This is a genomic window from Pseudidiomarina sp., assembly GCF_033722695.1.
Lineage (GTDB): Bacteria > Pseudomonadota > Gammaproteobacteria > Enterobacterales > Alteromonadaceae > Pseudidiomarina.
The window spans coordinates 1-57671 of sequence record NZ_JAWVYM010000001.1 but is presented as its reverse complement, the minus strand read 5'-3'; the positions used below and the strand labels follow the sequence as shown (position 1 = coordinate 57671).

Genomic DNA, 57671 nt, shown 5'->3' with positions numbered 1-57671 from the left:
ATATCAGACGACCGTCTGCTCTGAGTACCTGCTGGTCCCAGCCAATATAGTCGCCACCTACAGGGTCAAGAATGACGTCAGCGCCGCCCCATTCCTGCACAGCATCCACAAAACTGCCCTGATGGCGGTTCCAGCCCGCCTCTGCTCCCAGTTGCTTACACAACGCTATTTTACTGTCTGAACCAGCGGTAACAAAGACCGGATTACCGGTTATCGCCGCCAGTTGCAGAGCCGCCTGCCCGACACCGCTCGCCCCGGCATGCAATAGCAATCGCTCTGCAGTCGTCAGCTTTGCCAGCATATAAAGATTGAACCAGGCGGTGGCGAAAACCTCACAGATACCCGCAGCGTCACGCAAGGTCATCCCCTCAGGCACTGGGTTAACCTGGCCTTCCGGAACAATAACATGGCTGGCGTATCCGCCTCCGCTTAATAAAGCACAAACCTCATCGCCAACTTTAAAACGACTGACTGCACCGCCGGTTGCCGTAACCCGGCCACTCACTTCCAGGCCTAGTACTTTGGATGCTCCTGGCGGCGGCGGATAATGTCCAGCCAGCTGCACCAGATCGGCACGATTCATGCCGGCAAACGCCACTTCAATCGTCAACTCCTGCGCACCAGGGGTTCCGGGCTCAATTGGCTGCTGTTTTGGCTTACCATCAACCGCAACAATACCGTACATAATATTTACTCCAAAATTAGCTCATGAGCGGCTGCTAACCGGCTAGCCGGCCTTGCTGATAGTCACGGATAGCCTGTTCTATTTCAGCCTGCGTGTTCATCACAAATGGACCATACTGGACAACCGGCTCACCAATTGGCTCGCCGGCGAGCAAAATCATTCCAGAGTGCCCGTCGACGGAACTCAGGGTCAGGTTACTATCGGAATCAAGACGAACCAACTCGCCGCGCTCAACCGCTTCGCCGTTTATCATTACGGAACCCTGATATACATACGCGAGCCGGGCGGCCTGACCATAGTTTTTAACCGGAATCGCAGTGCTGTCACGGAATCGAAGATCCGCCATCAGCAGTCGCTGTTCAGGTTGCTGGACCGGTCCACGGTGTCCTTCCAGATCACCGGCGATAACCCGGATTTCCGACTCACCATAAGCTATTTTTGGAACGCTGTGTTCAGGATGATCAGCCCATTCCGGCTGACTCATTTTCTCTGCTGCAGGCAAGTTAATCCATAGCTGGAAGCCCCACATCAAGCCATCTTCCTGTTTGGGCATCTCGCCATGAATAATGCCACGGGCAGCTTTCATCCATTGCGCTCCGCCGGCTCCCACCACGCCGCTGTTACCTTCAGAATCTTCATGCGCCATCTGCCCTGCCAGCATATAAGTCAGAGTGACAAAGCCCCGATGTGGATGCGGCGGGAACCCGGCAATATAATCATTGGGATTATCAGAACGAAACTCGTCCAGCATCAGAAACGGATCCTGATAACGCAGCGACGGCTGATTAATAATCCGGGTCAGTTTCACTCCGGCGCCGTCCTGCGCGGGAATGCCGCGATGCCGACTACGAATAATGCCGCTCATAATACCTCTCCGCGCTGATGGGGTTCATCAAAGTTTATCGCCGGCCCAACGGGCACAATACCCGTTGGGTTGATCATTGTATGGCTACCATAGTAGTGCTTTTTAATGTGCTCCATCACGACAGTGTCGGCTACACCATTGACCTGATACAGCGCCTTTAAATAATCCCACAGATGCGGGTAGTCGGTAATGCGCCGCTGGTTGGTTTTGAAGTGGCTGTAATAAACTGCATCAAAACGCATCAGCGTGGTAAATAAACGCCAGTCCGCTTCAGTCACTTCATCACCAACGAGGAAACGCTGCTTCGCCAGTATTGCTTCAATATCATCTAACGAATTAAAAAGCGCTTCATAGGCTTCTTCATAGGCGTCCTGAGTGGTGGCAAACCCACATTTATACACCCCATTATTTATGGTGTGATAAACCTGCTCGTTTATAGAGTCAATTGCCGATTGTCTGGCTTCAGGGTAGAAGTTGAGGGTATTGCCAGTGAGATGGTCAAACTCGTTATTAAACATGCGGATGATATCGGCCGACTCATTGCTGACTATGGTTTGCTGCTGTTTGTCCCAGAGTATGGGAACGGTAACCCTGCCGCTGTAATTATCGTCGGCTCTTAGATAAAGTTCATACAGAAATTTAGCGTCATAGAGCGGATCATTTAAGGGCGCTTCACCAAATTCCCAGCCATTTTCCAGCATTAATGGCTGTACAGCAGACACCGGGATGATGTCCCCGAGCCCTTTCAGCTCTCGAAAAATAAGGGTTCGGTGGGCCCAGGGGCACGCGTAGGAAACATAAAGGTGATAGCGGTCACGGGCGGCCGGAAATTCACTGTCCGGATCTTTCCTTATCCAATTACGAAACTGCGACTCACTGCGTTCAAAGCGGCCATCAGTGCTATCCGTGTCATACCACTTATCATGCCATTTCCCATCTACCAATAAGCCCATAGTCTGACTCCCCGTTGCTGTTTCAGCGGTAATTAGTTTATCGAGAAATTAAGTATAGACGGAGTAAGTTCGAATTATTATCGCGTTTAAACGGTATGAACGTTCTATTTATTCGAATTTTCAGCGAGCCTGGCTAAGTGACCGACTTCCCCCACGACGCGCGCACTGAGCTGATCGGCATCTTGTTGTAATTGCCGATGAAGTGTCGCAAAGGTTTCTATTAGTGAGTCTGATGGTTGATTTAGCTGCTCATCAACAGCCGTTGCCAGACTTTCCGGCGTCACCTGCTGTTGCAGCAGTTCGGGTACCAGTTCACGGCCTGCTAGCAAATTCGGCAGACTGAAGAATGCGGCTTTAAACAAGCGTTGAATAAGTTGGTACGTCAGCCAATTGAATTTATAGGCAACCACCATAGGCCGCTTGATAAGCATGGCTTCGAGAGTCACAGTACCCGAGGTCAGTAATAAGGCGTCAGCCGCCGCCATGGCGCTACGGGAGTGGCCTTCTAACAGCTTAATCGACAGCGCTGGAGCATATTGTTGCTGCAATGCCCGAAACTGCTCAGCGCGCGGTTCAGAGATCATTGGGGCGATAAAGCGCAGCTGCGGATTCTGTTCCGATAACAACGCGGCCGCCTGCAGAAAAATTGGGCCTAGCCGGGCAATTTCACCGGCGCGGCTGCCGGGAAGAATGGCCACCAGAGAACCCGAGTTTTCCAGACCCAGCTCGGTACGGGCCTCAGTTTTCGACCAGCTTTGCGGCACCGTGTCAGCCAGTGGATGCCCGACAAAGGTTGCTGGCAAATCATGCGCATCATAAAAAGCTTTTTCAAAAGGCAGTAAACAAAGCACATGATCAACCGCTTCTTTAATACCCTTTATCCGCCCTTGCCGCCATGCCCACACTGACGGGCTGACATACTGTATAGTGGGGATCCCTGAAGCTTTCAGCAGTCGCGCAATGGGCAGGTTGAAATCCGGCGCATCGATACCAACAAAAACAGCGGGCCGCACGGCTTTAAAGTGTTTAACCAGCTTACGGCGATGGCTCAGTAAAGTAAAAAGACTGCCCAGCACCTCAGCTATACCCATCACTGCGAGATCCTCCATAGGTACAATAGAGGTCAGCCCTTCGGCTTGCATTAATGGTCCACCAACACCAATAAACTCAGCTCCCGGATGTTGCTTGCGGAGTTCCCGCAGCATGCCGGCACCCAGCAGATCGCCGGAATGCTCCCCTGCTATCACGGCGATAACAGGGGCTGCTGAAGATTGTTCGGTCATAACGGGTGGGTCTCGCTGAATTTAACGAATGATACCGCGGGAACTGTTTTGCACGAAGTCAATCATCGACCGGACTTCGTCGGCATCAAGTTCCTGCAGTTGCGCAACGGCCTCGTTAATCGTCAGGCCCTTGCGATAAAGTATCTTAAATGCGCGCTTAATGTTGGTGATTTGCTCATTAGTGAAACCACGGCGTTTCAGGCCTTCACTATTGATGGTTCGTGGTACGGCATTATGCCCCTGCGCCATAATATAAGGCGGTATATCCTGCACCACCACAGAGTTGACGGCGGTAAATGCATGGGCACCTATATGGCAAAACTGGTGAACGCCGGTAAACCCACCCAGAATAGCCCAGTCGCCAACGTGAACATGACCCGCTAAAGTCGTGTTATTCGCCAGAATGACGTTATTACCAACAACGCAGTCATGGGCAACATGGACGTACGCCATCAGCAGGTTATCGCTGCCTATGCTGGTAACGCCCTGATCCTGAATTGTGCCGCGGTGAACGGTAACAAACTCGCGAAAAATATTATTATCCCCAACCACCAGCCGAGTTGGTTCGCCAGCGTATTTCTTATCCTGGCAATCTTCGCCTACCGACGCGAACTGAAAAATGCGGTTACCCCGTCCGAGCGTTGTCGGGCCCCGCAATACCACATGAGGGCCAATATCGCAGTCATCACCAATTTCAACGTTCGCACCAATAATCGAATAGGCACCCACCCGTACATTCCGGCCGAGTTTTGCGCCCTCATCAATAATCGCTGTTGGATGAATCACTTAGGTTTCTCTTCTTGCGCAAATAATATCTGCACTACAGGCCAGTTCACCGTTAACTTCGGCGCGCCCTTTGAACACCCAGATACCGCGGCGTTCTTTTTCGAAGGTTACATGCAAATCCATAGTGTCTCCCGGCAGTACTTGTCGCTTAAAACGGGCATTATCAACTCCCGCAAACAAGTATAGATCACGAGCTCCGGGTCTGCTGCTGGTAATTTTGAAACCAAGTAAACCGGCGGCCTGCGCCATGGCTTCAAGGATCAGAACCCCGGGAAAAATCGGATTACCCGGAAAATGCCCGGTGAAAATTGGCTCGTTAACCGTAACGTTTTTTACCGCGTGGATAGCGCTTTTATTGTCACAAGCGACTACTTTATCCACCAGCAGGAAGGGATAGCGATGAGGTAACAGGCTCATCACTTCTTTAATATCGAAGGCACCATCGTTTACTGACAAAATATAAATCTCCGGCTTTATTGGCTACTGTCGAGTTTCTTCTCAATAACTTTTACCCGCTGAAACAGATCATCCAGCTGGCGGAATCTCGCACCGTTGCGGCGCCATTCCCGATGGGGCGCCGCAGGGATGCCTGAAGCATAGATACCAGGTTCACTGATTTCTTTAATAACCATTGAGAAACCGCTAATCTGCACATCATCACAAATCTCGATGTGACCATTAATTGCTGTAGCGCCGCCAATCAGACAGCGTTTACCAATGCGACAGCTACCCGCCAGCACGGTACAGCCTGCGATAGCGGTATCCTCGTCAATAAATACGTTGTGGGCAATCTGACACTGGTTGTCAATAATACAGCCATTACTGATAACAGTGTCATCCAGCGCGCCGCGATCAATGGTCGTGCTGGCGCCGATATCAACCCGATCGCCGATTACCACCCGACCTAACTGCGGAATCTTAATCCATTTACCGTTTTCATTGGCCCAGCCAAAACCATCAGCACCGATCACGGTGCCACTGTGAATAAGACACTGACTGCCTACTACACAATTGTGGTAAATAACCACGTGCTGCCATAAGCGGGTGCCGGAGCCGATAATAACGCCGGGCCCTATATAACAACCGGCGCCGATAACCACATCATCAGCTAACTGAACATTTTCAGCGATAATGGCATTCGGGCCAATATGGACGTTTTGTCCAAGTTTGGCATTGTCCGCAATCTGCGCGCTGGCATCGATGCCTTGCGCCGGGCTGGGCGTGGTATCGAGTAACTGAGCGACCCGCGCGAAACCAGCATAAGGATTAGCTGTAACCAGCGCGGCCAGATGGTCAGGCACACTCACATTGGGTGCCACAATAACGGCACTGGCACAGGTCTTATCCAGTTGCACCCGATATTTCTCATTGGCCAGAAAGGCAATTTGCCCCGGCTGAGCTGAGGCCAGAGTGCCGACGCCAGCAATGGTCATTGAACCATTGCCGCGCACGTCCGCCCCAATTGCATCAGCGAGCTGTTGCAAAGTCATTGCTTGCATTGGCTTAGTTACCAGTCATTTTAGCCAGTACTTCGTCAGTCAGATCAGCCGATTCGACCGCATGAGCAACAGCTGAACTCTGAATAACCAGATCAAACTTGTTCTCACCGGCTACGGTCTGAGTAGCCCGGGCGATGTCCATCATCAGCTTATCGCGCTCTTCGCTGGTACGGCGATTAGTATCTTCACGTAACGCACGAATCTTGAGCTGACGCGTTGATTCAAGCATTTCATACTCACGCTCAAGTTCCAGACGCTCACTTGGCGACATAATTGAAGCGTCACGTTGCTGCTTCTCGCGAAGTTCGCTCATGCGCTTTTCAATAGTCTGAATTTCTTCAATACGGTCTTTGAACTCAGCCTGCAGCTTGGTTTCAATTTCACGAGCTTGTGGCAGATTCTGAAATACGGCCTGGAAGTTCACGACGCCCACTTTTTGCTGGGCTTCAGCAGACTGCGCAAAAACAGCCGTGGATAATAATGCTGCAATAGCGGTTGTTTTAATTAATTTATTCACAAAAACTCCTTTGAAATAGTTGTATCTGTTTAGAAAGTGGTACCAAAATTAAAGGTAAATACCTGTGTCTTATCGCCTTCAACCGATTTGATCGGCCGGCCAAAAGCAAATGTCAGAGGTCCCATAGGTGATAACCATTGCACGGCAACACCTGCAGAAGCACGGTAGTTGTCTGGGGAACTGTAATCTCGCAGCTCTCCTGAACCTGGCACCAACGTTAAGTTTTTATAGTCATCGTAGTCAAATTCAGTATCCCAAACACTACCAATATCAACGTAAACGCTGGTACGCACCACATTCTTGGTTTCTTCTTTTATTAGCGGTGTCGGGAAAATCAGTTCGAAACCACCCACGAACATGGCATTACCACCAATAGAAAAGCGGCTTACTGCCAGTGAATCGGCTCCGGGACCGGCCGGGAACTCGCTCGGAATACCGCTGAATCCGGGCGGGCCGATAACCGTGTCAGGGTAGCGGAATATTGCCCGGGGACCAACCGTGTTGGCTTCAAAGCCTCGCAGGTTGTCATTGCCGCCAATTTTAAAGTTCTCATAAAATGGGAACAAATATTCATTCCCATTATTATCTTCACCATAACCGTTACCGTAACCGGCGCGAAAACGGGTCAGGAACGTAAATCTATGATCATCTGTAATTGGCAGATAGTGCTGAAAGGTGTAACTGGTTTTAAAGTAATTCACATCACTGTTTGGTAACGCTACATCAAGACTAATCCGATTCATTGTGCCTTCGGTAGGAAACGTTCCGCGGTTTAATGTGACCCGTTGCCAGCCGGTGGACACTTCGAAAATATCAAAAGCTACGCCAGAGTTCGGATTCTGCTCATCCAGGTAAGGCTGATAGAACTTACGAATTTGTTCATAGCCTTCAACATTGGTGACTTCCTCATTCCGGTAAGTCAGGCCTAAATTCAGACTGCTGACCTCGTTAATCGGAAAGCTAACCGTTCCGCCGATACCATACTGCTTTTTATTATACCGGATCAGGTTTGCCTGCCGTCCGGCATCAAACTCACTCAGATAGATCTGGCCAGAAAGATTCACGCCATCTTTGGTAAAATAGCGATCCATATAAGATAAGCTAAGATTTCGGTTAAATCTGTTAGTGTTTATATTAATCGCCGCCTGGTTGCCCGTACCGAGGAAGTTATCCTGTTGTACACCAGCACCGATCTGCAGTCCGGAATAATCGCCATAACCAAACATAAAGTTAAACGACCCGGATGGCTGTTCTTTCACTACAAAATCGACGTCTACCAAATCATCACGACCAGAGACGCGCTCAGTGGACGTTTCTACAGTCTCAAAAAAGCCCAGTCGCTCAAGCCGTATCTTGCCTTGCTCGATGGCTTCGTCGTTAAGCGGTGCCCCTTCGAGCTGACGCATTTCACGACGTAGCACTTCATCCTGAGTTGTAATATTACCTCTGAAGTTGATTCGGTTAACATAAACACGGTTGCCCGGATTAACCGAGAACATCAAATCAACTTCGTTCGTATCTGAATTAATTTCCGGAATGGCTCGCACTTCAGGGTAAGCGTAGCCATAACGACTATATAATTTTGCTACCAGCTCTTCCAGATAAGTCACCTGTGCCGCGCTGTACTGGGTACCTGGCTCAATTTGAACAAGCCGCTTTACGACCTCGTCACGGCCGCGCAGATCGCCCATAACCTTAGTCTCGCGAACAGTAAATACGTCGCCTTCTTTGACATTGATAGTGACATATACGCCGGTACGATCCGGGGTCATGGTTACCTGAACAGAGTCAATCGTGAACGTCAGGTAGCCACGATCTTTATAAAAGCTCTCAAGGGTTTCCAGGTCACCACTTAGCTGTTGCTTCTGATAGCGTCGTTCACCAATCAGATTCCACCAGGGGAGTTTATCTTTGAGCTCAAGGTTGTCGAGGATTTCATCGTCACTAAAAGCTTTATTACCGACAATGTTAATTTGTTGGATTTCGGCCGACTCACCTTCATCAAAATCAATGCTTAACCGCACCCGGTTGCGGGGCTGATTAACGATAGTGACTTTAACTTCGGCGTTATATTTACCAATACTATGATAAAAGTCTTCCAGCCCCGTTTCGATCGACGAAATCGTCGTCAGATCAAGCGGCTCGCCCTCAATAATACCTTGCTCGGTAAGCGACTCAGTAAGCTGCTCGTCTTTGATTTCTTTATTGCCGTCAAATTCGATTGAGCTAATGGTAGGCCGCTCGGTCACTTCGAATACCAGCGTATCACCGTCACGCTTTACAACCACATTATTGAAATGCGTAGACGAGTAAAGCGATCTGATGCTCTGCCGGACGGTAGCTTCGTCTACGGTATCACCCACTCGCACAGGGATATACGTCAGGGCTGCGCCTAGAGCGACCCGTTGTAATCCTTTGATCCGGATATCCTCGACCACGAAATTTTCGACACTATGCGCGGGAAGCGCAGCCCCTGCGATCAGGGCACTTAAGAACAGCTTTTTCAACGTCATTCTGTGCAACTTAATTGTTTATTGTATATGTTGATCTCACTGAGCTAACCGCAATACATCATTGCTGATTGCAATTGCCATTAACGCAAATATCAGTAATCCGCCAATCCGGTAGCTAAGTTCTTGTACACGCTTAGAAACTGCTTTCTTGCGCACACCTTCAATAGCCAGAAACACCAAATGGCCACCATCCAGAACTGGCAATGGTACCAGATTTATGATCCCCAGATTAACACTGATTAGCGCGAGAAACCCTAAAAAGTAAACTAACCCATAACTGGCTGAAGCACCTGCGCCTTCAGCTATGGCGACCGGTCCGCTTAAGTTACTTAGTGAAACAGTTCCAGTAACCAGTTTACCGATCATTTGCACACTTAAAACCATTAAATCCCAAGTGCGCTCGATGCCTTTTATTAAGCCACCTACTATACCGTACTGCTGTACAAATCGATACTCATCAGGATAAGCCGTCACCTGCGGTTCGATACCGAGAAAGCCGGTCGTTTGCTGAGCATCGGAGCGCTCGCCAATGTTGGCGTGCAAAACGATTTGTTGCTGATCTCTTGCGACCGTAAACGATAGCCGTTCGCCAGGCGCACTGACAATCCGCTCCCTGATTTGAGACCATTCATCCAGCGGAGTTCCATTTATTGCAATAATTTTATCACCAGCCCTGAAGCCGGCCTCAGCAGCGGGTGAATCCTCAGCAACGTAATCTATGATGTTAGTCGCTTCAGGACGCCATGGCTGCATACCCAGCTCGACAAAGGTCGGCTGTTGCTGGTCACCGAGACGCCAGTCACTGATATCAAGCCGGTGGGTCTCGGCTCGCCCGTTTTCATCGCGCACGCTGAGCTGCACGGTGTCGTTACCGAGAGCGGCAGCAAAGGCCAGATTAACCTGTTGCCAATCTTCCGTTGCATTATCATTAACTGATAAAATCTCAGCTGGTGTGCGAATGTCAGCCTGAGCCGCGACTGAATCGGGCTGAATCGAGCCGATCACAGGCTTTACCGATGGGACTCCAATCACAAACATCAGCCATAACAGCAGAACCGCGATCACAAAGTTAGCTGCCGGACCGGCCGCAATAATAGCAGCGCGCTTACTTACTGATTTTGCGTTAAAACTTAAATGGCGCTCATTGGCAGACACCTCATCTACCCGTTCATCAAGCATCCTTACATAGCCACCTAAGGGAATAATACTAACCTGATAAACCGTGCCGTCCGCTGCAGTGCGCTGCCAGATAGGCCTACCGAAGCCTACAGAAAAAACCAACACCTTCACACCACAGCGACGCGCTACCCAGAAGTGGCCAAACTCGTGGAAGGTAACCAGAATACCTAAAGTAACTGCGAACGCCGCTATCGCCCAAATAATCTCTAACATAATGAATACTGCTCTACCTGTTCCCGGCTGTATGCCCTGACCTGCTCATCTAAAGACAAAACTGCCGGTACAGAGTTCAGTTGCTGCGGATTAATCTTTGCCAGTAAGTCGGCCACGATCGAACCAATATCAGTGAAGCGAATGCGACCATCAAGAAAAGCAGCCACGGCAATTTCGTTGGCCGCGTTCAGGGTGGTAGTAGCCCATTGCCCTTGCCAGCAGGCGTCGATAGCTAGTTGCAGGCAAGGATACCGGGCTGGCTCTGCTACGGCAAAACTCAGCTCCCCAAGGGTTGTGAAGTCGAGCGCGGCAACGCCACTCTGAATGCGCCGCGGATAACTCATACCATAAGCAATTGGAGTGCGCATATCGGGCAAGCCCAACTGCGCGATAACCGAGCCATCGTTATAGCTGACCATCGAATGAATAACACTTTGGGGATGCAAAACCACCTGCAGCTGTTCCCGCTTACAGTTAAACAGCCAGCGCGCTTCGATGTATTCGAGCCCCTTATTCAGCATGGTCGCTGAATCCACCGAGATCTTGCGCCCCATTGACCAGTTCGGATGCGCACAAGCGGCGTCCGGAGTCTGCTCGGCCAGGCGCTCGAGTGGCAAATTACGAAACGGCCCGCCAGAGCCAGTCAGCATGATTTGCCGAATTCCGGCAGCAGCCAGGTCGCTTTGCCCCAATTGCCGCTGAACAGCCTCCGGCAGGCACTGGAAAATAGCGTTGTGCTCACTGTCCACTGGCATTAACTCGGCACTGTGTTTTACCACGGCGTCCATAAATATCTGCCCGGTCATAACCAGGGCTTCTTTATTAGCCAGCAGCACCCGCTTACCAGCCTGCACCGCTGCCATGGTGGGCAATAATCCGGCCGCTCCAACAATGGCTGCCATCACTAAATCGACTTCTGCCGCGCTGGCAACTTCTTCCATGGCCGTCGAACCCGACCGTACTTCGGTTGCGAGTCCCTGCAGACAGTCACGTAATTCGCGGGCCGCGGCAGCATCGGTCATCACGGCAAACCGGGGCTTGAAGGTGTGACAGATTTCCACCATATCGGCGACGTTTTGCTGAGCAGTTACGGCATAAACGGTAAAAAGTTCGGGATTTTCTTTGACCACGGCCAGGGTATTCTGACCAATTGAGCCGGTCGCTCCCAGTACAGTAATTTGTTTGACCATCAGACGAGTAACCAGAGGTACGACAAAGTAAAGACGGGCAAGGCGGCCGTAAGGCTGTCGATACGGTCCAGAATACCGCCGTGGCCAGGAAGCAGTGAACCGCTATCCTTGACCCCCGCACAGCGCTTGAACATGCTCTCGTTCAGATCACCAAAAACTGACGCGATAACCGTTATCAGACCCGCCAGGAAATAACCACTTAACTGCCCTACCGGTATTTTTGCCCAGTGTGCAATGACCAGCATCACGACGAAAGCTAAAGTGATACCACCGCACAAGCCTTCCAGGGTTTTTCCCGGGCTTACCGCCGGCATTAGCTTGTTGCGGCCATATCTTACGCCGGCAAAATAAGCGCCGACGTCAGCCGCCCAAACCAGTAATAAAACAAACAGGACTGCGAAACCACCAAAAGATGGATCACCACCGTAGTCGATAGAGCGAATCGTCAACAGCGCTACCCAGGCCGGTATAAACATCAGGTAACCGAAGATGCCCACGATTAGACGGGTACGTGACCAGGCACGCCGGCTGGCTGGATATTTTATGACCAACAGTGTCGCGAGTACCCACCAGGCACAGCCGATTATGGTGACGTAATAGAATAAAGGATTGAGGGTAGCCTGCTGCCAGATCTCCCCGACGGGCACCAGCCAGAGTAACAGGCTCAGCAGTGCGGTCACTGACGCGGTATACAAAATCCGGCTCACCTGACGTTTCAAGCCCATTAGTGGTGACCATTCCCAGGCGGCGGCGGTCATCAATATAGTAATAGCTACCGCAAACCCAAATAAGGGCAACCCAAAGACACAGTAGAGCGCAAGGGGTATCAGAATTAATGCTGTTAATAATCGTTGTTTTAGCAAACTTATTCCCCGACGGTTACATCAGTATCCAGAATCGCGCGTTGCAATTGCTCGCTGGTTAATCCAAAGCGGCGTTCCCGGCAACTGAAATCTGCTATGGCCGCAGCGAATTCATTATCGTCAAAATCAGGCCATAGTACTTTACTAAAATATAACTCTGCGTAGGCTAGCTGCCATAATAAAAAATTACTGATGCGATGTTCACCACCGGTGCGGATCAGTAAGTCTGGTTCCGGCTGATCAGCCAGTTGCAGCTGATTAGCAATGTGTGCAGGGGTTATTTCGTTTACTGCTATGCTTCCCTGTACCGCCTGCGCAGCAAGCGCGCGAGCCGCTTGAGTAATATCCCAGCGCCCGCCATAATTCGCGGCAATATTAAGCTGTAAAGCGGTATTACCCGCAGTGAGCGCTTCGGCTTCAGCAATACGCTGCTGAATGCGCGGCGAAAACGCTGAAAGATCGCCAATAATGTTCAGTTTGACATTGTGCTTATGGATCTTTTTCACTTCACGCTTAAGCACCGTAAAAAACAACGACATCAGCACTGAAACTTCCTGTTCCGGACGGTTCCAGTTTTCACTGCTGAAGGCAAACAGGGTCAGCGACTCAATCCCTTTTTTGCGGGCAAAAGCAACTACCCGACGCACTGCTTCGGCCCCGGCTTTATGCCCAAAGGTCCGATGCTGCCCGCGCAACTTCGCCCAGCGTCCGTTGCCATCCATAATGATAGCGACGTGACGCGGCATACGAATTTGATCAACATCCACTGTATTCATTTTCTGAGCCATACAAGAAAAAACGCCGTGCAAGTATAACTGACACGGCGCTGTCTACCAATGCAGGAAATAAGCAATCGCTTAAACTTCCATCAAGTCTTTTTCTTTTTCTTCCAGCAACTGATCAATCTTACCAATATAGGTATCAGTCAGCTTTTGAATTTCATCTGCTGCGCGATGTTCCTCATCCTCTGAGATTTCTTTCTCTTTTTCGAGTTCTTTTAAATCGCTGTTCGCATCACGGCGGATATTACGAATCGCAACCCGTCCCTGCTCTGCTTCGGCACGTACTACTTTAACCAGATCACGACGACGTTCTTCAGTTAATACCGGTAAGGGTACCCGGAGCACGTTACCCGCAGTATTTGGATTCAGACCCAGATCAGATGTCATGATGGCTTTTTCAACTGCCGCCGTTGAGGACTTATCAAACACCGTCAATGCCAGCGTACGGGAGTCTTCAACCGTGATGTTAGCCAGTTGCTTCAGTGGTGTCGGGGTTCCGTAGTAAGGCACCATGATACCGTCCAGCAGGCTCGGATGCGCACGCCCGGTGCGAACTTTGGATATTTGTGCACGCAGCGATTCTAAGCTTTTCTCCATGCGTTCTTTGGCGTCTTGTTTAATCTCGTCTATCACGTTGTTTTCCCTTAATCTGTTATCACTTTTTTACCAGCTGGCTCAGTACCTATCAGTGTACCTATTTTTTCACCCATAATCACCGCCCGCAATGCGCCCGGCTTATTCATATTAAATACCCGGATTGGCAGGTTATGATCCCGCGCTAAAGTAAAGGCGGCCAGGTCCATTACTTTTAACTGGCGTTCCAGCACTTCATTATAACTGATTTGTTTAAATAATTCGGCTTTAGGATCTTTATTTGGATCGGCTGAATACACGCCGTCAACTTTAGTACCTTTGAGAACCAGTTCAGCTTCAATCTCGATGCCGCGCAAACACGCCGCTGAATCGGTAGTGAAAAACGGGTTACCGGTACCGGCACAGAAAATAACTACCCGGCCTGATTTAAGCAGACTAATCGCATCGGCCCAGTTGTAGCTGTCACAGACGCCATTCAGTTCAATTGCCGACATCAGCCGCGCATTTACAAAAGCCCGGTGCAGGGCATCCCGCATCGCCAGACCGTTCATGACTGTCGCCAGCATCCCCATATGGTCGCCAACAACACGGTTCATACCCGCCTTCGCCAGACCCTCACCACGGAATAAGTTACCGCCGCCAATGACCAGGCCAACCTGAACCCCGAGCTCGACAAGTTCTTTGATTTCCTGGGCCATGCGATCAAGCACTTTCGCGTCAATGCCAAAGGGCTCATCGCCCATCAGGGCTTCACCGCTTAATTTCAGCAAAATACGGCGGTAGGCTGGTTTAGGTGTTGTTGTCATCGATTTGCTCCATATGCTGATTAGCTGTTTATTATACGCGAAAAAAAACCGCATCCTGCCAGGCAGGGTGCGGTTTTTGTTATGTGCTTCTCGTCGACGGTTGCGACATTGGCATTACGCCTTTTTCGCAGCAGCCATTTGTGCCTGAACTTCAGCAGCAAAATCTTCCGATTTACGCTCGATACCTTCACCCACTTCGTAACGTACGAAAGTGACTACATCAGCACCTTTCTGCTTCAACAGTTCCCCAACAGTCATTGAAGGGTCTTTCACAAATGCCTGGCCAGTCAGGCTGATTTCGCCGGTAAACTTGCGCATACGGCCTTCAACCATTTTCTCAGCGATATCCTGTGGCTTGCCACTCTGGATAGCGATATCAAGCTGGATGCGACGCTCGTTTTCTACAACTTCAGCGTCAACGTCTTCCGGCTTCACGAATTGTGGTGCGCTTGCCGCAACATGCATCGCGATATCTTTTGCCAGTTCAGCGTCGTTACCGGTAATGGCAACTAAAACACCAATCCGACCGCCATGGACATAGCTCTCAACCAAATCACCAGCAGTGATAGTGGTTACGCGACGAACGTTCATGTTCTCACCGATTTTTGCAACCAGGTTTGAACGAACTTCTTCTACGCTAGAGCCGCCTTCCAGTTCGGTTTCTTTCAGCTTTTCAACGTCAGTTTCTTTATTTTCAAAAGCAACGTTGATAACTTTTTCACCAAAGCTCAGGAAGTTATCGTCCCGGGCAACGAAGTCAGTTTCGCAGTTCAGTTCAACTAACGTACCCACATTGCCTTCGGTTTTGGTCAAAATCACGCCTTCAGCAGCAACCCGGCCAGCTTTCTTAGCCGCTTTTGCCTGACCGCTTTTACGCATCAGTTCAATTGCCGCTTCGATATCACCACCGGTTTCTTCCAGCGCTTTTTTACAATCCATCATGCCAGCGCCAGTGCGCTCGCGTAATTCTTTAACCATAGCTGCGGTAATAGCCATGTATCTTGTCCTCTAATCAGATGACTTTATTCAGTTTCTTCTGCTTCAACGAAATCGTCAGCAGCTTTCCCTTCAACAACTCCACCACGCGCTTCGTTAATCGCGCTGGCTGCTGCATTCAGATACAGTTGAACTGCACGAATTGCATCGTCGTTGCCAGGAATTACATAATCAACGCCATCAGGGTTTGAATTGGTATCAACCACGGCAATTACTGGAATACCCAGATTGTTCGCTTCTTTAATAGCGATATGTTCGTGGTCAGCATCGATAACAAAAAGTACGTCCGGCAGACCGGCCATATCTTTGATACCACCAAGACTTTTTTCCAGCTTTTCCATTTCGCGGGTGTTAACCAGCGCTTCTTTCTTGGTTAGCTTTTCAAAAGTACCATCCTGGCTCATCGTTTCCAGTTCTTTCAGACGTTTGATTGACTGTCGGACGGTTTTCCAGTTAGTCAGCATGCCGCCTAACCAGCGATGATTGACGTAAAACTGTTTGCAATCGTTAGCTGCTTGCTCAACGGCGTCAGCTGCTGCGCGTTTCGTACCAACGAACAGGATCTTGCCGCGATTTGAAGCAACGTGCTGCAGGAAGTTCAACGAGTCGTTGAACATAGGCACAGTTTTTTCAAGGTTGATAATGTGAATTTTATTACGAGCGCCAAAAATGAAAGGCTTCATTTTTGGGTTCCAAAAACGGGTTTGGTGGCCGAAATGCACACCAGCTTTGAGCATGTCACGCATTGACACGTTTGCCATGATAATTTTCCTTTAAAAGGGGTTATGCCTCCATACATCCCATAGTTCGACCCCGGCTATCCCGGAGCACCCCGACCTATGTGTCGATGTATGTGTGTGTTTAAGTTCGTTCTGCAATCGAAATTGCGGGCGCTTTATACCATGAAAAGCAGGCTGGCCGCAAGTTTTAATGGTGGGTTTTATGCTTTGCCGGCGGCTCGTGAACTGCTAAACTAGCGCCTTACTCGCGCCCTTGCCGCGCCTTTACTCAATAGATTACGCGACTGAATATGGCTATTACGATAAAAACTCCGGAAGAAATCGAAAAAATGCGTGCCGCCGGGCGCCTGGCAGCATCAGTACTGGAAATGATCGAACCCCACATCAAAGCGGGGATAACCACGGCTGAGCTGGATAAAATCTGCCATGACTACATAATCGCTCATGACGCCTATCCGGCGCCGCTCAATTATCATGGTTTCCCGAAGTCTGTCTGTACCTCGCTGAATCACGTCGTATGTCATGGTATTCCGAATGATAAGCCATTAAAAGATGGCGACATTATGAACCTGGACGTTACAGTCAAACTCGAGGGTTATCACGGCGACACGTCAAAAATGTTTGTGGTTGGTCAACCCAGTATTCTGGCCGAACGCTTGATCCGGGTTACCCAGGAATCCCTGTACCAGGCCATCCGTATGGTGCGTCCGGGTATTCGTACCGGCGATTTTGCCGCCATTATTCAAAAATATGCGGAACAGCACGGCTATTCCATCGTGCGGGAATATTGCGGCCACGGTATTGGCGCGGTATTCCATGAAGAGCCGCAAATTCTGCATTACGGCACTGCCGGCACCGGCGACCTGCTGGCCCCTGGCATGTGCTTTACCATTGAACCTATGGTGAACGCCGGCAAGCGTCAGACCAAGCTTATGCGCGATGGCTGGACAGTATTAACCAAGGATCGCAGTCTGAGTGCCCAGTGGGAACACACCTTGCTGGTCACCGAAGACGGCGTTGAAGTACTGACCTTGCGTAGCGATGAAGACTTCCCACGTACTATCAGCCATCAGGGCGATTAACTATGTCCGCTGCTAAGGTGGCCACTGCGGCAGGCATAAGCTGGCCCGAGCCCCTTACCCTGACAGCAGGCCGGGAGTGTGCTGAACACTATCAGGACTGGTCTGCTAATGCCTTTGTTACCGCTGATATTGAATCCTTATTAACGGATCGCAGTGCTTTCGTTGATCAGCTAATGCAGCAACTCTGGCAAGCCTTTGAGCTTGACGGCTCTGACCTTGCCTTACTGGCAGTCGGCGGCTATGGTCGCGGCACCTTGCACCCAGGCTCCGACATCGATCTGTTGTTTTTGCACCAGACGCCGCTCAACTCGGGCACCAGCGAAGCGATAACGCAGTTCATCCAGCTATTGTGGGATCTTCGCTTTGATGTCGGCCACAGTGTTCGCACCATCGCCGAATGCATGGACGAAGCCGCAGCTGACGTCAGCGTCGCTACCAGCTTGCTCGAGAATCGGGTGCTTTGCGGCAACACGGAATTAGCGCAACAACTACGTCAACGGGTACACCACGACCTGCCCTGGAGCAGCCGCGCTTTTTATCAGGCAAAGTTAGCTGAGCAACAAGAGCGTCATCAGCATTACCACGGCACCTCTTATAATCTCGAGCCCAACGTCAAGAGCAGCCCGGGCGGTTTGCGCGATATTCAGACCATTGGCTGGATTGCCAAGCGCCACTTCCATACCCAGAACGACCGCAGCCTGGTGCAGTTTGGCTATATTAGCGCTTCCGAATTGCTGGAACTCAGGGAGTATCAGGAATTTTTGTGGCGGATTCGCTTCGCTCTGCATCTGGAAGCCGGCAAAAAAGAAGACCGCCTGCTGTTTGATTATCAGCCGGGGGTAGCGGCCCGTATGGGTTATGGCGAACCGGGCAAGCGCGCCGTTGAAGCCATGATGAAAGATTACTTTAATGCGGTGGTGGGCGTCAGCGAACTCAACGCTATGTTATTGCAGTTTTTTGAGCAGGCCATTCTGGGGCGCGAAGATCGCACCAGCTGTGAGAACCTCAACCAGCACTTTCAGCTTATTGGCCGCACCATAGCGGCGCGCTATGAAGGCGTATTCGAACAACCGCATCAGATCCTTGAGTTCTTTCTGATCATTGCTCAACACCCGGAAATTACGCATATTCAGGCCCATACCATTCGCCTGCTTCGAAATGCCAGACGGCAGCTTGAGCAGCCATTAAGTGATCACCCCGTTTGTCGCGCGCTGTTTATGCAAATATTGCGACACCCGAACGGCTGCGGCAGTGCCTTCACTTTTATGCATAAGCACAAAATTCTGGCCCATTACCTGCCCCAGTGGCAGCAAATTGTCGGCCAGATGCAATTTGATTTATTTCACGCCTACACCGTAGACGAGCACACCTTCCGGCTGGTCCGTAATTTGTATCGCTATCAGGATCCTGAGTTTAATCAGGACTTCCCGCTCTGCGCTGAACTTGTGAGCAACATGGCCAAGCCTGAATTATTGTATCTGGGGGGGATTTTCCATGATATTGCGAAAGGCCGCGGCGGTGACCACTCAGAGCTCGGGGAGCAGGACGCCCGTAACTTTGGCTTTTTGCATGGCCTGGACGAAGACGATACCGATTTAGTCGCCTGGCTGGTGCGCCAACATCTGCTTATGTCGGTTACTGCACAAAAGCGTGACATCCATGATCCTGAAGTGGTGCGTGAATTTGCTGCTGTGGTTAATACCCAACAGCGACTCGACTATCTTTATTGCCTGACCGTTGCCGATATCCGGGCAACCAATAGCAGTCTGTGGAATAACTGGAAAGCCACCCTGCTGGAAAACCTCTATCAGATTACCAGCCAGTTCCTGCAGCAGAGCAAGCCCTCACCTGCCCGCGAAATGCGCCAGCGTATTCACGAACATCAATCGCACGCTATGGGGCTACTCCTGAGCGCCGGCTATCAGGTGCGCGAAGTGCAGGAATTATGGGGCCGCTTTACCGCTGACTACTTTTTACGTCACCAACCTGAGCAAATTGCCTGGCACTCGCAGCACATACTTGGTGTGCGCGACGATGAACAGCTACCCTTGATCCTGCTGGGCGATGAAAATAACCAGGGCACTACAGAGCTGTTTATCTATCACCTGGAACACGAATACTTATTTGCCGCGGTCGCTGCAGTATTAGACAGTCAGGGGCTAAGTATTCATGACGCCCAGATTCTGGCCACCCGCGACGGCTATGTTATGGATACCTTTGTGGTGTTGCTGGATAATGGCGATCCCCTCACTAACGCGCGTCATATCGAATCGCTGAAGCAGCAGCTGCACGATGTATTGCGACAGCGTGAGCGGGTACCCGGCGGACAGCGCCGCTTGCCGCGCCGGCTGCGCAATTTTAATGTGCCTACCCGGGTAGAATTTGTTGCCGAGCGCCATCATCGCCGCAGCGCCTTTGAACTGACCGCATTAGACCGCCCAGGCCTGGTTGCGCGGGTTGCAAAAGTACTGCAGGAGTTGGATCTCAATATTTTAACCGCTAAGATCACTACAGTCGGTGAACAGGCTGAAGATTTGTTCATCGTTGCCACCCGCCGCAATGAAGCTCTCGACGAGCAACAGCGCCAGCAGGTTAAACAACGCATTATCGAAGCACTGGACAGTACACAGGAAACCACATGAGTAATTTACAGCAACGAATCGAAGAAGCATTTGAGCAGCGGGCAGAGATCTCTCCCAAGAATGTACCGGCGCAGCTCCATCAGGATCTCAACCAAGTTATCCAGCAAATTGACCAGGGCAAGCTCCGCGTTGCTGAGAAGATTGATGGCAACTGGGTTGTTCATCAGTGGCTGAAAAAGGCGGTGTTGTTGTCCTTCCGTACCCAGGATAATCATCTGATGAATGGCGGCGAAACCCGTTTCTTTGACAAAGTTGATAGTAAATTCATTGGCTATGACGATGCGCGGTTCCGCGCTGAAGGTATCCGCGTGGTCCCTCCTGCGATGGTCCGCAAAGGCTCCTTTATCGGCCGCAACGTGGTGCTGATGCCCTCCTACGTTAATATCGGCGCCTATGTGGACGAAGGCACTATGGTGGATACCTGGGCCACTGTCGGTTCCTGCGCTCAGATCGGTAAAAATGTTCATTTATCCGGTGGCGTTGGCATTGGCGGTGTACTTGAGCCGTTGCAGGCAAACCCGACCATCATTGAAGACAACTGCTTTATCGGTGCCCGTTCTGAAGTTGTGGAAGGCGTCATCGTCGGTGAAGGTGCTGTCCTTTCAATGGGTGTTTATATTAGTCAGAGTACCCGTATCTATGACCGTGAAACCGGTGAGATCCATTTTGGCCGTGTGCCGGCAGGAGCCGTTGTTGTGCCGGGCACCCTGCCCTCAAAAGATGGTACCCATGGCCTCTACGCCGCTATCATCGTCAAAAAAGTTGATGCGCAAACACGCGCCAAAGTCAGTATTAACGAACTGCTGCGCGCGGCAGAATAAATTTAATCGCTGGCAGGCTGAAAGGCGCGTAGCAGCTCTTCGGGAAGCGGCAGTTCAATCTGAACTGCCGTTTTTTTATGGGGATGGGTAAAAACCAGCCCGGTTGCCGCAAGAAGTAACCGTCGCAGGTCAAAATGCTGCTGGAAAAAGCGATTGTGCCGGCCGTCGCCATGATTAGTGTCACCGATTATCGGATGGCGCAGATGAGACATATGCCGGCGTAACTGATGTTTGCGGCCGGTATGGGGATGCAGCCGCATCAATGAATAGCGTGAGCTAGAATGTTTCTTACCAACAGCAAATGGCAGCTCAATCTGCTTTAAGCAGACATAATCGGTAATTGCGGGTTGTGCTTCTTTGTCCTGATCTGCCTGTTTATCCGCAATACGATCCAATTCTTCTTTTAACGGATAATCCAGAGTCCCGGAATCCAGGTAGCCCCGCACCACGGCGTGGTAGGTTTTTCGAACCTGGCGGGCAGCAAACTGTTCAGTCATTAAGCGCGCTGTGTCAGGATCTTTGGCAAACAGCAGAATTCCCGAGGTCGGACGATCAAGACGGTGCACCGGAAACACATGCTGACCAATCTGGTCACGCACCTGTTGCAAGGCAAACTCAGTCTCATGTTTGGCAATCCAGCTACGATGAACCAGTAGTCCCGCTGGCTTATCCACCGCAACCAGGTGCTCATCCTGCAATAAAATGGGCAGTTCAGACATCGTTAGCTAAAGGATCCGTTCCACTTAACAGGGTATCAAACTCACGCAGAATACGAATCAGACTCTCGTGGTGCTCTAATTCGTCATGGAAAACGTGGGTGGCCATGGGGCTCACGGCAATCTTCTGGGGTAAGGGATGCTCACCATCAATGATTTCCCACATCCTGGGCAACATAATAAATTGCAGCCACTGGTGAAAATCCAGGGTATCCATAGCAAAAGGTTCGCTACTGGCCAGCGCCTGCGCAGAAGGCAGCTGATTCTGCCATAATCCCAGACAGTTCAGTTCGGCCTCAATACGCTCTAACAACCTCGCGGCGCGCTGTCTTTGGTCCATTACTATCTCCACGGCGGGGAACTCGATATAATGGCGACATCTTTCAGCAAAATGATGCGTGATGCAAGTTTAATGGCTATTTTGACCCTTTCACAGTTACTGGATGCAGGCCAGAGCGAATTCTATATCTATGATCTCGGCCGGCGGCTGCAAGCGATAGAAACCAGCGAGTTTAACGCTATCGAGGCCCAGCAGGCGCCCTATCCTTTCCCGCTACAGGGGCATGCCTGGCTGGCGATTGTATTCTGGTCGCAGGCAGCTGAGGGCGCCACTGAACCTTTTCTCTGGTTTCTGAAGTTTCCGCTTGATGAGCGCGGACTTCTGGACTTGCAGGCGCAACAGGGATTTATTACTCAGGTGCTAACCCTATTGGGTAATAAGGTAACGGGCGCTCTGAATGAAGAGCAGCGGCAGCAACTGCAGCAGAGTCCGTACCTGTTTACTCCCGCTGAAGAAAAGCGCGCCGCCCTGCACGCCCGGTTGACTAAGCGGCTTGAACAGCCGCCCTCAGTTCACTACGAGACTGCCGAAAGCGCCCTGGCACAGCCTGAGGCCCCTCAGTGGCAACAGATAGGCCTGCAGGGGTTGCATGATGTCGCCGCCCGCTTGCATGCCGGGCAGCGACTCAGCGCGCAGATCGCCGACAATTTTCATAGTTACCCGCAGCCACTGCAACGGGCACTGGCGATAGCGCTGGAACACCAGTCGTCGCCCCAGCCGCTAACCGATGCCTTAGCCAAGCGGGTACTAAGTGAAGCTCAGCCGGGCGAACAACGTCTCAACCTGCTGCGCAGCTGCGCCAGCGCAAGTCATACCGAAGCAGTGCGTGACGCTGTCGCTCACTGCCTGGGAAATCCTGATCAGGATGAATTGGTGCTTATTCCGGCGCGCATGTGGTCTGCTCTACAGCCGGGCAACGAGAAGGTGAATCTACTGGAACTCTATATGCTGCGGCTGGCGGAATACCCGGCCATGCAAGCAGAGCGCCAGAACAACCAGCTGTTTGCCGCACTTACTGCGGATTTATTGCGGTTACCGGCCATTCGCCCGCACTTGCTGTCGTTGCTGCGCCGACATGATTTGCCATTGCCGCTGCAGCGGGCCTGGCGGCAGTTTACCGGAGTCAGTTCATGATGTTACTTGATGCCATACTGTTGCTGGCTATAGCCATGGTGTTCTGGTTATTCTGGCAGGGTCGGCGCCAGGCAGAGCATGCCCGCCGCTACGCGCAACGTTATTGTCAGCAACACCAGTTGCAGTTTCTCGATATTGCCTGGCGCGACGGCAAGCTGGCGAAAAAAGGCCGGCATTTTGGCTGGCTGAGTAATTATGACTTCGCTTTTAGCAGCGATCAGCAGAGCCGCTATGAAGGCGAACTGCAACTACTCAACTTACGGCTGGTGAATATTACTACTCCGCCTTATCGGCTCCCTGACGCCTGAAGCCAAGCAACCGCAGCCAGAAATCACGGTACATCACCCAATCGCCTAACAGTGAGTATGCCGGGTACTTAAAGGTCGCCGGCTTATTGTGTTCAAACAGAAAATGACCTAACCAGGCGAAGCCGTAGCCCAGCAATGGCACCAGCCATAAATAGACCCATTGCTGGGTCAGCAAAGCGAAAGCCAGCACAATAAGTACCAAGGTGCTGCCAATATAGTGGGTTGCCCGGCAGCGCGGGTCCGCGTGTTCTGCCAGATAATAGGGGTAAAATTCTTTAAACGAATTGAACTGCATGATCTGCTCCTGCCGCACCGGTATGAGGGTAAAAAAGTAGTTGTCCTGCAATCCCGCCGACTTGTAAATCCGTCACCTTACGATAATTGTGCTGCTCGAATAGCGGCAGATACTTTGTCTGGGTGATAAACACCGCGATACCAGCTGAATCACTGTTATCCTCCAGCACCTGCTCAGCAGCGCCGATCAGTAAGTGGCCCCAGCCATTTTGCTGATAGCGTGGGTGTACCGCGATAAAAGCCAGCATATGATAATGCCGATCGCTATTGCCGTTGGTCAGTTGCTCCTGCATCGCGCCCTGAATCAGAGCCTCTTTATCAATCAACTGGCGGGTACTGACATAACCCGCAGTCAATAGCATCTTCAGGCGCCAATGCCAGTATTTGCCTGGCCCGAAACTTTTGCCGGGCCGCGTCAGGCAAGCGACCCCCACCAGACTGTCGTCCTCAAAAATGCCAATCATCGGCTGGTCAGCTTCCCAGAAGGCATTAAGCTCTTCGCGTATCGCCGCGCGCAAGCGCTTTTCATAATCCGCCTTATCGGCCTGGAACAAGTCCATAAATAACGGGTCATCATGATAAGCCTGATACAGCAGAGAGGCTGCCAGCTTAAGCTCTTCTGCTACCAGATAGCGTAATTGCCCATCGCGCAACCGCGCCTGTTTTTTTACTGTCATTGTTGGTCTCGCTCGTCGCGTATTTTTTTGTGTGCTGGCTTTTCAAATTATCCCATTCCCGCTTAATTATCCACCAGCCGCGGGGCTAAATCATCAAGGAATTCTGCCAGGCCCGGTGCCAGTATTTCATGCTGTTCCCTGCCCGCAAATTCCAGGCCTACGGCCCCGGTTTGATTATCCATTGTCAGCAATAAATCGTCGGTTTCTTCGGCCAGCCCGATAAATAGCGTAACCGGCTGTTTCAGACGCCTCTTCATCAACACGTGCCCGGCCTGATTGCTCAGCAAACGATCGCCATCCTCAGGCCCGTGTACCTGCAACAACCAGAGCGGGTGCTGCTGCCAGGTTACCGCCAGATCAGCGGCAAACCAGCGTGAGTAAAAAGCCATCATATCCGGGTGAAATGGCTGCTCCAGCGCATTGGTCAAGTCGGAAAAATCAAGGGGCGTGGACTGCATAATGGGCTGCCAGCGCACCCAACCGTTGTTGGTCGGCTCGCCATATATCGGCGCCTCCCACTCCGGGTTGGCTTCCACCAGCAGTGGCCGGTCATGCTTAGCGTAAAACTGCTGGTAAGCTTCCAGTAGCCGGTCCATTTTTTCGAGTACAGTCATGTTAAAATCCTGAGTAGAAAACTGGTATCAATGTGAGGTCAGCGCTACAATGGCTGACTGCGTGAGATTTATACGATTAATTTGAGTTTAACAAGATAAGCGGTTTCGATGAAGCAACCCCTGGAACATTTATCCCTTGGTCGACCTACCGACTACCCTACCGCCTTTGATGCGGGTCTGCTACAGGCTGTGCCCCGGCAACTGAATCGCAGCACCATCGGCCTGAATGAAGCGGAGGAGTTACCCTTTCAGGGCCAGGATTACTGGACTGGCTATGAATTATCCTGGCTCAATACCCGGGGTATGCCACAGGTCGCTGTAGGTGAATTTGTCATCCCTGCCACTAGCCCGAACCTAGTTGAGTCGAAATCCTTTAAGCTCTACCTGAACAGCTTTAATGATTGCCAGTGGCCTGACTGGAACACAGTAAAAGATCAACTTCAGAAGGATCTCTCCGCATGTGCCGGTGCACCTGTGCACGTGAAGTTATTAACTGTGCAGCAAGCTCAGCGGCAACCTTTTACCGATATGTCCGGCGAATGCATTGATAACCAGGACATTAGCATCAGTGAGTATGATTATAATGCGGATCTGCTGGCCCACAGCAATAGCGCCAGGGTAAGTGAAACCCTGCATAGTCACTTACTGAAGTCTAATTGCCTGATTACCAATCAACCGGACTGGGGCTCAGTTATGATTCGTTATAGTGGCAAGACGATTGACCGGGCGGCGTTGCTTCGGTATATCGTTTCTTTTCGCCACCACAATGAATTTCACGAACAGTGCGTAGAACGGCTGTTTATAGATTTAAAAACCAGGCTGGCAATTGACCAGCTTACGGTTTATGCACGCTATACACGGCGCGGCGGACTGGATATTAATCCCTTCCGTTCAGACTTTGAACCGGCACCAGAGCCCGGTCGTCTTAGCCGCCAATGATACTAATAATAAGGACATAGAATGAAATTTACGATTTCCCCGCGCGGAAGCATGAGCTTACTGTCACAACTTGAAATAGAACGGCTGCAGCAAAGCAGCGACAAACAGCTCTATCGTCTGTTTCGCAACTGTTGTCTGGCCGTACTGAACGCCGGCAGCAAAACTGACAGCAGTGAAGAAATATTCAATAAATACGAAGACTTTGATGTTAGTGTCGTCAAGAGTGAGCGCGGTATTCAGCTTGAGCTGATCAACCCACCGGCTGAAGCCTTTGTTGACGGCAAGCTCATCGTCGGCATGCAGGAGCTGGTTGAAGCTGTACTGCGGGATATTCTGTTCACCGGTGAAACCTATAACTCACAGACTCTGGATTCAGCGGATACCCATACCCTCACCCACGTGGTATTCGATATTCTTCGCAATGCCCAGATCGTCCAGCCGAATCTCGACCCAAACGTCATCGTTTGCTGGGGCGGTCATTCGATCAATGAGGTCGAGTACAAATACACCAAAGAAGTTGGTTACCAGATGGGCTTGCGGGCCCTGAATATTTGTACCGGATGCGGCCCGGGGGCCATGAAAGGTCCCATGAAAGGTGCCACTATCGGGCACGCCAAACAGCGTATTTCTGATGGTCGCTACCTTGGCTTTACAGAGCCGGGCATTATTGCCGCCGAGCCGCCAAACCCGATCGTCAATGAATTAGTTATTCTGCCTGATATCGAGAAGCGGCTGGAAGCCTTCATCCGTTGTGCTCATGGCATTGTGGTATTCCCCGGCGGCGTTGGTACTGCTGAAGAGCTGCTGTATCTGCTGGGTATTCTCATGCACCCGGAGAACAAACGCCAGGTGTTGCCTGTGGTACTAACCGGTCCGGCCAGTAGTGCCGGCTACTTCGACGCCATTGATGATTTCATTGTCGCGACCTTAGGTGAGGCCGCGCGCGAGCTTTATACCATCATCATTGATGATCCTGTCGCCGTCGCCAAAGCTATGAAAGACGCTGCCCGTGATGTAAAAGAGTATCGTCGTGAAGTCGGTGACTCCTATTGTTTCAACTGGACCTTGCACATCGAAGAGCCGTTTCAGCGGCCCTTTATCCCGACCCATGATAATGTCAGAAACCTGAACCTTTTCCGCAATCAGGAACCCCAGTTGCTCGCTTCGGCGCTGCGCCGGGCGTTCTCATCGATTGTAGCCGGAAATGTGAAAGACGAAGGCATTCGTGCTATTCGTAAATACGGGCCATTTGAGATCCATGGCGAACGCGATATGATGCGTAAACTAGATGTACTGTTGCGGGCATTCGTTGAGCAAGGCCGGATGAAGTTGCCTGGCACTGTTTATCACCCTTGTTATCGGGTTATCACGGATTAATATCGACTAAGAAAAGTAAAAGGAGCACCGCGCCACTATGTCAAAAATGTTCAAAGTCGTCATCATCGGTTTTGCTATTTATCTGGCAGCCACTGCGGTCATTCTTCACTATTACAAAGCCGATCCTGAAAACATGAACTGGCAGGAACGTGAAACCTTTAACCTGAAACAGATTGGCCGGCTCGACCTGGGCATTCCCAAAGGCGATGTGATTCGCCTGCTGGGCTCGCCGGATATCAGTGAAGCCAAGGCGACCAGCGATGGTGAAGAGTTACTGGTGCTGTTTTACCGCACTCACCACGTCAAATCGGACGGCATTACTACCCGCGAAGAATGCACCCCGCTGTTATTCAAGAACGACGAACTTATCGCCTGGGGGGCGGACGCTTATAGTGACTATCAATCGTTTTAATGATTAGGCTCAGCCTTTACCAATATCCCTTCTGCTATAATTAACAACCACAGTCGGATGCCGCTAACGCGGCGCCGATGCCTCGTTTGTTCCTTTTCAGAAGTAGGATACCCTATGAGCACCGCAATCACTGTCATTCCCGGCGACGGTATTGGCCCCGACATCATCGACGCCACTATTAAGATCCTTGATAAAGCTGGCTGCGACTTTACCTATGAATATGCCAAAGCAGGCCTGACCGCCCTGGAAGCGACCGGTGAACTATTACCCCAGGAAACACTCGACGCGATCACCCGTAATAAGGCGACCCTTAAGGGGCCTTTAACGACCCCATCGGGTGAAGGCTTCACGTCGGTCAATGTGACCTTACGTAAAAAATTCGACCTGTACGCTAACCTGCGCCCGGTTAAATCCTTCAAAGGCACTCAGTCACGCTATGAAGACATTGATATTATTACCATTCGTGAAAATACTGAGGGTATGTACTCAGGGCTTGGCCAGACCACCTCTGAAGCAGGTGATCAGGCCCGCGCCATAAGTCAGATAACCCGCAAAGGTTGTGAGCGCATTTTACGTTTTGCATTTGATTTCGCTGAACGTGAGGGACGTAAGAAAATAACCGTGGTGCACAAGGCTAATATTCTAAAGACCACCTCAGGGCTGTTCCTGAAAATAGCCCGGGAAATCGCAGTGGACTACCCTAACATCGACTGCAATGAAATGATCGTTGATGCGGTTTGTATGCGGCTGGTAATGAATCCGGAGCAGTTTGACGTGATTGTCACCACCAACTTATTCGGTGACATTATTTCCGACTTATGTGCCGGACTGGTGGGCGGCCTTGGCATGGCCCCGGGCGCAAACATCGGCGACGATTCAGCGATTTTTGAAGCAGTACATGGCTCAGCTCCGGACATTGCCGGCAAAAATCTGGCCAATCCGACTTCAGTTATTCTGGCCGCTATCCAGATGCTCGATTACCTCGACATGCCAAAACCAGCACGCCGCATTCACGCCGCGCTGGCTGACACTATCGCCAGCGGCGATCGGACCACCCGGGATTTAGGTGGCACCCATGGCACCACCGACTTTACTCAGGCAATAATTGATCGCCTATAACCGGGATCGCTTATTCCGTAATGACGAAATCGCGCTGATACAACAGCTTTTGATTTAAGTCGGACAATTCCAGCTTCCAGGTTGTCCCCGGCTCAAGCTTCGGGCGTGTTACCCGCAGATTGAGGTGGGGATGACCTCCGGTAAGAAAGTGTTCCTTATAAATGGTTTCCTGCGTTGCTGTATCAGTCTGGGTCCAGCGGACCGCAATCACCGCCGCATCGCGATATCGGTCTGTTCCCTCAACATTTAGCTGAAAAATCACACCGAAAATATCATCCTCGACATATTCTGCTTTTGAAATAGTAGTTATCTCAGCGTCCTGCTGTTCGCTTCCGGGAATAAGCGAGTACTTTCCATAGGATGCACGAAAAGCACCGCTTTGCAGCTCGTCTAAACCGGTAACCGACTTATTCAGGTCATAGAAAACATGCAACCCGTTCACTAACCGGCTGCGTTGTTCACGAGTTAGTTCTGCCTCTGTAGATACCACCGCCAGCGCCCGGTTTATCAGTTTACGGGAGAGCTCAACAGCGCGCTCGTCAGTGAAATACCCTTCAAGATCCGTCAAGCAGGCTTCGGTATCACGCCAGGGCTCCGGCGCCAGACACTTAAACTGAATTTGATATAGCCTGGCTTCTCGTTCACTCTCACCTTTTACTAAAGTAGCGCGCTCTAAATAGCTGCTCGCCAGTTCCCAGTCCGGTTTAACCTGCTCGCCATGCAAATACATTCGGCCAAGCTGTACCCAGGCAGGCGCATAACCTTTTTCGCCGCTTAAATTGTAATAGCGAAGCGCCAGAGCGATATCTTTCGGTATACCTCTGCCCAGAAGATAGTCGCTGCCGACACTATACGCCGCTTCCCCGTTTCCGTAATTGGCCGCCAGCAGATTATATTCATGTGCACTTGGGCTGCGCGATTGAATCACGTCCTCATACCTGAGCCCCTCTGCTAATAAATTCAGATCTTCACCGAACACCTCTCGCTGACGGTCAGTCAGCGCTTCAGGATCGGGATAAGCAATACCCAGGGTGCGATATATAAAATCAACTTTAGCGGCTGCTTCATGCCGAGCGGCCCACCAGTTGTTATGGCTGTGGCCAGCGTTTTCATAATAAATCGATTCAACCGGATGGCTGTTTTGTTTAAGGACATAGTGGAACCGGTTGGTCTGCTCAAAGGCCGCGACTTGATCCTGCTTACCAGCGACCAGTAAAATTGGAGCTTCGAGCTTATCGGCAAAATAAACTGGCGAGACGTCCAATAATGCGTCGTTATTCTCACCAATTACTCTTGACCATTCCTTTTCACGGCTTTCACCCGACCGATAGTTACTCACGTTAAACACAAGGGGTAAGTCGTAAACCCCGAAACCCGCTACTACGCAGCTGTAAAGCTCGGGTTTTTTCATAGCCAGCATAACCGAGGAGTAACCGCCGTAACTGGTTCCCATCGCACAAAGCTTGTCGAATGATTTTAACTTACGGACTTCATCTACCGCCGCACTTATGTCTTCTTCAATCAACTTGCCGAACTGGCCAACTCCCTGCTCCATGAATGCCTTTCCGAAGCCCCATGAGCCACGGAAGTTAACTCGCAGAACCGCAAACCCGCGGCTGGTCAGATACTGTACTTCGGCATTAAAGCTATCAGTTTCCCGCACCCCGATTGGGCCACCATGGGGCATCACGATTAACACTGAATTACTCGCCGACTGAGGTAAATTTAAAAAGGCCTCAAGCGGTGTTCCATCCTTACTTGTAAAACGAATTCGCTCTGACTTACTGAATTGCTCATTCATCAATTCGTGGTACGAATAAGCTAATAGTTTCGCTTCCTTCGTTGCCGCTGAATACCAGTAGTAGCGCCCAGGTTCATCGGAACCGGCAACCCGTAAAATGCCGAAATTTTTATCATCACTTTGTGAGACGGTATACAAAGCTCGATCCGGAAAAGCCTCTTTTAACTGCTCAAAAAGATGCTGCTGAGAGTCGTTAAAGTACTTATATTCCAGCAGGCCGTGCTGAGAAAAGGCCACGTAATCGAGTTCGCCGTCTTCGGTAAAGCCAGCATCTTCAAGATCATAAAGCGGATGCTGATACAGAACGTCACTTAGCTCTTTTGTTTCATAGTCGTACGTTCGCACCACTATTTTGTCGGTATCAGCATTCGTAAGTACGCCTATTTTGGTCGGCGAGATAAACCCCAGAGGAACCCGCACAACCCGGCTGTCTTCATCGGCTTCATTTTCGCCATTCTTCTCGTTTTCAGGGTTTAAAATTAAAAAGGTCTGCCAGCTTTCGGAGCCGCGCTTCATAAACTTAAAATGAAGGCTTCCTTTCAACTTATTGAAGTGTACCCCGCCAAACCGGTCGAGTTTCGCATCATAGGCATAATCTATTATGTTTTCACCGTCATGTTGAATCCGTTGCGCCCGTGAAAAGTCGCTTTTTTTCAGATCCTCGATACTGACGCGAAACAAATCAAGGTATGGCGCGCCGGTTAAAATGGGTTGTTGAAAATAGACATAGTCAGGATTGTCAGCCACCCGGGCCACGACGCTCCCAATTATCGCAACCCTATCGTAACGCCCTGTACCATCGGCCAGGGTAATAATAAACTTTGCGTAATCCTGGCCGGTGCGTATTCTCAGAAATAACGTATTGTCGTTAAGCCACTGATATTTTGAAAAGCTTTGATCTTCGTTTAGTTGAAGCCGATAGATGACTTTATTGGTTAGCGGATCAGCAATATTTATGGCGGGATTGTCTGTTTCAACACCAACAAAGGAGATATAACGCCCCTGAGGCGATAACTGGAAACGTGAACTATCGGCTTTCTGAAACAGCGCAGCCGCGGAAATGGGCTCTGCCAAAGCCGGCACACCAAAGCTGATAAGTGCAATTAACAAAATGATTTGCGAGAGAAGCTTTTTCATTAGTCAGCACTCCCGTTTTGCGAGGCTACATAAGGCAGAAAGTGGTCTTTCCCGGGGCCGCCGTAATCCAGTGGATATCCTGCCAGAATGACCGGAAAATCCTGCTCCAGAAATTCCAGCGCCTGGGACGAGCGGTTCTCGAGCTCAATTGAGGCTCTACGTGCCCAGTAACCGCGAGATTTAACAACAAGATGACCAACATAGCTGATACGCTGCTTCTTAACATCAACCTGCCAGTTATCTTCATCGTCCAGAACAAACCGCTGGCTCGTACCCAGTGTTAACTCACTGATAGTGTAAACGCCGGCAGGAAGTTCTATCAGGATATAATTGGTTCCGGCACGTAGATCCTTATCACTCAGCCGTATAGATTTTGGTCCGTCTAAGTCGACAAAATTAAGATCGTGAGCAGTCTCAACACCAATCAGTAAATAGCCAGAACCACCAACTAGCGGGACCACTTCATCGGTGCGAATACTACTGACCCGGGTGGCACACCCGGCTACTAGAACGATAACAACGAAAATCCATAGCTGGCGCATAATAAACATCCTTATTTCTTATTTTTATTATAATTCCTATAACCAGCGGATGTGGACAGTTACCTCCTCCCGGTCATGATAAAGCTGCTTTGCCTGCAGTTCGTATTTGCCACGACCTTCTTCAACGAGTCTCTGTTTTATATTTTGCAAATATTCTGCAACAGAAGTATAACGTTTTTTCATCGGTAGTTTAAGATTAAAAATAGTCTCCTGGCAATCCCCATCAATCAACCAATCGGTAATTAAATCAGCGACGCGGCTTGGCTTCTCAACCATATCGCATACCAGCCAGGTGATATTTTTCTTTTTTGGGCGGAATTTGAAGCCGTCGGTGCGGATGTGTTTGACCTGCCCGGTGTCGAGCAAACGCTGGTCCATGGGGCCATTGTCAACCGCCTGCACCATCATGCCGCGATGCACCAGTTGGTAAGTCCAGCCGCCCGGTGCGGCGCCTAAATCCACAGCATTCATGCCTGAACTAATACGAGCTTCGCGCTCATGGGCCGGTACAAACACCTGAAAGGCTTCATCAAGTTTCAGAGTGGAGCGGCTGGGCGCGTCGGAGGGTGTGCGCAGACGCGGAATACCCATCAGCCAGGGTGACTGGTTATAGCTATAGGAATAGCCGATAACCAGGTGCTGGTTGTTAATAAAATACGCATGCAGGGTTGGTCGCCGATCACTTTCTTTATCCGTTAACCAGCCACACTGACGCAGGCCCTGCCGCAGCGGTACAGTGAACTTGCGGCAGAACTTCGATAGTTCTTTGCCGGTATTGGTATCCGGAGTCTCGACCCGCAAATCGCCAGCGGGTTTTACCTGGGCGAAGGCTTCCTGCACGCTTTCGTCTAGCAGCGCCAGTTGCACAGAACTAACCCGATCCTGTAGCGACAAGTCTTTGATTTCAGCGATAACCGAAACAAACTGGCGGGTAAAAATAAGTTCGCGCAACTGCAGTTTGCGGGCCAGATGGTCTGCTTCTTCAGGCAGGCAACGATAACTTACATAACCATCGCCGGACTGGGTCTGGCAATAGCCGTAAACGCCCAGCAGACCGCTTTTTTCCTGCAGTTCCGCAGCGCAGTCGCTTTCAAATCCAGGCCTGCAATAGGCCACTAATCCTGACATAGTTATTACCTGTTAATTTCGGTTACGAAAGTACTGATTCGGTCGATGGCACTCTGCCACAAGCCGGTGCGTTGCAGACCACTGCGCTTGGTCGGTAGCAAGCTGTGGTCACCGTTTTCGAGCCATTCCAGTTGCAGGTTTGCCGGTAACTGGTAGTCGGCCACTTCTGCTGGCCGCCCCAGGCTGTCGCGGGTACCCTGAATAACCAGATTCTGTTGGCAGCGGTTGTTTAAATCATCAACTCGCAAACGATCGGGTTTGCCTTGCGGGTGAAACGGAAACCCAAGGCCGATAGCTGCTCTCGCACCCGCCTCATCGGCGATCCGGAACGCCACCCGCGCGCCCATTGATTTACCCATCACAAACAAGGGTTTATCGTCGGCGAACTCACGAATAACGGCTTTCATGCAGTGTTCGAGTTGTGCCATTGGATTGGGCGGGCGGCGCACGCCCAGCTCCATAAACTGCTGCCAGTACGGGAAGTTAAAGCGGACTACTTCGATATCCTGCAGAGCCAGACCCATGGCAATAAACTGCATAAAGTCACTTTGCAGGCCAGCGCCGGCACCATGAGCAAATACGATACGTACAGCGCCCTCAGCCTGATCGCGCTGAATCGCCACCCGTTGCGCATCACTCATAGCTGTCCTCTTCTTCCTCGACCACACCGAGCAGCCAGTTGCGAAAGGTCGCGATTTTACCGACTTCTGCCTGGGTGTCACGACAAACCAGATAAAAAGATTTTGAGCGCGGTAACGCCTCGGGAAAAATCTGGATCAAATGGCCGGCGTCAATTTCCGGCTTTACCAGCACATTGTTGGCCAGCGCGATGCCCTGCCCGTGAACGGCGGCTTTCAGGGCCAGATTGGAATGACTGAATATAGGCCCGTTATCGCCTTTGTCTTTGTCGATACCCACCAGCTTAAACCAGTCTTTCCACGCGTTGCGGGTTTCGTCATGCAGTAAGGTATGATTCAGCAGATCACGAGGCTCACGCAAGGGTTTGCTGCTGTTGAGCAGCAGGGGTGAACAGACCGGCAGCAAAAATTCGTTATGCAGCTTGTAGGCTTTCAGACCGGGCCACTTGCCGGCGCCATAATAGATAGCAACGTCCACATCATCGGTCAGCGAGCCATCGACTTCGTCAACCGCACGAATCCGCACATCAATATCAGGGCAAGCTTCATGAAAGCGACTTAACCGCGGCACAAACCAGAGGATGGCAAAACTGGGCGGTAATGAAATCGTTAGTGAGCCGCGTGAGCTGGCGGTCTTCAGACGCTCGGTAGCCTGCACAATATCATCGAAAATGTCTTTAAGTTCGAGAAAATAAGTCTGGCCTTCGGCGGTAAGTAACAGTGAGCGATTGCGCCGTAAGAACAGCTTTACCCCCAGAAAATCCTCCAGCGCCTTCACCTGATGGCTGACCGCCGCCTGAGTTACGAATAACTCGACGGCGGCGCGGGTAAAGCTCAGATGACGGGCCGCGGCCTCAAACGCCTTGAGCGCATTTAATGGGGGTAATTTTCGCATCAGTTAATCGTTATAGTCGAACTCCACCGTCTATTTCTACCACACGACCACTAAAAAAGTCATTCTCAATGATATAGCGGGCGCTATGAGCAATTTCTTCCGGCTGCCCCCAGCGCCGCAGTGGCACCATACCCAGTGCACGATCAATAGCTTCAGGTTTCATCTGAGCGGTCATCGGCGTTTCGATAAAGCCAGGAGCGATTGCGCCGCAGCGAATTCCGAAGCGACCCAGTTCGCGTGCCCAGGTAACTGTCATCGCAACCACACCAGCTTTGGTCGCAGCATAGTTGGTTTGACCCATATTGCCGGCGCGCGCGACACTGGAGATATTGATAATGACGCCGCCATTACCTGCTTTGGCCATATGTGCTGCGGCTTCACGGCCACATAAAAAGCTGCCTGTCAGATTCACGTCAAGCACTGACTGGAACTGCTGCAACGGCATTTTATGGGTGATTTCACCGTCTTTGCACTTGATCAGCAGGCCATCGCGCAGGATACCAGCGTTATTGATCAGCACATTAATACCGCCAAATTCGGTGTTGATCTGCTCAAACACCTGTTCGACCGCTACTTCATCGGTCACATTCAGGGTATAACCGCGCACCTGACTGGCGCCTTTCTCTTTGCAGCTGCTCTCTGCCGCTTGCAGGGCTTCGGCATTCATGTCGATTAACGCCAGCGCTGCACCTTCAGCAGCAAAGTGTTCGGCCATCGCCAGGCCAAGACCCTGGGCGCCACCGGTAATTACAATCGTACTTTTGGCAATTTGCATGATGTTATCCGTTACTTCGTTTTCGGTTGAACGTATTTAAAAATACTGGAAAAGTCTTCCTGGCCATGGCCAAGCTGAGCCCAGCTACGGTAGAGGTTATGAGTCAGCGACCCCATTGGGGTCATTGCACCACTTGCCAGCGCTGCCTGTTGCGCCAGACCTAAATCTTTGCTCATCAGGTCGACCAGAAAGCCACCTTCATAGCCGTTACTGGACGGCACATTATCCATCACCCCGGGGCATGGATTATATACTTCTAAGGTCCAGTTACGACCGGAGCTCTTGAGCATGATTTCTGACAGGGTCTTGGCATCCAACCCGTGGGCTATCCCCAGTTGCAAGGCTTCAGCGGTACCGGCCATCAATACCGATAACAGCATGTTGTTACAGATTTTGGCAACCTGTCCGGCGCCACTTTCGCCAGCGTGAAATACGTTTTTACCCATGTCGTTAAGTACCGTACGGGCGTTCTCAACGGCTGCAGCTTCGCCACCACAGATGAAGGTCAGGGTGCCACCACGGGCTCCGGCAACACCGCCAGATACCGGCGCATCAATAAAGCGGATGTTCTCTTCAGCCAATCCGGCAGCAACTTTTCGGGCCGTCTCGGCGCTAATGGTACTGCAGTCAATCGCCAGGGTGTCTCTACCCAGTACCTTGTTCAGACCGTCTTCACCCAGATAAACCGCCTGTACGTGTTTATCAGCGGGCAGCATGGTAATAACAAAGTCGGCCTGCTCAGCCGCCTGGCGGGCTGATTCAGCGACCTGACAGCCGCCCTCCCGGGCCTGCTCCAGCGCCGCTTCAGATAAATCGAATACCTTAACGCTATGGCCGGCGTTAACCAGATTGACCGCCATTGGGCCGCCCATGTTGCCTAAGCCGATGAAACCTATTTTAGCCATGTGTTGTCCTCACTGTTCGTTAGTGGTGCCAGCGTTATTTACCCAGATCTTTTAGTGGGTGCTGATCGGCCGGCCAGGGCGAAGTGAAAAACTCATCCACTTCAGCGGCATTCACGTCCGCAACTGACTCGTGCTGCCATTTTGGATTTTTATCTTTATCAATTAACAGGGCCCGGATACCTTCGGCGAAATCACCACGAATCGCACACTTCACCGACAACGTGAGTTCCAGCCGGAAACAATCCGCCAGACTCAGATCCGCGCCATGCTGCAACTGGTTCCAGACAATATGCGCCGTCATCGGACAGCCAGCGGCAAGATTCGCACGCGCCCGGGCCAGCCATTTATCATCAGTATCATCGCTGACAATGGCATCGACCACGTCGACAATATCATCATGGGCGGTCAGCTGTTCAATATGGGCGCGGTGCGCTTCTACCTGACCCGCTGGTCGTGAACCGCTGTCGCGCCGCGCGATGCTGTCAATCGCATCACTGACTTTCTGATGGTTAAGTGCAGCGGTGTCGCCCCACTCTATGGCTTTCAGCTTATCCAGTAGCTCGGTCTTGCTGTCACTGCCGACAAAGTAATCGGCCAGATTCAAAAAGAGCGCATCAGCGCCATTCATCTGCGCGCCGGTCAGGCCCAGATACAGACCGCAGCCATCAGGCATCTGGTTCAGGAAATGGGTCGCGCCTACATCGGGATACAGGCCAATAGTGATTTCCGGCATGGCCAGTAGCGACCGTTCGGTAACGATCCGATGGCTGGCACCGTTCATCAGCCCCATACCACCGCCCATCACAATGCCATGCCCCCAGAGTACCAAGGGCTTCGGAAAGCGATGAATGGTGTAATCCAGGCGGTACTCCCTAGTAAAGAAGTCGGCCACTTCATCAACCAGTTTGCCTGGCTTATCGACCATAGCCTTATACATGGCCACAATATCACCGCCGGCACAGAAGGCTTTTTCACCGGCGCCCTGCAGCCAGACGCAGGCGATATCGTCATCAGCAGCCCATAAATCCAGTTGTGGCTGCAGCAGACCGATCATATCCAGGCTCAACGCGTTCAGCGATTTTTCTGAATTAAGGGTGGCAACCCCTATGCGTTTGCCACCTGCTGCAGAAATTTCATCAAATAACACAACGTTTTCCATTGTCGCTCCCTGCATGTTCCGTTAAGAAAATGTCTGGTTAGAGAATTGCCCGATCGATATCGGCCAACAGCCGGCGACCAATGATTACCCGCATAATTTCGTTGGTGCCTTCCAGGATTTGGTGCACCCGGACGTCTCGCACATGGCGCTCCAGCGGATACTCCCGGATATAACCGTAGCCGCCGTGGATTTGCAGCGCTTCGTTACAGACCTCGAATCCAACGTCAGTCGCGAAGCGTTTCGCCATGGCGCAATAAGTGGTTTTATCCGGATCGTTGGAGTCCACTTTAAAGGCCGCTAAGCGAACCATCTGACGCGCAGCAACTAACTCAGTGGCCATATCCGCGAGCTTAAACTCCAGCGCCTGGAACTGGCCAATTTGCTTACCAAACTGCTCACGCTCAAGCAGATAGTCGCGCGCTGTGTTCAGTGCTGCCTGGGCAGTGCCAACGGAACACACGGCGATATTAATACGGCCGCCATCAAGACCCATCATCGCAAATTTAAAGCCCTGCCCCTCCTCGCCCAGCAGGCTGGAAGCAGGAACGCGCACATCTTCAAAGGTGACCAGACGGGTAGGCTGGGCATTCCAGCCCATTTTGTCTTCTTTCTTACCGTAGCTGATGCCTTTGGTGTCCGCTGGTACCGCGAAAGCAGAAATGCCTTTAGGGCCCGCTTCGCCGGTCCGTGCCATCACGACCAGCACGTCAGTCGCACCGGCACCCGAGATAAACATTTTCGAGCCGTTAATGACGTACTCATCGCCATCCCGCTTAGCCGTGGTGCGCAAACTGGCCGCATCTGAGCCTGCACCAGGCTCGGTCAGGCAGTACGAACCCAGCCTCTCGCCCGTTACCAGCTCAGGAACCCACTTTTCAATGGTCTCAGGAGTACCGAACGAGCCGATCATCCAGGTCACCATGTTGTGAATAGTCATCATGGCGGTAGTGGCAGTACAACCCATCGCTAACTGTTCAAAAATCAGCGCCGCATCCAGCCGACTCATGCCAAAACCACCGGCCTCTTCCGGGGTGTACATACCCATAAAACCCATTTCACCGGCCTTACGGAACACCTCAATGGGAAAGTGGGATTCTTCGTCCCACTGCGCCGCATAAGGAGCCATTTCTTTTTCCGCGAACGCGCGGGCGGTATCAACAAATGCTTGCTGGTCGTCTGTCAGATCAAAATTCATCAGCTGGTCACCTTCTGTTACTGCAAGTGAATCGTCATATTCGGGCCATTGGCATCAGCGATATCGCTTTCGAACCAACGCGCGGTAATGGTCTTGGTTTCACTGTAGAAACGAACGCCCTGCTTACCGTAGGCATGCAGATCACCGAAGAATGAGCCTTTCCAGCCAGTGAATGAGAAGAACGGCAGTGGTACCGGAATCGGAATATTAATACCCACCTGGCCTACTTCTACTTCATGCTGGTATTTACGCGCAGCAGCACCGCTGGCAGTAAAGATTGAGGTGCCGTTACCATACGGGTTGGCGTTAACCAAAGTAATGGCTTCTTCCAGTGAGTTCACTTCAGTGGTGCATAGCACCGGACCAAAGATTTCGTTTTTATAGATTTCCATATCGGTGGTTACTTTGCCGAACATAGTCGGCCCCACCCAGTTGCCGTCCGGGAAGCCTTCGACTTCACAGTTACGGCCATCAACCAGCAGTTCGGCGCCTTCTTTCTCGCCCTGGCTGATAAACTGCTCTACCCGTTGCTTGGCCTGCGGGCTGATTAACGGACCATAGGCCGCGCCTTTATCATTCCAGCCGCCTGGCTTCACTTTTTTCAGTTCAGCTGCAATTTCAGGGATCCACTCACGGGCCGCGCCAACAAATACCGCGACCGAAATCGCCATACAACGCTGACCGGCAGCGCCGACTGAAGCACCGACCAGGTTACTGATAACCTGGCTCTTATTGGCGTCAGGCATGATCACGCAGTGGTTTTTCGCACCGGCAAACGCCTGTACCCGCTTCATATTCTCGGTACCGCGGCGATAAATGTACTGGCCAACAGGTACTGAACCAACAAAAGAGATAGCCCGCACTGCCGGCTCATCCAGCAGGAAGTCGACTTGCTCTTTGCCACCGTGAATAACCTGCAACACACCTTTCGGAGCGCCGGCTTCAACAAAGAGTTCGGCCAGACGAGTTGGCGTCTGCGGATCCTGCTCTGATGGTTTCAGGATGAAGGTATTACCGCAGGCGATTGCCAGCGGGAACATCCATAATGGAATCATCGCCGGGAAATTAAACGGGGTAATACCAGCACAGACGCCCAGCGGCTGGGTGTAGCTGTAGCTGTCGATGCCACGGGCTACATTCTCAACGGTTTCACCCATCAACAGTGACGGAATATTGGCGGCGTGCTCGACCACTTCGATACCACGCCAGACATCACCCTTAGCGTCATCAAAAGTTTTGCCGGTTTCACCCGCCAGAATTTCAGCGATTTCATCGTGATGTTCTTTTAATAATGCCTGATAACGCAGCATCACGCGCGCGCGCTCAGAGACCGGGGTTTCTTTCCAGGTCAGAAAAGCTTTTTTAGCGCTGGCTACTGCTTCCTGCATTTCGGCTAAAGTGGTTACCGGAGCCTGAGCGATCACTTCCTGGGTTGCCGGATTCGTCACGTCAATCCACTGCTCGGTGGTCGACTGCTTAAATTCGCCGTCGATAAATATTGGAACTTTCTTGGTCATCTGTCTGTACCTCAATGTTCTGTCTGTAGTGTTCGATAAGAGTTACTTTCAATTATTGCGCATTAGAGCATTACTGCAGAGCCTTTAACATCGACGATTTTGCCTCTATAATGGACAAAATTGCGATCCAGCTTCTGGAAGTTCTTATAATATGAGTCAGCCCTCGTCATGGCCCCTGCCGCCTGGCAGTTCCCGCGTTGTGTTCCCGCTGTCGCTAAGCGAACAGCTGGCGGAGCATCCGCTGACCCGACATCTGTATCCGCTGGCCTACGGTCATTATGTGGATGCCGCCGGGCATCAGGTGCAACGCGAGCATCACACCGATTATCTGTTAATTTTCTGCCACCGTGGCCGAGGCCAGTTTCACACACCCCACGCCAGTGGCGTTTTGCAGGCTGGCCAGTTGCTGCTGCTACCAGCGAACACAGCCCATCAGTATAGCGCGCAAACCGACGACCCCTGGAGCATTTACTGGGTGCATTTTGATGGCATTGCTGCCACCCGCTGCCTGCAATTGCTGGGTTTCACCGCGCAACAACCGGTACTTACTTTAGCACGCTGGCGTCAGCTAATCCCGCCGGTAACCGAGTTACTGAACCTGCAACATCAGCGCTACAGTGTATCCGCTGGTGTGCTCGCGGCAACCTTACTGCAGCGCATTATCGCCGAAGTGCCCCGTTTATCCGATACGGCGCAGGCGCCGACAGGCTTTGACCTGGCCGCCCTTGATCGCTATATGCAGGACAACAGCCATAGTAACCTGGCGCTCCAGGATTTTGCCGCCGTGGCGGGCTTGTCCCGCTATCACTTCAGTAAAAAGTTTAAAGCTGCCACCGGTATCAGCCCGATGCGTTACTTTAATCAGCTGAAAGTGCGGCTGGCCTGCCAGTTGCTGGATACCAGTACTGAGTCGGTCCGCTATATAGCGCAACAGCTCGGTTTTGATGATCCTTACTACTTCTCCCGCTTATTTAAAAAAACCATGGGGGTGTCGCCACAGTTTTATCGCGACAGTCACCATCGCCAACAGGAACCCTGATTATGTGGATACTCTGGACTGTCACTGCCCTCTGGGCCGCCAGCTTCTCGCTCATCGGCGAATTTCTGGCCGGTCAGGTCGACGGTTATATCGCGGTATTCATCCGCATGGTGCTGGCCCTGGCGCTGTTCCTGCCGTTATGGCGTCCGCGCCGGCTGCCTGCCCTACGGCAGCTTCAGCTGGCTGGCATCGGAGCGATACAAATCGGTATTATGTACCTGCTGCTCTACCATGCTTTTCTTTACTTACAGGTCGCTGAAGTCCTGTTGTTTACTATCTTTACGCCGCTTTATATCACTCTTATCGACGATATTATTTTTCAGCGCCGCCATCTGCCGCTGCGCTGGTGGCTGGCCGCGGCACTGGCTGTGCTGGGCGCCGCCGTCATTCGTTTCAATCAGCCCAGTGAAGACTTTATCACCGGCTTTTTGCTGATTCAGGGCGCCAATTTATGTTTTGCCGCCGGGCAGGTTCTGTACAAACGGTTGCCCTTAGGCACTGAACGCCAGCAACTGCACGTATTCGCCTTGTTTTTCATCGGCGCTACCCTGACTACTGGCTTTGCCATGGCCTTGTTTGCTGATTTCTCAATGCAGCCTCAGGGCACACTGCAATGGAGCATCTTGCTGTGGCTTGGGCTGGGCGCTTCCGGTCTCGGTTATCTGGCCTGGAATATCGCCACCAAAAGAGTAAATACCGGCCAGCTCGCCACCATGAACAATATGCTGATCCCGGCTGGCTTGCTGGTTAACTTCGCCTTCTGGGGCCAGCAGGTTGACTGGCTGCGGCTGGCACTAGGTGCAGCCATACTGCTGGTGGCAGTATGGCTGGCTTCGCAGGATCGCCGCTTAAACTAGTTCAACCGCCAGTGCGACTGCTTCACCGCCACCGATACAAAGCGAGGTGATACCACGCTTTTTATTGTGGCGTTGCAGGGCGTGGACCAGAGTTACCAGCAAGCGTGCACCACTGGCGCCGATCGGATGGCCCAGGGCGCAGGCACCACCATGTACGTTCACTTTGCTGTGATCCAGGCCCATTTCTTTCATCGCCAGCATAGTGACCATGGCAAAAGCTTCGTTAATTTCCCACAGATCAACACTGTCCTGCTCCCAGCCGGTGCGCTCAAGCAGTGTACGCATGGCCCCAATCGGCGCGACCGTAAACTCCGCCGGAGCCTGTGAATGAGTGGCATGGCCAACAACCCGCGCCAGTGGCTTCAGGCCTTTGGCTTTGGCATCGCTTTCGCGCATCAGCACCAACGCTGCGGCGCCGTCTGAAATCGAGCTGGAGTTCGCCGCGGTAATGGTGCCTTCTTTAGCAAAGGCCGGACGCAGACTAGGAATTTTATCCGGCATCGCCCGACCAGGGTTCTCGTCAGTATCAACGGTCACATCGCCCTTACGGGTGCTGTAGCTTACCGGCACGATTTCATTATCAAACCCGCCCTCTTCGATAGCGCGCTTGGCGCGGCTCAGCGATTCCATGGCAAACTCATCCATGGCTTCACGGCCCAGACCGTAATCATCAGCCGTGCTTTGCGCATAGCAGCCCATGGCTTTGCCTTCGTAGGCGTCTTCCAGGCCATCAAGCATCATATGATCGAGGATCTGATCATGGCCCATACGGATGCCGGTGCGCGCTTTCTTCAGCAAATAAGGGGCATTGGACATACTTTCCATGCCGCCGGCTATCACCGCATCGGCAGAACCAGCATGCAGTAAATCATGTGCCAGCATCACGGTTTTCAGGCCAGAGCCGCAGACCTTATTAAGGGTGGTTGCGCCAACTTTGCGCGGCAGACCGGCAAACAGACTAGCCTGGCGCGCAGGTGCCTGGCCCAGGCCGGCTGGCAATACATTGCCCATAATGACTTCACTGATATCGTCACCCTGCAGGCCACTTTCCTGTAAGGCTGCTTTAATGGCTTCGGCACCAAGCTCCGTTGCTTTAACGCTACTCAGATTGCCCTGAAAGCCACCCATGGGCGTACGTTTTGCGGCCACAATCACTACTGCGTCATTCGACTTCATTCATCCTCCTGCGAAAGGTCGTGGGAGCACCACCCTTCTTACCTTTACGTTAACGTCAACTTGATTTAAGCTTAACGCCCTCATAAGCCAAAATGCAAGTACAAATGAACGATCTCACAACCTACAGCATTGGCGAACTGGCACGGGAATTTGACATTACCACCCGCAGTATTCGCTTTTACGAAGACCAGGGCCTGCTGACGCCTGGCAGACAAGGCCAGACACGGCTTTATACCAATAAAGACCGGGTCCGTCTGAAGCTCATACTGCGTGGTAAACGGCTGGGCTTCTCGTTGGCAGAAACCAAACGGCTATTTGACCTGTATGACATGGAAAATAGCAGCGTCCGTCAGTTGCATACAGTTTTAGAGCTGATCGACGACAAAAAACTTTCGCTGAAGCAGCAACTTGAAGACATCAAAGTATTACTCGTTGAGCTGGGTAATCTGGAAGAACGCTGTCGCGATGAGCTGGCCGAGATGAATCAGACACAAGCATTAGCGGCGAGCAACGCCGAATCCATTCAGGAGAAGTTATGATTAGTCAGTACACTACCTTTAATTTTGGTCTGGGTGAAACCGCCGAAATGATCCGTGAAACCGTCAACGCTTTCGCCCGCGATGAGATTGCGCCACGCGCCGCTGAAATTGATGAAAGCAATAACTTCCCGGCCGATCTGTGGCAAAAATTTGGTGAGCTCGGACTGCTGGGCATGACCGTTGAAGAAGAATACGGTGGCTCCGGCTTAGGTTACCTGGAACACGTGGTGGCCATGGAAGAGATCAGCCGCGCTTCAGCGTCAGTCGGACTCAGCTATGGCGCTCATTCGAACCTCTGTGTCAATCAGATTGCCCGTAATGGCACCCATGAACAAAAAGCTAAGTACCTGCCGAAGCTGTGCTCCGGCGAGCACGTTGGCGCACTGGCGATGAGTGAGCCGAACGCGGGCTCTGACGTGGTTAGCATGAAACTGCGCGCTGAGCGTGACGGCGACGATTTCATTCTGAATGGTAACAAGATGTGGATCACCAACGGCCCTGAAGCCGATGTGCTGGTGGTCTATGCTAAAACCAGCCCGGATAAAAACTCCCGCGGTATCACGGCCTTTATTATTGAACGTGATTTCGCTGGTTTCAGCACCGCACAAAAACTCGATAAGCTGGGCATGCGCGGCTCCAACACCTGCGAACTGGTATTTGAGAACTGCCGGGTTCCGGCCGCAAATATTCTGGGCGAACTCGATGGCGGCGTAACCGTTCTGATGAGCGGCCTGGATTACGAGCGCGCGGTACTGGCAGCTGGCCCACTGGGCATTATGCAGGCGTGTCTGGATGTCACCGTACCTTATGTTCATGATCGCAAACAGTTTGGCCAGGCCATCGGCAACTTCCAGCTGGTGCAGGGTAAGTTAGCTGACATGTATACCCGTACTAACGCGGCCCGTGCTTATGTATATGCGGTAGCGCAGTCGTGCGATCGCGGTGAAACCACCCGCAAAGACGCTGCCGGTGCTATCCTGTTCTCAGCGGAACTGGCAACCCAGTTGGCGCTGGACGCTATCCAGCTGCTGGGCGGTAACGGTTACATTAACGAATATCCGACCGGCCGCTTACTACGTGACGCCAAACTCTATGAAATTGGCGCCGGGACATCAGAAATTCGTCGCATGCTGATCGGCCGCGAGCTGTTCAGTGAATCTGTGTAATCAGGGAGTACGAGCGTGACGGTACTAACCAGTGCAATTAATCCAAAAGACGAAACCTTTATTGCCAATACCCGGTCGATGCAAAAGGTTGTCGATGACCTGTCTGCCAAAGTCAACCAGATCCAGCAAGGTGGCGGCCCTAAATATCAGGAGCGCCACCTGTCTCGCGGTAAATTATTACCCCGCCAGCGTATTGAAAAGCTGCTCGACAGCGGCTCGCCGTTTCTGGAAATAGGCCAGTTCGCGGCCTGGGAGTGTTACGAAGACTACGTACCTGCGGCTGGTGTCGTAGCGGGTATCGGCACCGTCGAAGGTGTACAGTGCATGATCGTCGCCAACGATGCCACGGTTAAAGGCGGTACGTATTATCCGTTGACGGTGAAGAAGCACCTGCGCGCCCAGGAAATCGCCGAACGTTGCCACCTGCCCTGCATTTACCTGGTGGATTCAGGCGGGGCCAACCTGCCCCGTCAGGACGAAGTATTCCCGGATCGTGATCATTTTGGCCGGATCTTCTTTAATCAGGCCAATATGTCTGCCAAAGGCATCCCCCAAATCGCCGTGGTGATGGGCTTATGTACCGCTGGTGGTGCCTATGTACCGGCAATGGCTGATGAAAGTGTGATCGTCAAAGAACAAGGCACCATTTTCCTGGCCGGTCCACCGCTGGTGAAAGCGGCTACCGGTGAAGAAGTCAGCGCCGAAGAGCTTGGCGGCGCCGACGTGCATACCCGGATCTCGGGCGTCGCCGACCATTTTGCCCTGAACGATGAACACGCCCTGGCGCTGGCCCGCCGCTCGATAGCGCGCCTCAATTACCGCAGTGCCAACGCGGTAACCCAGCAGGAAGTGAAACCGCCGCGTTATGACGCCGCCGAAATTTACGGTATTGTCGGCACCGACCTGCGCAAGCCTTATGACGTGCATGAGGTCATTGCGCGCGTGGTCGACGACTCGGATTTCGACGAATTCAAACAAAATTACGGCACCACCCTGGTAACGGGTTTTGCCCGGATCCATGGCTATCCCGTGGGTATCGTCGCCAATAACGGCATTTTGTTTTCCGAATCCGCGCAAAAAGGCGCGCACTTTATTGAGCTTTGTGCGCAGCGCAAGATCCCGCTGGTGTTTTTACAGAACATCACCGGCTTTATGGTCGGTAAAAAATACGAAGCTGAAGGTATCGCTAAACACGGCGCCAAAATGGTAACCGCAGTCAGTTGCGCTAAGGTACCGAAGTTTACGGTACTGATTGGCGGCAGTTATGGTGCCGGTAACTACGGTATGTGCGGGCGCGCCTATGATCCGACCCTGATGTTTATGTGGCCCAACGCCCGCATCTCGGTAATGGGTGGTGAGCAGGCTGCCGGCGTGATGGCGCAGGTGACGAAAGACAACCTGGCGCGCAAAGGCGAAACCATGAGTGCGGAAGATGAGCGCAAACTGAAACAGCCTATCGTCGAGCAGTATGAGAAACAGGGCCATCCCTACTACGCCTCAGCGCGCTTGTGGGATGACGGCATCATTGATCCGGCGCAGACCCGTGACGTACTGGGCCTGAGCCTGGCCGCAGCGAACAACGCCCCGATCGAGGACACGCGTTTTGGCGTGTTCCGGATGTAAGGAGAGCTCATGAGCTATCGTTTTATTGAACTGAGCGTGACCGACCAGGTCGCCTGGTTAACCATGAATCGGCCTGACGTACACAACGCCTTTGACGATCACATGATCAGCGAGTTAATCGACGCACTGACCAGCGTGGAAAATGACGAACAGGCTCGGGTGCTGGTGCTGCGCTCAAAGGGTAATAACTTTTCGGCGGGTGCAGATCTCAGCTGGATGCGCTCGATGGCAGATAAAAACTACGACGAGAACGTCGCTGATGCCACTGAGCTGTCGCGCCTGATGCAACGTCTCGATGAACTCAGTAAACCAAGCATCGCGCTGGTTCAGGGCGCCGCTTTCGGCGGTGCCGTGGGCCTTGCCGCCTGCTGCGATATAACCCTGGCCGAACCGGGTGCCAGCTTTTGCCTGAGCGAAGTCAGAATTGGCCTGATCCCTGCGGTCATCAGCCCGTACGTGATGCGGGCTATGGGCCCACGCCAGTCGCGTCGCTATATGCTTACGGCAGAACGCTTCGATGCCTCAGTTGCCCAACAGTTTGGCCTGGTCCATGACGTAGTCGACGATTTAGAACAAGCCGCACAGCGCCTGATCAAGCAGTTCCTGGCTAACAGCCCGGCAGCGGTCAGCGCCGCCAAGCAGCTGGTTAAAGAGCTCGACCAACAGCCGCTGAACGAACAAAGCCGCCGCCTTACCATTGAGCGAATTGCTGAAATTCGGGTATCAGACGAGGGTCAGGAAGGTCTAAGCGCCTTTTTAGAGAAACGAACGCCTAACTGGAAACAAGGATAAGCAATGTTACAGAAATTGCTGATTGCCAACCGCGGTGAAATTGCCTGCCGCATCATTCGTACTGCCAAAGCACTGGGCATACGCACTGTAGCCGTTTATTCCGATGCCGACCGTCAGGCCCAGCACGTTAAACTGGCCGACGAGAGTATCCATATCGGCCCGGCGCCAAGCGCCGAAAGCTACCTGGTTATCGATAAAATTATCGCCGCCGCCAAAACCACCGGCGCTGACGCCATTCACCCGGGCTACGGCTTTTTATCCGAAAACGAAGCCTTCGCCGATGCCTGCGCCAGCAACAATATTATTTTCGTTGGCCCACCGGTAAGCGCCATTGCAGCTATGGGCTCTAAAAGTGCCGCCAAGGCCATTATGAGCGATGCCGGCGTGCCGCTGGTTCCGGGTTACCATGGCACCGAGCAAAGCGAAGAAAAGTTACTCGAAGAATCCCGCAAGATCGGCTTCCCGGTGCTGCTCAAAGCCGCCTATGGTGGCGGTGGTAAAGGCATGCGCGTGGTCGAGTCAGAGCAACACTTCCACGATGCCCTGCAATCAGCCCGGCGCGAAGCCCAGGCTTCTTTCAGCAACGACAAAATGCTGGTAGAGAAATACATCGGCAACCCGCGCCATGTTGAAATCCAGGTGTTCTGTGACGAGCATGGTAACGGCGTTTACCTGTCAGAGCGCGACTGCTCAGTGCAGCGGCGCCACCAGAAAGTTGTCGAAGAGGCGCCCGCTCCGTCGCTCAGCAGCAGTACCCGCGCCGCTATGGGTGACGCCGCCGTGCGCGCTGCCCAAGCCATCGACTATGTCGGTGCCGGTACCGTCGAATTCCTGCTCGATACCGACAACAAATTCTATTTCATGGAAATGAATACCCGCCTGCAAGTGGAGCATCCGGTTACTGAAATGATCACCGGGCAGGACCTGGTCGCCTGGCAATTAACTATTGCCAGCGGCGAACCCCTGCCGTTAGCCCAGGATCAGATCGAAGTAAACGGCCACTCGTTTGAAGCCCGTATTTATGCCGAAGATCCGGCCAACGAATTCCTGCCCAGTACCGGTACCTTGCACGTACTGCGTACCCCGGCAACCAGCCCGGCGCTGCGCATCGACAGTGGCGTAATTGAAGGCGATGAAGTCAGCGCCTATTACGATCCTATGGTCGCTAAGCTGATCGTTTGGGGCGAGAACCGCACCGTGGCGCTACGGCGCCTGATTCAGGCACTGAATGACTATCGTATTGCCGGCGTGCGCACCAATATTGACTTTTTGCGTCGTATCGCCAGCCATCCGCAGTTCCAGCGCGCTGAGCTCACGACCCGCTTTATTGAAAAATACGAAGCGGATCTGTTCCCCGATACCACCGACCTGATCAATGACTATGCGGTGATGGCCGCGCTGGCTGAGCAACTGACTGAACAGCAGTCAGCCAGCAGCTCGCCATGGCAACAGTTGCGCGGTCTGCGACTGAATGAGCCAGCCCGTTTCGGATTAGAGCTGCAACATCAGGACGAGCTATTGACCGTTGCCCTGCAGGGCGCCAGTAAAAACGGCTCAACCGGCTGGAAGCAAGAAGGTGAAGACACCTTCTGGCAGGCCGAACTCGATGAAGACTTATTAAGGGTTACCCGCGACGGCCACCAGTTCAGTGTCTATGTGCTTCGCACCGACACTGATATCACTGTATTCAGCGAATACGCCAGCATGCGTTTCACCCGGCATAAAATTGCCGACACCCTGCAGCAGGAAACCGCCGCCGGCACCCTGACCGCGCCAATGAACGGCACCGTAGTGGATGTGCTGGTCAAAGCTGGTGACGAAGTCACGGCCGATCAGCCGCTGGTGGTGATGGAAGCCATGAAGATGGAATATACCATCCGGGCGCCACGCGACGGCGTAATCGCGCAGGTCTATTATAAAGCTGGCGAACTGGTCAGTGACGGCGCAGAACTGCTCAGCCTGGAAGATGAATAGGAGCCAACCATGGCACTACCCAAACAGGTAAAAATTGTTGAAGTGGGTCCGCGGGATGGTCTGCAAAATGAACAGGCCGTGTCGCTGACTGCTAAAGTTGCACTGGTGAATGCCCTGACCGATGCCGGGCTAAGCTATATCGAAACCGGCGCTTTTGTGAGCCCCAAATGGGTACCGCAAATGGCCGACAGCGGTGACGTGTTTAACCGTATTGAGCGTAAACCCGGTGTCACATATGCCGCCCTTACCCCTAACCTGAAGGGGTTTGAGGCAGCAATCGCCGCCGGCGCTGACGAAGTGGCTGTGTTTGGCGCTGCGTCAGAAGCCTTCAGCCAGAAAAACATCAACTGCAGTATTGCGGAAAGCCTGGAGCGGTTTGCGCCGCTTATCGCCGCCGCCCGCGAACAAAATATCCGGGTGCGCGGTTATGTGAGTTGCGTACTCGGTTGCCCTTATCAGGGCGAGGTGGCCATCAGTGACGTTGTACGCGTCGCTGCTGAGCTCTATCGCATGGGGTGCTATGAGATATCCCTGGGCGATACTATTGGCGTAGGCACCCCGCTACACGCCCAGAATATGCTCAAGGCCGTTGCCGAAGAGGTTCCGATCGAGCATCTGGCACTGCATTTTCATAATACCTACGGCCAGGCGCTCGCTAATATCGCGGCTTGTCTGCCGCTGGGGGTCGCGACTATTGATACCGCCGTTGCTGGCCTCGGTGGTTGCCCATACGCCCGTGGCGCCAGCGGCAACCTGGCTACCGAAGATCTGGTCTATATGCTGCAGGGAATGGGTATAGAAACCGGCGTCGACCTGCACAAACTCATCCACGCCGGCGACCAGATTTGCACGCATCTGAACCATAGCCCGCGCTCGCAGGTCGCTCTGGCTGAACTGGCAAAACAGGAAACCTAATTATGTCGGACTCTTTACTTTGGCAACCTGATGCAGACAGGATTGCTGCCGCGCGCATGACGGATTTTCTGCAGCAGGTCAACCGCGACTTCAAACTGGCGCTGGCAAATTACGATGAGTTACATCAGTGGTCCGTGGATCAGCACGCTGACTTCTGGGCCTACCTGTGGGATTACTTTGATGTCATTGGCGAGCGCGGTGAGCGGATCGTGCTTGATGCGGACCAGCTCCCCGGTGCCACCTGGTTCCCTGATGCAAAACTTAACTTTGCCGAAAATTTGCTGCGCCATAAAGACAATCAGATCGCGCTAATCTTCCGCGGCGAAAACGGCGAGCGCCAGCAATTAACTTATGCTGAGCTTTACGCTGAAACAGCCGCTCTGGCTGCCGCCATGCGCGCCCGAGGCATTGTCGCCGGCGACCGCATCGCCGGTATGTTACCCAACTGCATCGAAGCCATTATCGCGATGCTGGCAACCACCAGCATTGGCGCCGTCTGGTCCAGTTGCTCCCCGGATTTCGGCGTACAAGGCGTGGTTGACCGCTTCGGCCAGATTGAGCCCAGGTTACTCTTTACCGTCGATGGCTACTTCTACAACGGTAAACAACTGGATATTAGTGACAAAGTGTCGGCCATCCGCGCTGAGCTCAACACGCTGGAACATACAGTGGTCATCCCCTTTGCTCAGCTCGAGCAACAACCTGATGAAAACAGCAGTCGCTGGGATGACTACCTTGATCGTAGTGCCACGTCCATTGATTTTACCCAGATGGGATTCAACGACCCGCTTTATATCATGTACAGCTCAGGCACCACCGGGGTGCCTAAGTGTATCGTGCACGGTATCGGAGGCACCCTGCTGCAACACCTGAAAGAGCATGGACTGCATACCGATCTGGATCGCGACGATGTGCTGTTCTACTTCACCACCTGCGGCTGGATGATGTGGAACTGGCTGGCGTCGGGTCTGGCTAGCGGCGCTGCCCTGGTGCTGTTCGACGGCTCGCCTTTTCATCCCGAGCCCAAAGTATTGTGGGATATTGCCGACCAAGAGCAGATCAGTGTTTTTGGTACCAGTGCGAAATACCTGTCAGCGCTTGAAAAAGCCGACTATAAGCCGGGTGCTCATCACGACCTGACCGCGCTGCGGGCCATTCTGACAACCGGCTCAGTGCTGGCACCGGAAAGCTTTGATTTTGTTTACCGGCATATCAAAAATAATGTCTGTCTGTCGTCGATCTCCGGCGGCACCGATATTGTTTCCTGTTTTGCCCTTGGCTGCCCTATTCTGCCGGTCTATCGCGGCGAACTACAATGCCGTGGCCTCGGCCTGGATGTGCAGATATATAACGAAGACGGCGAGCCGGTGACCGGCGAGAAAGGCGAACTGGTGTGCCGCAATAGCTTTCCCTGCATGCCAATCGGCTTCTGGAACGATGACGATGGCCAGCGCTACTACAATGCCTATTTCGCCCGTTTCGATAACACCTGGGCTCATGGTGATTACGCCGAGCTGACCGACCATAACGGCGTGATTATTTATGGTCGTTCAGACGCAGTACTTAACCCGGGTGGCGTGCGCATCGGTACCGCTGAAATCTATCGTCAGGTAGAAAAAATTGACGCTGTGCTTGAGAGTATCGCCGTTGGCCAAACCCAGGGCGATGACGAGCGGGTTGTGCTGTTTGTGCGCCTGCGCGAAGGCCATGAGCTTGATGACGAGCTAAAGCAGGAGATCCGTAAGGTTATCCGCTCTAACACCAGCCCCCGCCATGTACCCGCTGTGATTGCTCAGGTCGAGGATATCCCGCGGACCATCAGTGGCAAGATCGTTGAACTTGCGGTCCGTCAGGTTATTCACGGCGAGACGGTTAAAAATACCGATGCCCTGGCCAATCCGGAAGCGCTGAAACACTTCCGCGATCGCGCTGAACTGAAGTTGTGACGACGACCCGATGGACAGGGTGATGCGGCGTAGCAAAGTGTTAGCAGCCATCTTCTTTGTGGGGGTGGCGCTGACCTTGGGTAGTAGCCGGATTCTGCTGTCCGTTGAACAAGACCAGATCCAACAGCGGTTACACCAGGATGTACGGCAACTGGAAGTTCAGGTGCGGCAGTTCTTGCTGACGTATTTATTCGCCAGCGAATGGATTGTCCGTGAACTGAAACACAGTCCGGTGCCCCTGCAACAGCGCTGGTCCACCGAGGCGCAGGCTTTACTTGAGTTCTATCCGGCAATCCGTCATGTACTCTGGCTGGATCAAGAATTTAAGATTAGATTTTCTACCAGTGCTGACACGGCCAACAGCTATTTCCGCCCCGAATTTGATAACCAGCAGTTACGCGCAGAGCTGGAGCGGAATACTAGCGGCCGGGTTCTCACCAGTGACGCCGGTAGCCTGTCACCAAACGAGGATGACATTGTCATTGTTGGCCAGGTGCAGCAGACCATTGAAAACGGTTACTTCGCGGTAGTCGTGGATCTGGATTCATTTCTTGATCGGCTCATTCGTACGCAGATCACCGAAGGTTATCAGCTGGAGATTCGCGATCGAGACCGGCTGATCTTCCAGTTCGCCGGTGAATCGACCCTGCGCGACAGCTGGTCAGTCACTCAGCCACTGAATATCCTCGACAACCAGTGGCAAATTATCCTCTGGCCGACCGAGTTCCGGCTTGAGGCCATGTATTCGGCTGCCATTCGCCTGGTATTCTGGGGCGGGGTCAGTTTAACCCTGTGCGCCATGCTGATTGGCTGGCGGCTGTTACGTCATCGTGAAGCCAACGACGCCCTGCGCCGGCATACCCGCGAATTAGAACGCAAACAACAAAACCTTCGCGCTACCGAGCAGCAGCTTGCCTATTTATCGGAACGGGATGAATTAACCGGCATAGCCAACCGCAATGCAGTACTGCGTTATCTTGATGATAATCTGCCCCGCCTGGAGCAACAGCAAGGGCAACTGGCCGCCTTTCACATTAAGATTGATCGTTTCGGTGAGCTCAATCGCACTCTGGGCCACCAGATTGGTGATGATGTGTTAAAGCGGGTGGCCCACCGGCTGAAAAAGCTTTGTCCTGAGAAGGGTCTGGTGGCACGGATAAGCGGCGATAACTTTGCACTACTCATACCAGATATGAAACAGTCACAACAGGCAGAGAACTACGCCCGTTCTATTATCGACAGTATTCAGCAACAGATTTTTACCAATCAACAGGAGGTTCATTGTTCGGTCTCCATAGGCATTGCATTTGCCAGTGCCGCCGGATTTAACGGTGAAACCTTAATTGTCCATGCCAGTACTGCCCTGAACCACGCCAAGCAGCAGGGATTCTATGCCGTAAGCCTGTATAACAGTGCCCAACAGCAAAAATTAGAACAACGTCTTGAACTGATGGCCAAACTTCGCCATGCAGTGGATCATAATCGCGTTGAGGTACACTACCAGCCGATATTTGACTTACGCACAGGCTTAATAGTGGCTACCGAAGCTTTGCTAAGGCTACGCATGGACGATGACTCCTTGGTTGAGCCGGAAGCCTTCTTGCCGGTAATAGGTAATGCGGGGCTCATGAGCAGCCTGACCGAAGCCATTATCAAAACAGCTTTTCAACAGTTGCGGGAATGGCATAAACAAGGCAATAAACAGCTTTCCGTAGCGCTCAACCTGTCTACCCGGCAACTGGCTCTGCCCTGTTTGCCTGAGTTGTTATCAGAATACATTAAGCGCCATCAGTTACCCGCCGACCGGGTGCAACTCGAGATCTCCGACGCCGATTATTTACAGCTTTGCCAATTTCGCCATGCGCGTTTTCAGCAGCTCAGTAAAACCGGCATCAGGCTCAGTATTCATCATTCCGGCGTCACCCAGGATTCCCTCAAAATACTGACTGACTGTCCGCCGCACATGATGAAAGTCGGCGGCGAGCTGGTTGCATCCTTGCCAACGGACCAAACGCGCAGCAAACTGGTTGAAATGCTAATCGCCTTGGCTCAGCATTTACAGTTACCTCTGGTTGCCGTCGGCGTTGAGAACCAACAGCAAGTCGATTTTTTACTACAGCGCGACTGCGCGCTGGCCCAGGGCTTTTATTTATCCCGACCACTGACTGCGCAGCAGTTGAGTGCAAAATTAGTTTCCCCCAGGTCGGAATTCGAATCTGAAGATAAGTTTTTATAGTGCAGGAGAACCCTATGCAACGCGAAAGTATGGAATTTGACGTAGTCATCGTTGGCGCCGGCCCCGCGGGCCTGGCAACCGCCTGCAGACTGGCCCAACTGGCCCGGGATAACGAGCAGGAGCTGATGATTTGCGTGGTCGAAAAAGGCTCTGAAGTCGGTGCGCACATATTATCAGGCGCGGTGTTTGAAACCCGCTCACTCGACGAACTCTTCCCCGACTGGAAAGAGCTCGGTGCACCATTAAAGACTGAAGTTACCGAAGATCAGATCTTTTATTTCAAAGATGGCGAGTCATCCACCCGCTTACCCGGATTTATGGTGCCTAAGACCTTTCATAATAAGGGTAACTACATTACCAGCATGGGCAACCTGTGCCGCTGGCTGGCTGAGCAGGCCGAAGCCCTGGGCGTTGAGATCTTCCCCGGCTTTCCGGCCGCTGACATCATCATGGACGACGGCCGTGTAGCGGGCATCGTGACCGGTGACATGGGCGTTGGTGCAGATGGCGAGAACAAGGGTAGCTTTGAACCCGGCATGGAACTGCGGGCGAAATATACGGTATTCGCCGAAGGCAGCCGGGGCCATCTGGGCAAACGCTTGCAGCAAGAGTTCAAACTCATTGAAGAGCGTTCACCTCAGCACTACGCGCTGGGCTTTAAAGAGATCTGGGATATTCCCGCCGAACAGCACCAGCCAGGGCTGGTGGTGCATAGCGCCGGTTGGCCTCTGACTGATGACAGTACTGGTGGCGGCTACCTTTACCATGCTGAAGACGGGCAGGTTTATGTTGGCCTGATTGTCGATTTAAACTACAAAGACCCTTACCTGAACCCCTTTGGCGAATTTCAGCGCTTTAAAACGCACCCGGAAATTGCCAAAACACTGAAAGATGGTAAGCGGGTCACCTATGGCGCGCGGGCCATTACCAAAGGTGGTTTCTATTCATTGCCGAAAATGGTGTTCCCTGGCGGCGTGCTGGCGGGCTGTAATGCCGGCACCCTGAACTTTGCCAAGATCAAAGGCAACCACACCGCAATGAAATCGGGGATGCTCGCCGCTGAGTCCATCTATGCAGCGCTGCAGCAGGATAACGTGCCTGCCGAACTGCCAGATTTCGAGCAACGCTTTAAGGATTCATGGCTATATAATGAGCTGTACCGGTCGCGCAACTTCGGCCCGGCGATTCACAAGCTCGGAACCTGGCTCGGTGGAGCTTATAACACCATCGATCAGAATATATTTGGTGGTCGCCTACCCTTTACCTTAAAAGATGAAACGCCGGACTATGCCAATACCGGCAAAGCGGCAGACTATAAGCCTAAAGAATATCCGAAGCCCGACAATAAACTGGTTTTTGACCGCCTCTCATCGGTTTATTTGTCTAATACCAACCACGAAGAAGATCAGCCATGCCATCTTGTTCTAAAAGACAAAGACATTCCGCTGGGCGTGAATCTGCCAGAATACGGAGAGCCTGCTCAGCGTTATTGCCCGGCCGGTGTTTATGAAGTTGTTGAGGTAGATGGCAAAGCGGAATTTAAAATAAACGCGCAGAACTGCATCCACTGTAAAACCTGCGATATTAAAGACCCGTCCCAAAATATTACCTGGGTAACGCCAGAAGGTGGCGGTGGTCCGAATTATCCTAATATGTAAAAGGTTTTTATTTGCTATACTAATTTTGTAATATTAGTTTGTAAGATGCAGCTGACAAAAGATTAATATTGTCACCTTTCATCTTATACTATTTAATAGAGCGGCAAATTAACACCTAGTGGAATTAAATTATGAGTGAATTTTTAAATATTTTAACTCACGGACGACGTCTTAAAGCTGCGACTAAGGAACTAAGCGTGGCACAACTGGAAGAAGTCAGTAACAAACTTGATAAAGTCATTGCCGTACGCCGCGAAGAAGAAGCCCAGCAGCGGCAACAGGAAGCTGCCAAACAACGCAAGATTGACGAGCTGCGTCAGGCAATGACGGAAGCCGGCATCGGCGTTGAAGACTTAGTTGGTGAAGCTGCACTGGCCGCAACACCTAAAACTCGCCGGAAACGCGCTCCGAAGCCACCTAAGTATGCAATTATTGATGCCAACGGTGAGCGCATCACCTGGACTGGCCAGGGCCGTATGCCCAATGCATTGAAAGCCGCTATTGTGCGCGGTGAAAGTATTGATAATTACTTAATTAAATAACAAAGAATATACTTTAAAATAAAGAGCCCGCAATATTTAGCGGGCTCTTTTTTATTTAAATTAAAATCAACAATTAGTCTTTAATTTCGATCCGGATTTCTCCGATACCGGTTTCTATTTCCACCCGGGCGTTACCTGAACCTTGTGCCTGGCTGTTCGAACTAATAAAAGCTCGTTCACTCTGGCTATTATCAAGACCAGTAATGCGGGTTTCACCAATGCCAACTTCTGCATCAACTGATTTAACGTCACCATAGACAGTTAAATCAACTTCGCCAATTCCCAGTTGCACGGATAAATCCGTCGCATAAAGCTCGCCTTCTATTTCACCAACACCCAGTTCGGTTGTTACTGCAGCAAGCCGCGGTAAAGTAATATCCCAGTCCAGCTGAATATCATCCTGCTCCGGCACTTCAAGCCGCAGCTTATCGCCGCGCTGCTCAGCCACTAACTCAACTTTATCCAGTAAACCGTCTTTCCAGAAGCTATCCTCGTCAGCTGTGGCGCGCAGCTTAACAATAACTTCGTTACTGTCATGGCGGTGGAAATGAATGGTGCCTACGCCTGACTCAACGTA

At 52.1% G+C, this 57671-nt stretch carries 55 protein-coding genes (1 of these 55 running past the window's edge); 21 read left to right on the top strand and 34 right to left on the bottom strand.

From position 1 onward, the window contains the following. From R3196_RS00275 to rpsB, 17 genes are all read right to left on the bottom strand, one after another. Positions 1-685, bottom strand: the 5' portion of a protein-coding gene (locus R3196_RS00275; RefSeq protein WP_318934605.1) for an NAD(P)H-quinone oxidoreductase. It extends 272 nt beyond the left edge of the window; only the first 685 of its 957 coding nucleotides appear in the window; it begins with the start codon at positions 683-685; its stop codon lies off the left edge, out of view. Between the two features lie 34 nt (positions 686-719). Then, entirely contained in the window at positions 720-1550 is an 831-nt protein-coding gene (locus tag R3196_RS00270; protein ID WP_318934604.1) for a pirin family protein, read from the bottom strand. After that, the gene (locus R3196_RS00265) at positions 1547-2503 is read right to left on the bottom strand and encodes a glutathione S-transferase family protein (protein ID WP_318934603.1); all 957 of its coding nucleotides are present in this window, start codon (positions 2501-2503) and stop codon (positions 1547-1549) included. Before R3196_RS00265 ends, R3196_RS00270 begins: the two co-directional genes overlap by 4 nt. 104 nt (positions 2504-2607) lie before the next feature. Continuing rightward, positions 2608-3786, bottom strand: coding sequence for a lipid-A-disaccharide synthase (gene lpxB, locus R3196_RS00260; protein WP_318934602.1), 1179 nt, complete (start codon positions 3784-3786; stop codon positions 2608-2610). 21 nt (positions 3787-3807) lie between these two features. Next, a complete protein-coding gene (lpxA, locus tag R3196_RS00255) occupies positions 3808-4572 on the bottom strand; it encodes an acyl-ACP--UDP-N-acetylglucosamine O-acyltransferase (protein WP_318934601.1) in 765 nt (254 codons plus the stop codon). Beyond that, positions 4573-5028, bottom strand: a complete 456-nt coding sequence (gene fabZ / locus R3196_RS00250; RefSeq protein WP_318934600.1) for a 3-hydroxyacyl-ACP dehydratase FabZ — start codon at positions 5026-5028, stop codon at positions 4573-4575. 17 nt (positions 5029-5045) lie between these two features. Beyond that, on the bottom strand, positions 5046-6071 hold the full coding sequence (gene lpxD, locus R3196_RS00245; RefSeq protein ID WP_318934599.1) for a UDP-3-O-(3-hydroxymyristoyl)glucosamine N-acyltransferase: 1026 nt from the start codon (positions 6069-6071) through the stop codon (positions 5046-5048). Between the two features lie 4 nt (positions 6072-6075). Next, entirely contained in the window at positions 6076-6588 is a 513-nt protein-coding gene (locus R3196_RS00240) for an OmpH family outer membrane protein (protein ID WP_318934598.1), read from the bottom strand. Between the two features lie 29 nt (positions 6589-6617). Further along, complete coding sequence (gene bamA, locus R3196_RS00235; RefSeq protein WP_318934597.1) at positions 6618-9101, bottom strand: outer membrane protein assembly factor BamA; 2484 nt, start codon at positions 9099-9101, stop codon at positions 6618-6620. Between the two features lie 36 nt (positions 9102-9137). After that, positions 9138-10493, bottom strand: coding sequence for a sigma E protease regulator RseP (gene rseP, locus R3196_RS00230; protein WP_318934596.1), 1356 nt, complete (start codon positions 10491-10493; stop codon positions 9138-9140). Then, on the bottom strand, positions 10487-11683 hold the full coding sequence (gene ispC / locus R3196_RS00225; protein WP_318934595.1) for a 1-deoxy-D-xylulose-5-phosphate reductoisomerase: 1197 nt from the start codon (positions 11681-11683) through the stop codon (positions 10487-10489). Before ispC ends, rseP begins: the two co-directional genes overlap by 7 nt. Next, positions 11683-12546 (bottom strand): phosphatidate cytidylyltransferase, encoded by an 864-nt coding sequence (locus R3196_RS00220; RefSeq protein ID WP_318934594.1) that lies wholly within the window; start codon positions 12544-12546, stop codon positions 11683-11685. Before R3196_RS00220 ends, ispC begins: the two co-directional genes overlap by 1 nt. A gap of 2 nt (positions 12547-12548) precedes the next feature. Next, complete coding sequence (gene uppS / locus R3196_RS00215) at positions 12549-13334, bottom strand: polyprenyl diphosphate synthase (RefSeq protein WP_318934593.1); 786 nt, start codon at positions 13332-13334, stop codon at positions 12549-12551. Between the two features lie 69 nt (positions 13335-13403). Continuing rightward, positions 13404-13961 carry a ribosome recycling factor gene (gene frr / locus R3196_RS00210; protein WP_318934592.1) on the bottom strand — a complete coding sequence of 186 codons (558 nt, stop codon included), beginning with the start codon at positions 13959-13961 and terminating at the stop codon, positions 13404-13406. Positions 13962-13972: 11 nt separating this feature from the next. After that, positions 13973-14728, bottom strand: coding sequence for a UMP kinase (pyrH, locus tag R3196_RS00205; RefSeq protein ID WP_318934591.1), 756 nt, complete (start codon positions 14726-14728; stop codon positions 13973-13975). A gap of 114 nt (positions 14729-14842) precedes the next feature. Beyond that, entirely contained in the window at positions 14843-15724 is an 882-nt protein-coding gene (tsf, locus tag R3196_RS00200; protein WP_318934590.1) for a translation elongation factor Ts, read from the bottom strand. A gap of 26 nt (positions 15725-15750) precedes the next feature. Continuing rightward, positions 15751-16485 (bottom strand): 30S ribosomal protein S2, encoded by a 735-nt coding sequence (rpsB, locus tag R3196_RS00195; protein WP_318934589.1) that lies wholly within the window; start codon positions 16483-16485, stop codon positions 15751-15753. 269 nt (positions 16486-16754) lie between these two features. Here rpsB and map point away from each other — a divergent pair, with 269 nt between their 5' ends. Genes map through dapD form a run of 3 tightly spaced genes read left to right on the top strand, consistent with a single transcriptional unit; the run spans position 16755 to position 21009 of the window. After that, entirely contained in the window at positions 16755-17546 is a 792-nt protein-coding gene (gene map, locus R3196_RS00190; protein WP_318934588.1) for a type I methionyl aminopeptidase, read from the top strand. Between the two features lie 2 nt (positions 17547-17548). Next, complete coding sequence (gene glnD / locus R3196_RS00185) at positions 17549-20188, top strand: [protein-PII] uridylyltransferase (RefSeq protein ID WP_318934587.1); 2640 nt, start codon at positions 17549-17551, stop codon at positions 20186-20188. Continuing rightward, positions 20185-21009 carry a 2,3,4,5-tetrahydropyridine-2,6-dicarboxylate N-succinyltransferase gene (gene dapD / locus R3196_RS00180; protein WP_318934586.1) on the top strand — a complete coding sequence of 275 codons (825 nt, stop codon included), beginning with the start codon at positions 20185-20187 and terminating at the stop codon, positions 21007-21009. The genes glnD and dapD overlap by 4 nt, the downstream gene beginning before the upstream one ends. A gap of 2 nt (positions 21010-21011) precedes the next feature. On the opposite strand, the gene truC is transcribed toward dapD, so the two are convergent. Continuing rightward, entirely contained in the window at positions 21012-21728 is a 717-nt protein-coding gene (gene truC, locus R3196_RS00175) for a tRNA pseudouridine(65) synthase TruC (RefSeq protein WP_318934585.1), read from the bottom strand. After that, the gene (locus tag R3196_RS00170; RefSeq protein ID WP_318934584.1) at positions 21721-22065 is read right to left on the bottom strand and encodes a YqcC family protein; all 345 of its coding nucleotides are present in this window, start codon (positions 22063-22065) and stop codon (positions 21721-21723) included. The genes truC and R3196_RS00170 overlap by 8 nt, the downstream gene beginning before the upstream one ends. A 30-nt stretch (positions 22066-22095) precedes the next feature. On the opposite strand from R3196_RS00170, the gene R3196_RS00165 reads away from it, so the two are divergent. Both R3196_RS00165 and R3196_RS00160 read left to right on the top strand, forming a co-directional pair. After that, entirely contained in the window at positions 22096-23199 is a 1104-nt protein-coding gene (locus tag R3196_RS00165; protein WP_318934583.1) for a DUF3549 family protein, read from the top strand. After that, positions 23196-23507 carry a DUF3301 domain-containing protein gene (locus tag R3196_RS00160; RefSeq protein WP_318934582.1) on the top strand — a complete coding sequence of 104 codons (312 nt, stop codon included), beginning with the start codon at positions 23196-23198 and terminating at the stop codon, positions 23505-23507. Before R3196_RS00165 ends, R3196_RS00160 begins: the two co-directional genes overlap by 4 nt. Here the strand turns inward: R3196_RS00160 and R3196_RS00155 are convergent. The 3 genes from R3196_RS00155 to R3196_RS00145 form a co-directional block, all read right to left on the bottom strand. Further along, the gene (locus R3196_RS00155) at positions 23476-23802 is read right to left on the bottom strand and encodes a DUF962 domain-containing protein (protein ID WP_318934581.1); all 327 of its coding nucleotides are present in this window, start codon (positions 23800-23802) and stop codon (positions 23476-23478) included. The genes R3196_RS00160 and R3196_RS00155 overlap by 32 nt on opposite strands. Continuing rightward, positions 23783-24478, bottom strand: a complete 696-nt coding sequence (locus R3196_RS00150; protein ID WP_318934580.1) for a GNAT family N-acetyltransferase — start codon at positions 24476-24478, stop codon at positions 23783-23785. The genes R3196_RS00155 and R3196_RS00150 overlap by 20 nt, the downstream gene beginning before the upstream one ends. A 62-nt stretch (positions 24479-24540) precedes the next feature. Then, positions 24541-25092, bottom strand: coding sequence for a SecY-interacting protein Syd (locus tag R3196_RS00145; protein ID WP_318934579.1), 552 nt, complete (start codon positions 25090-25092; stop codon positions 24541-24543). Positions 25093-25200: 108 nt separating this feature from the next. On the opposite strand from R3196_RS00145, the gene queF reads away from it, so the two are divergent. The 4 genes from queF (at position 25201) to R3196_RS00125 (ending at position 28939) form a co-directional block, all read left to right on the top strand. Then, positions 25201-26031 (top strand): NADPH-dependent 7-cyano-7-deazaguanine reductase QueF, encoded by an 831-nt coding sequence (gene queF, locus R3196_RS00140; RefSeq protein WP_318934578.1) that lies wholly within the window; start codon positions 25201-25203, stop codon positions 26029-26031. A gap of 21 nt (positions 26032-26052) precedes the next feature. Next, complete coding sequence (ppnN, locus tag R3196_RS00135) at positions 26053-27408, top strand: nucleotide 5'-monophosphate nucleosidase PpnN (RefSeq protein ID WP_318934577.1); 1356 nt, start codon at positions 26053-26055, stop codon at positions 27406-27408. A gap of 37 nt (positions 27409-27445) precedes the next feature. After that, complete coding sequence (locus tag R3196_RS00130; protein WP_318934576.1) at positions 27446-27820, top strand: DUF3192 domain-containing protein; 375 nt, start codon at positions 27446-27448, stop codon at positions 27818-27820. A 114-nt stretch (positions 27821-27934) separates the two neighbouring features. Next, positions 27935-28939: an isocitrate dehydrogenase gene (locus tag R3196_RS00125; protein ID WP_318934575.1), complete on the top strand. Its 1005-nt coding sequence runs from the start codon at positions 27935-27937 to the stop codon at positions 28937-28939. A 10-nt stretch (positions 28940-28949) separates the two neighbouring features. Here the strand turns inward: R3196_RS00125 and R3196_RS00120 are convergent, their stop codons facing one another. Genes R3196_RS00120 through R3196_RS00075 form a run of 10 tightly spaced genes read right to left on the bottom strand, consistent with a single transcriptional unit; the run spans position 28950 to position 40631 of the window. After that, the gene (locus R3196_RS00120; RefSeq protein WP_318934574.1) at positions 28950-31877 is read right to left on the bottom strand and encodes a prolyl oligopeptidase family serine peptidase; all 2928 of its coding nucleotides are present in this window, start codon (positions 31875-31877) and stop codon (positions 28950-28952) included. Beyond that, a complete protein-coding gene (locus R3196_RS00115; protein ID WP_318934573.1) occupies positions 31877-32419 on the bottom strand; it encodes a hypothetical protein in 543 nt (180 codons plus the stop codon). Before R3196_RS00115 ends, R3196_RS00120 begins: the two co-directional genes overlap by 1 nt. A 36-nt stretch (positions 32420-32455) precedes the next feature. Then, positions 32456-33547, bottom strand: a complete 1092-nt coding sequence (rlmM, locus tag R3196_RS00110; protein WP_318934572.1) for a 23S rRNA (cytidine(2498)-2'-O)-methyltransferase RlmM — start codon at positions 33545-33547, stop codon at positions 32456-32458. A 5-nt stretch (positions 33548-33552) separates the two neighbouring features. Further along, a complete protein-coding gene (locus tag R3196_RS00105; protein ID WP_318934571.1) occupies positions 33553-34188 on the bottom strand; it encodes an alpha/beta family hydrolase in 636 nt (211 codons plus the stop codon). Continuing rightward, on the bottom strand, positions 34181-35080 hold the full coding sequence (locus R3196_RS00100) for a transcriptional regulator GcvA (protein WP_318934570.1): 900 nt from the start codon (positions 35078-35080) through the stop codon (positions 34181-34183). Before R3196_RS00100 ends, R3196_RS00105 begins: the two co-directional genes overlap by 8 nt. A 10-nt stretch (positions 35081-35090) precedes the next feature. Beyond that, positions 35091-35855, bottom strand: a complete 765-nt coding sequence (locus R3196_RS00095) for an SDR family oxidoreductase (protein ID WP_318934569.1) — start codon at positions 35853-35855, stop codon at positions 35091-35093. An 11-nt stretch (positions 35856-35866) separates the two neighbouring features. Then, positions 35867-36760, bottom strand: coding sequence for a 3-hydroxyisobutyrate dehydrogenase (gene mmsB, locus R3196_RS00090; protein WP_318934568.1), 894 nt, complete (start codon positions 36758-36760; stop codon positions 35867-35869). 34 nt (positions 36761-36794) lie between these two features. After that, a complete protein-coding gene (locus R3196_RS00085) occupies positions 36795-37919 on the bottom strand; it encodes an enoyl-CoA hydratase/isomerase family protein (RefSeq protein ID WP_318934567.1) in 1125 nt (374 codons plus the stop codon). Between the two features lie 37 nt (positions 37920-37956). Next, positions 37957-39114 (bottom strand): acyl-CoA dehydrogenase family protein, encoded by a 1158-nt coding sequence (locus tag R3196_RS00080; RefSeq protein WP_318934566.1) that lies wholly within the window; start codon positions 39112-39114, stop codon positions 37957-37959. Between the two features lie 17 nt (positions 39115-39131). After that, on the bottom strand, positions 39132-40631 hold the full coding sequence (locus R3196_RS00075) for a CoA-acylating methylmalonate-semialdehyde dehydrogenase (protein ID WP_318934565.1): 1500 nt from the start codon (positions 40629-40631) through the stop codon (positions 39132-39134). A 151-nt stretch (positions 40632-40782) separates the two neighbouring features. Between R3196_RS00075 and R3196_RS00070 the strand changes: the two genes are divergently transcribed. Continuing rightward, positions 40783-41670, top strand: a complete 888-nt coding sequence (locus R3196_RS00070; RefSeq protein WP_318934564.1) for a helix-turn-helix transcriptional regulator — start codon at positions 40783-40785, stop codon at positions 41668-41670. 2 nt (positions 41671-41672) lie between these two features. Next, a complete protein-coding gene (locus R3196_RS00065) occupies positions 41673-42527 on the top strand; it encodes an EamA family transporter (RefSeq protein WP_318934563.1) in 855 nt (284 codons plus the stop codon). Here the strand turns inward: R3196_RS00065 and R3196_RS00060 are convergent. Next, entirely contained in the window at positions 42519-43703 is a 1185-nt protein-coding gene (locus tag R3196_RS00060) for an acetyl-CoA C-acyltransferase (RefSeq protein ID WP_318934562.1), read from the bottom strand. The two genes, R3196_RS00065 and R3196_RS00060, sit on opposite strands and share 9 nt — an antisense overlap. A 104-nt stretch (positions 43704-43807) precedes the next feature. On the opposite strand from R3196_RS00060, the gene R3196_RS00055 reads away from it, so the two are divergent. From R3196_RS00055 to R3196_RS00010, 10 genes are all read left to right on the top strand, one after another. Next, positions 43808-44242, top strand: coding sequence for a MerR family DNA-binding transcriptional regulator (locus R3196_RS00055; RefSeq protein WP_318934561.1), 435 nt, complete (start codon positions 43808-43810; stop codon positions 44240-44242). Continuing rightward, positions 44239-45408 (top strand): isovaleryl-CoA dehydrogenase, encoded by a 1170-nt coding sequence (locus R3196_RS00050; RefSeq protein WP_318934560.1) that lies wholly within the window; start codon positions 44239-44241, stop codon positions 45406-45408. The genes R3196_RS00055 and R3196_RS00050 overlap by 4 nt, the downstream gene beginning before the upstream one ends. Positions 45409-45423: 15 nt before the next feature. After that, positions 45424-47031, top strand: a complete 1608-nt coding sequence (locus tag R3196_RS00045; RefSeq protein ID WP_318934559.1) for a carboxyl transferase domain-containing protein — start codon at positions 45424-45426, stop codon at positions 47029-47031. 9 nt (positions 47032-47040) lie between these two features. Next, positions 47041-47823, top strand: a complete 783-nt coding sequence (locus R3196_RS00040) for an enoyl-CoA hydratase-related protein (protein WP_318934558.1) — start codon at positions 47041-47043, stop codon at positions 47821-47823. Between the two features lie 3 nt (positions 47824-47826). Next, entirely contained in the window at positions 47827-49797 is a 1971-nt protein-coding gene (accC, locus tag R3196_RS00035; RefSeq protein WP_318934557.1) for an acetyl-CoA carboxylase biotin carboxylase subunit, read from the top strand. Between the two features lie 9 nt (positions 49798-49806). After that, the gene (locus R3196_RS00030) at positions 49807-50712 is read left to right on the top strand and encodes a hydroxymethylglutaryl-CoA lyase (protein WP_318934556.1); all 906 of its coding nucleotides are present in this window, start codon (positions 49807-49809) and stop codon (positions 50710-50712) included. 2 nt (positions 50713-50714) lie between these two features. Continuing rightward, positions 50715-52658, top strand: coding sequence for an acetoacetate--CoA ligase (locus R3196_RS00025; RefSeq protein WP_318934555.1), 1944 nt, complete (start codon positions 50715-50717; stop codon positions 52656-52658). A gap of 22 nt (positions 52659-52680) precedes the next feature. Beyond that, complete coding sequence (locus tag R3196_RS00020; protein WP_318934554.1) at positions 52681-54894, top strand: putative bifunctional diguanylate cyclase/phosphodiesterase; 2214 nt, start codon at positions 52681-52683, stop codon at positions 54892-54894. Positions 54895-54908: 14 nt separating this feature from the next. Then, the gene (locus R3196_RS00015) at positions 54909-56552 is read left to right on the top strand and encodes an electron transfer flavoprotein-ubiquinone oxidoreductase (protein WP_318934553.1); all 1644 of its coding nucleotides are present in this window, start codon (positions 54909-54911) and stop codon (positions 56550-56552) included. A gap of 131 nt (positions 56553-56683) precedes the next feature. Beyond that, a complete protein-coding gene (locus tag R3196_RS00010; protein WP_318934552.1) occupies positions 56684-57094 on the top strand; it encodes an H-NS family nucleoid-associated regulatory protein in 411 nt (136 codons plus the stop codon). Positions 57095-57167: 73 nt separating this feature from the next. On the opposite strand, the gene R3196_RS00005 is transcribed toward R3196_RS00010, so the two are convergent. Then, positions 57168-57671: hypothetical protein (locus R3196_RS00005; RefSeq protein ID WP_318934551.1), on the bottom strand; the 504-nt coding region annotated here is incomplete at its 5' end.

Coding starts and splice junctions, on each gene's coding strand:
- queF (WP_318934578.1), top strand. CDS start 25,201: ATGAAGCAACCCCTGGAACATTTATCCCTTGGTCGACCTACCGACTAC.
- R3196_RS00050 (WP_318934560.1), top strand. CDS start 44,239: ATGATTAGTCAGTACACTACCTTTAATTTTGGTCTGGGTGAAACCGCC.
- rlmM (WP_318934572.1), bottom strand. CDS start 33,547: ATGTCAGGATTAGTGGCCTATTGCAGGCCTGGATTTGAAAGCGACTGC.
- R3196_RS00155 (WP_318934581.1), bottom strand. CDS start 23,802: ATGCAGTTCAATTCGTTTAAAGAATTTTACCCCTATTATCTGGCAGAA.
- lpxD (WP_318934599.1), bottom strand. CDS start 6,071: ATGCAAGCAATGACTTTGCAACAGCTCGCTGATGCAATTGGGGCGGAC.
- R3196_RS00010 (WP_318934552.1), top strand. CDS start 56,684: ATGAGTGAATTTTTAAATATTTTAACTCACGGACGACGTCTTAAAGCT.
- R3196_RS00070 (WP_318934564.1), top strand. CDS start 40,783: ATGAGTCAGCCCTCGTCATGGCCCCTGCCGCCTGGCAGTTCCCGCGTT.
- R3196_RS00040 (WP_318934558.1), top strand. CDS start 47,041: ATGAGCTATCGTTTTATTGAACTGAGCGTGACCGACCAGGTCGCCTGG.
- tsf (WP_318934590.1), bottom strand. CDS start 15,724: ATGGCTATTACCGCAGCTATGGTTAAAGAATTACGCGAGCGCACTGGC.
- truC (WP_318934585.1), bottom strand. CDS start 21,728: ATGTCTGAACTGCCCATTTTATTGCAGGATGAGCACCTGGTTGCGGTG.
- R3196_RS00015 (WP_318934553.1), top strand. CDS start 54,909: ATGCAACGCGAAAGTATGGAATTTGACGTAGTCATCGTTGGCGCCGGC.
- dapD (WP_318934586.1), top strand. CDS start 20,185: ATGAGTAATTTACAGCAACGAATCGAAGAAGCATTTGAGCAGCGGGCA.
- R3196_RS00145 (WP_318934579.1), bottom strand. CDS start 25,092: ATGACTGTACTCGAAAAAATGGACCGGCTACTGGAAGCTTACCAGCAG.
- R3196_RS00125 (WP_318934575.1), top strand. CDS start 27,935: ATGAGCACCGCAATCACTGTCATTCCCGGCGACGGTATTGGCCCCGAC.
- R3196_RS00105 (WP_318934571.1), bottom strand. CDS start 34,188: ATGAGTGATGCGCAACGGGTGGCGATTCAGCGCGATCAGGCTGAGGGC.
- R3196_RS00170 (WP_318934584.1), bottom strand. CDS start 22,065: ATGGACCAAAGACAGCGCGCCGCGAGGTTGTTAGAGCGTATTGAGGCC.
- R3196_RS00075 (WP_318934565.1), bottom strand. CDS start 40,631: ATGACCAAGAAAGTTCCAATATTTATCGACGGCGAATTTAAGCAGTCG.
- mmsB (WP_318934568.1), bottom strand. CDS start 36,760: ATGGCTAAAATAGGTTTCATCGGCTTAGGCAACATGGGCGGCCCAATG.
- R3196_RS00270 (WP_318934604.1), bottom strand. CDS start 1,550: ATGAGCGGCATTATTCGTAGTCGGCATCGCGGCATTCCCGCGCAGGAC.
- R3196_RS00095 (WP_318934569.1), bottom strand. CDS start 35,855: ATGCAAATTGCCAAAAGTACGATTGTAATTACCGGTGGCGCCCAGGGT.
- uppS (WP_318934593.1), bottom strand. CDS start 13,334: ATGGCTCAGAAAATGAATACAGTGGATGTTGATCAAATTCGTATGCCG.
- R3196_RS00150 (WP_318934580.1), bottom strand. CDS start 24,478: ATGACAGTAAAAAAACAGGCGCGGTTGCGCGATGGGCAATTACGCTAT.
- R3196_RS00020 (WP_318934554.1), top strand. CDS start 52,681: ATGCGGCGTAGCAAAGTGTTAGCAGCCATCTTCTTTGTGGGGGTGGCG.
- R3196_RS00165 (WP_318934583.1), top strand. CDS start 22,096: ATGGCGACATCTTTCAGCAAAATGATGCGTGATGCAAGTTTAATGGCT.
- R3196_RS00160 (WP_318934582.1), top strand. CDS start 23,196: ATGATGTTACTTGATGCCATACTGTTGCTGGCTATAGCCATGGTGTTC.
- map (WP_318934588.1), top strand. CDS start 16,755: ATGGCTATTACGATAAAAACTCCGGAAGAAATCGAAAAAATGCGTGCC.
- R3196_RS00030 (WP_318934556.1), top strand. CDS start 49,807: ATGGCACTACCCAAACAGGTAAAAATTGTTGAAGTGGGTCCGCGGGAT.
- R3196_RS00065 (WP_318934563.1), top strand. CDS start 41,673: ATGTGGATACTCTGGACTGTCACTGCCCTCTGGGCCGCCAGCTTCTCG.
- R3196_RS00120 (WP_318934574.1), bottom strand. CDS start 31,877: ATGAAAAAGCTTCTCTCGCAAATCATTTTGTTAATTGCACTTATCAGC.
- R3196_RS00055 (WP_318934561.1), top strand. CDS start 43,808: ATGAACGATCTCACAACCTACAGCATTGGCGAACTGGCACGGGAATTT.
- R3196_RS00025 (WP_318934555.1), top strand. CDS start 50,715: ATGTCGGACTCTTTACTTTGGCAACCTGATGCAGACAGGATTGCTGCC.
- bamA (WP_318934597.1), bottom strand. CDS start 9,101: ATGACGTTGAAAAAGCTGTTCTTAAGTGCCCTGATCGCAGGGGCTGCG.
- R3196_RS00130 (WP_318934576.1), top strand. CDS start 27,446: ATGTCAAAAATGTTCAAAGTCGTCATCATCGGTTTTGCTATTTATCTG.
- glnD (WP_318934587.1), top strand. CDS start 17,549: ATGTCCGCTGCTAAGGTGGCCACTGCGGCAGGCATAAGCTGGCCCGAG.
- ispC (WP_318934595.1), bottom strand. CDS start 11,683: ATGGTCAAACAAATTACTGTACTGGGAGCGACCGGCTCAATTGGTCAG.
- pyrH (WP_318934591.1), bottom strand. CDS start 14,728: ATGACAACAACACCTAAACCAGCCTACCGCCGTATTTTGCTGAAATTA.
- R3196_RS00085 (WP_318934567.1), bottom strand. CDS start 37,919: ATGGAAAACGTTGTGTTATTTGATGAAATTTCTGCAGCAGGTGGCAAA.
- rpsB (WP_318934589.1), bottom strand. CDS start 16,485: ATGGCAAACGTGTCAATGCGTGACATGCTCAAAGCTGGTGTGCATTTC.
- R3196_RS00265 (WP_318934603.1), bottom strand. CDS start 2,503: ATGGGCTTATTGGTAGATGGGAAATGGCATGATAAGTGGTATGACACG.
- R3196_RS00080 (WP_318934566.1), bottom strand. CDS start 39,114: ATGAATTTTGATCTGACAGACGACCAGCAAGCATTTGTTGATACCGCC.
- rseP (WP_318934596.1), bottom strand. CDS start 10,493: ATGTTAGAGATTATTTGGGCGATAGCGGCGTTCGCAGTTACTTTAGGT.
- R3196_RS00115 (WP_318934573.1), bottom strand. CDS start 32,419: ATGCGCCAGCTATGGATTTTCGTTGTTATCGTTCTAGTAGCCGGGTGT.
- accC (WP_318934557.1), top strand. CDS start 47,827: ATGTTACAGAAATTGCTGATTGCCAACCGCGGTGAAATTGCCTGCCGC.
- ppnN (WP_318934577.1), top strand. CDS start 26,053: ATGAAATTTACGATTTCCCCGCGCGGAAGCATGAGCTTACTGTCACAA.
- R3196_RS00100 (WP_318934570.1), bottom strand. CDS start 35,080: ATGCGAAAATTACCCCCATTAAATGCGCTCAAGGCGTTTGAGGCCGCG.
- R3196_RS00060 (WP_318934562.1), bottom strand. CDS start 43,703: ATGAAGTCGAATGACGCAGTAGTGATTGTGGCCGCAAAACGTACGCCC.
- lpxB (WP_318934602.1), bottom strand. CDS start 3,786: ATGACCGAACAATCTTCAGCAGCCCCTGTTATCGCCGTGATAGCAGGG.